The organism is Kitasatospora sp. NPDC096204, assembly GCF_044763205.1.
Lineage (GTDB): Bacteria > Actinomycetota > Actinomycetes > Streptomycetales > Streptomycetaceae > Kitasatospora.
In genome coordinates, this window is record NZ_JBIWFT010000033.1 from 57672 (window position 1) to 115342 (window position 57671).

Sequence of the window (57671 nt, forward strand, 5' to 3'; positions counted from 1 at the left end):
GTGCTGGACGCCCACGCGCCCGTCGCCGCTCGGGCGTTGGCGGCGGAGCTGCTGGAGCGTCCGCCGCTGGCCGGCGTCGGCACCCTGCGCACCGGGCCGCGCGGCACGGCGTTCCGGCGGAACAGCTGCTGCCTCTACTACCGGGTCGGGCCGGGCGCCGGGCTCTGCGGGGACTGCTGCTTCAGCACGCCGCCCGGGCGCGGGAAGCGGAACGAATAATACCTTCACAAATGAAGGTCATACCGGACCCCAGAGGCCCGCACCGGCCGGCCCGCACCGATCAGCCCGCACCAGGGTCGATCCACCCCCCTCAGCTCCGCACCACCGTCCAGTCCACCGCCGCCGACGGCACCGCGGCCCGCTCGGCCCCGGGGTCCGCACGCAGCCCGCGCGCCAGCGAACCCACCGGCAGGGCCGGGGTGGTGGCCGCCAGCACCCGCCCTTCGCCGTCGAGCAGCGCGGCCTCGCCGGGCAGCGCCCGCAGCGGCGGCACCAGCAGCCGCTCCAGCGCGGCCAGCGGGACGTCCCCGGCCGCCACCCCGACGAAGCCCGCGCCCGGGACGACCACCGGCCGGGCGAAGCACAGCACGTACCGGTCGGCACAGAGCAGGTCGACCTGCGGCCCGGTCACCGCGGCCCGCCCCTCGTCCCGGGGCCGGGCGAACCAGGGCAGCGCCCGGTAGTCGTAGAACTCGGCGTCCGCCGGGTCGAGCGCGAGCCGCAGCCGCCGCTCCCCCGTCCCCCGCGCGCCGCGGTACCACCACTCCACGTGCAGCTCGGCGTCGGCGAGCGCGCCGGGCGCCACGACCGCCCCGCAGCCGAACCAGCGCGAGCCGGGACGCGCCAGCAGCTCGCTCACCGCCCCGTGCACCGCGGCGAGTTCGGCGGCCTCGGGCCGGCGCCCCGCGGCGGCCGCCCGGGTCCAGCAGTCGGCCGCGGCCGCCCGCAGGCCGTCCAGTTCGGTGAGTACCGCGTCGACGGCGGCGGCGACCTGCCGGGCGCACCGCCGGACGGCGGCGAGCCCGGGGGCGGCGGGCAGGGTGGTGCTGGACGCGCTGGTCATCGGGGCTCCGGCGGCGGTGAGGGTTCCGGGACGGCGGTACGGCCCCCGGCTCAGCCGTCGTCCGCCAACTCCAGGTGGCGCCGGACCAGATGGTGCACGCAGGCCACCGCGTGCGCCTCGGCGGCGGCCCGGGCGCCGGCCGCGTCACCGGCCAGCACGGCGACCAGGATCTCCCGGTGCTGCTCGGCGAACCGCTCCTGGTCCGGCCCGTACGGGGCGGGCAGCCAGAGCAGCGGGCCGAGCTCCGCCTGCAGCCGGACGGCGAGCTGGGTGAGCCGCACCGACTGGGCGGCGACGGCGAGTTCGATGTGGAAGCGGGCGTCGGCCCGGCGCTGCTCGGCGGGCCCGACGGCGTCCCGCAGGTCGTGCACCAGCCGGGTGAGCCTGGGGCCGAGGTCGGCCGGGGCGCGTTCGGCGGCGAGCCGGGCGGCGGTGCCGAAGACGGCCAGCTCCTCGTCGCCGAGGTCGCGCAGGTCGACGGTGGCGAGGTCCCGCAGCCGGGCGAGCTGGAGGTGCTGGGAGCCCTCGCCGGGGGTGCGGACGAAGCTGCCGCCGTTGCGGCCGCGCCGGGTCTCGATCAGTCCGGCCTCGCGGAGCAGCGCGAGGGCCTCGCGCACGGTGCCGTTGGCGACGCCGAGTTGGTCGGCCAGGTCGTTCTCGCTGGGCAGCTGGTCCCCGTCGGCGACCAGCCCGAGGGCGATCGCCTCGGTGATCCGGCGGGCCACCGCGTCGGCGCGCCCGAGGTCGGCGAGCGGCGCGAGGACGGCGCTGAGCAGCGGGGTCGCACTGCCGATGGTCGTCATGCCCGCCCCTCCTCCATCGCCGCCGCCAGGCCGCCGCCCGGTCGTCATCACGCTCGTCGCCCGACCCGCCACCGGGCCGCTGCCGGGCCGCTGCCCGGTTCACCGTCCGCCCGGATGTTTCCCGCAGGGTACCCCCGGTCGAGCGCGCACTCTTGCCGCTAGAAACCCAATCTCGTATGTTTTCCCGCAACCTCGGCCCGAGCAGCACCCCCGCACCCCCGTAGCGCTCCCCCACGCATCACGACACGTTCCCAGGAGCAGGTCATGACCGATGCCAGTGCCCGTGCCACCCTCCACTCCCCCGACCCGGACGCCGAACGGCTGGCCGCTCTCGGCTACACCTCCGAGTTCAAGCGCGACATGAGCCTCTGGGCGAACTTCTCGCTCGGATTCACCTACCTCTCCCCCGTCGTCGGGGTGTACACACTCTTCGCCTCCTCGCTGCAGACCGCCGGGCCGCCGATGGTCTGGAGCTTCCTGATCGCGGGCCTCGGCCAGCTGCTGGTGGCCCTGGTGTTCAGCGAGGTGGTGGCCCAGTTCCCGGTGGCCGGCGGGGTGTACCCGTGGGCGCGCCGGCTCTGGGGCCGCACCTGGGGCTGGCTGACCGGCTGGGTCTACCTGCTGGCGCTGATGTCCACCATCGCGGCGGTCTCCTACGGCGCCGGCCCCTACGTGGCCGCCCTGGTGGGCGTCGAGCCGAGCACCACGACGACCGTCTGGTGCGCGCTCGGCCTGCTGGCCCTCGCCACCGTGATCAACCTCGGCGGCACCCGGGTGCTGTCGGCGGCGGCGATGTTCGGCTTCGCCGCCGAACTGCTCGGCGCCCTGGCGGTCGGCGCCTGGCTGCTGCTGACCCACCGCTACCACGGCCTCGGCGTGGTCTTCGACCGCTTCGGCGCGGGCGGCGACGGCGACTACACCGACGCCTTCCTGGCCGCCGGGCTGATCGCGGTCTTCCTCTTCTTCGGCTTCGAGGCCTGCGGCGACGTCGCCGAGGAGGTGCCCAACCCGGGTCGACAGATCCCCAAGTCGATGCGGCGCACCATCTACGTCGGCGGCGCGGCCGCGATCGGCGTCAGCCTGGCCCTGGTGATGTCGATCCGGGACATCGGGGCGGTGGTCTCCGGCGACGACACGGACCCGGTGGCCACGGTGCTGCACGAGGCCTTCGGCGCGGCCGGCGCCCGGGTGGTGATCGGCGTGGTGCTGATCTCCTTCCTGTCCTGCGTGCTGAGCCTCCAGGCGGCGGCGAGCCGGCTCGCGTACTCCTTCGCCCGGGACCGGATGATCGTGGGCAGCCGGCTGCTGGCCACCGTCTCGGACCGGCTGCGGGTGCCGCCGTACGCGCTGCTGCTCGCCGCGGCGCTGCCCGGCGTGATCATCGTGGGTGCCTCGGCGCTCTCCGAGGGCGCCCTCACGAAGATCATCTCCTTCTCCAGCATCGGCATCTACCTGGCCTTCCAGATGGTGGTGCTGGCCGCCCTGCGGGCCCGGCTGCGCGGCTGGCGCCCGAGCGGGGACTTCCGGCTCGGCCGCTGGGGCCTGGCGGTGAACGTCGGCGCGCTGGTCTACGGCGTCGCCGCGATCGTCAACATCTGCTGGGGCCGCACCCCCGACGCCGCCTGGTACGACAACTACCTGGTGCTGCTCTCGGCGGTGGTGGTGCTCGCGGCCGGCGGCCTCTACCTGCTGCTGGCCCGCCCGCACCTGCGTGGCGACGCCCCCTCGGGCGACGCCACGGCCGCGGACGGCGCGACGGTCACCGCCGGAGCGACCGGGGGCCGGGCGTGACCGGGCTCCCGCTGGACGGCGTCCTGGTCGCCGACTTCGGCCGGGTCCTCGCCGCGCCGTACCTGACCATGCTGCTGGCCGACCTCGGCGCCGACGTGATCAAGGTCGAGCAGCCCGGCACCGGCGACGACACCCGCGCGTGGGGCCCGCCGCACGCCCAGGGCGAGGCCACCTACTTCCTCTCCGTCAACCGCAACAAGCGCTCCCTCACCCTCGACCTGCGCGACCCGGCCGACCACGCCCGCGCCGTCGAACTCGTCCGCCGCGCCGACGTGCTGGTGGAGAACTTCCGCCCCGGCACGATGGCCCGCCACGGCCTCGGCCCGGACCGCGCCCAGGCCCTCAACCCGCGCCTGGTCTACTGCTCGATCACCGGCTTCGGCTCCGGTCGGGGCGCCGAACTGCCCGGCTACGACCTGCTGGTGCAGGCGGTCGGCGGCCTGATGTCGGTGACCGGTCCGGCCCCCGGCGAGCCGGTGAAGACCGGCGTCGCCATGGTGGACGTGCTGACCGGGCTGCACGCGGCGGTCGGCGTGCTGGCCGCGCTGCGCGAGCGCGAGAGCACCGGCCGGGGCCAGCTGGTGGAGCTGAACCTGCTCTCCACGCTGCTCTCCGGCCTGGTCAACCAGTCCGCCGGCTACACCCTGGCCGACGCCGTGCCCGGCATCCTCGGCAACCGCCACCCGTCCATCGCCCCGTACGAGGTGTTCACCGCCGCCGACCGCCCGCTGGTCGTCGCGGTCGGCAACGACCGGCAGTTCGCCGCGCTCTGCCAGGGCGTGGGCGCCCCCGAACTGGCCGAGGACCCGCGCTTCGCCACCAACTCCGACCGGGTCGCGCACGTGACCGCGCTGGCCCGCGAGCTCACCGCCAGGCTCGAACGCCGCACCGCCGCCGAGTGGTTCGCCGTGCTCACCCCGCTCGGCGTGCCCTGCGGCCCGGTCAACGACCTGGCCGAGGCCTTCGACCTCGCCGACTCGCTCGGCCTGCACCCCCGGGCACCGCTGCCCGGCCCGGACGGACGGCCGCTGGAGCTGGTCGCCAACCCGATCGGCCTCTCCCGCACCCCGCCCCGCTACCAGCTGCCCCCGCCCCGGCTCGGCGAGCACACCGCCGAACTGGCCGCCTGGCTGGACGCCCCGTACGACACGCACCGGCACGACAAGGACCTCGAGGACCGCCCATGAGCACCCCGCACAGCACCGGTTCCGGCACCGCCCTCGCCGACCCGCTCGACCTGATCGACTTCGCCACCCTGCTCACCGACGAGGAGCGCGAGATCCAGGCCACCGTCGCCAGGTTCCTCGCCGACCGGGTCCGCCCGCACCTGCCGGAGTGGTTCGACAACGCCCACTTCGCCCGCGAACTCGCCCCCGAACTCGGCGCGTTGGGCCTGCTCGGGATGCACCTGGAGGGCTACGGCTGTGCCGGCACCAACGCCGTCTCCTACGGCCTGGCCTGCCTCGAACTGGAGGCCGCCGACTCCGGCTTCCGCAGCTTCGTCTCCGTCCAGGGTTCCCTCTCGATGTACTCGATCCACCGGTGGGGCTCGGAGGAGCAGAAGCGGGAGTGGCTGCCGAGGCTCGCCGCCGGCACCGCGATCGGCTGCTTCGGGCTCACCGAGCCGGACTTCGGCAGCAACCCGGCCGGGATGCGGACCCGCGCAGTGCGCGAGGGCTCGGACTGGGTCCTCGACGGCACCAAGATGTGGATCACCAACGGCGGCATCGCGGACGTCGCCACCGTCTGGGCGAACACCGAGGACGGCGTGCGCGGCTTCCTGGTGCCGCGCGACACGCCCGGCTTCACCACCCGCGACATCAGCCGGAAGCTGTCGCTGCGCGCCTCCGTCACCTCCGAGCTGCACCTGGAGGGCGTCCGGCTGCCCGCCGAGGCGCAGCTTCCGGGGGCGAAGGGCCTGCGCGGTCCGCTGGCCTGCCTGAACGAGGCGCGGTTCGGCATCCTGTTCGGCGCGGTCGGCGCGGGCCGGGACTCGCTCCAGGCGGCCCTGCGGTACGCGGACTCGCGGATCCAGTTCGACCGGCCGATCAGCGGCTTCCAGCTGACCCAGCGCAAGTTCGCCGACATGGCGCTCGCGCTCGGCAACTCCGCGCTGCTGGCCGTCCACCTCGGCCGGCTCAAGGACGGCGGGCGGCTGCGGCCCGAGCAGGTCAGCGTCGGCAAGCTCAACAACGTGCGGGAGGCGCTGGCGATAGCCCGCGAGTGCCGGACGGTCCTCGGGGCCAACGGCATCTCGCTGGAGTACTCGCCGATCCGGCACGCCAACAACCTGGAGTCGGTGCTGACGTACGAGGGCACCAGCGAGATCCACACGCTGGTGGTCGGCCAGGCACTCACCGGGCAGGCCGCCTACCGGTAGGGGCCGCCCGGTCGGTCTCCCAGCCGGCCGTGCGGTCGACGCAACCCGTGCGGGCCCGCGCCGAGGCCCGCCCCAAGGCCCGCGTCGAGGCCCGCGTCCGGCTTGTCCAGAGCCGGGCGCGGGCCTGCGATCCCCACCGTCGGTGCCGATGCCCGTGGCACCGGGTGAAGCTCCTCCGAGGGGCGCGGTCAGACCGCGACCGCCTCCTCCATCTCCTCCTCGGCCTCCTCCGGCGTCTCCACCGGACGGCGCCCGCGGCCCTCGTACATCGCCGCGGCCACCATGACCGCCCCGCCGAGCAGCAGCCAGACCAGCAGGGTCACGACGTGCCCGCCCAGGCCCGCGCCGCCGTCGAAGTACAGGACGCTGCGCGCGCCCTCCAGGAAGCCGGCGCCCGTCCAGAAGCCGTGCAGGGCGCCGAAGAACGCGTTCTGCAGCTCGGGCCGGTAGACGCCGCCGGAGGAGGTGAAGTTCAGCATCACGAAGAGCACCATCATGGCCAGCGTGGTCCACTTCCTCAGGAAGGTGTGCAGGCCGATGCCGATCAGCACGATGCCCGCCGAGTAGAGCCAGCCGAGCGCCCAGACCGCCGCGAGGTCGTGGTCGACCACGTGGAAGACCGGCCCGGCGGTGACGATCCCGATCACGCTGACCGCCAGCGAGACCGCCACCCCGACCAGCGCCCGGACCTTCATGCTCAGCCCGGCGCCGGCGGCACCGATCACGGCGACGCTGGCGTAGGAGCCGATGCTCAGCGCGACCAGCAGGAAGAACAGGCCCTGTCCGGTCGGGTCGCCCTCGGCCGGGGTGGTCAGGTCGGTGACGTGCAGCGGCACGCCCTGCCGGTCGGTGACGTTGGTGAACACCGCCGTGGCGGCCACCACCGAGGTGTCCGAGTTCCCCTTGGCCACGATCAGCTCGGGATTCCTGGCGTCCGGCACGAAGGCGCCCACCAGGTCCCGGTCGCGCAGCTGCTGCTCGGCGGCGGCCCGGTCGTCCACGGTGCGGACGTCGAGCGCGTCCCCGGCCTTGCCCTGGATCGCCTGCGCCAGGCCCTGTGCCTGCGGGGTGGTGCCGACCACCGCCACCTTGAGGTGGTGCGGCTCGGGCTGGTGGAAGGCGCCCTGGTAGGCGAGCGCCATGCCCAGGCACATCAGCAGCGGGGTGATCAGGTGGATGGCCAGGTGCTTGAGCGAGTGCCCCAGGGTGGGCGCCGCGGCGGGGTTCCGGGGTGTGCTCATGGTGTTCGTACCGTCCTCCGGTGCTGTCTCTCGATGGGCAAGAAGGTGGCAAATGCAACCAATACAGGTGGTGAATGCAACCAACTATGGATGTAGCTTACAACCGTCCGACATCGATCGGAAGCCGGGCCCGCACACCGACCGGCGCGGCCCGGCTCCCTCACCCAGCGCTCAGCCCAGGTCAAACACCCCGTACGAGAACCCGTCCGCCCGCAGCTCGCCGCCCACGAGCCGCACGCCCTGGACGTCCAGCGGCCGAAGGCCCCCCGGGCGACCCGACCGACCCGACGCGCCCGACAGGCCCGTGAGGCCCGTGAGGCCCGACAGCCGGACCGACGCCGGCTCCCGGCGCGGGTTGACCGCCACCAGGTACCGCCCGGCCCGGGTGTACACCAGCGGGTAGCCGGCGTGCCGGACCTCCACCCCGCCGGCCGAGCCCAGCCCCGGGTGCGCCCGGCGCAGCGCGATCAGCCGACGGACGGTGTGCAGCAGCGAGGTCGGGTCGGCGCGCTGGGAGAGCACGTCCGGGCGGTGCGGGTCCGGGTCCACCGGCAGGTACAGCCGCTCGGGCGGAGCGCTGGAGAAGCCGGCGGTGGGTCCGGGCGTCCACTGCATCGGGGTGCGCGAGCCGGCCCGGTTGAACCGCGGGCCGAGCACGCTGCCCTCGGTGTCGGGCAGGCCCGGCAGGTAGCGCATGCCGATCTCGTCGCCGTAGTAGACGGCCGGGAGGGTGGGCCAGGTGAGCAGGAACGCGAAGGCGGGGGCGAGTTGCTCCGCGGTGCGCGGGCCGGTGGCCAGGCGGGAGAAGTCGTGGTTGGCGGTGGGCAGCACCACGTGCCCGCTGCCCTCGGTGAGTTCGGCGGCGGAGCGCCAGGCGTCCAGGAAGGACTGCGGGGTGCCCCGGCCCTCGGCCTCGAAGTAGCAGGCCTCCTGGTGCCAGAACTCCTCGACCGTCCCCCCGTTGTTGTTCCAGAGCGATCGCAGCGGCAGGCCGTCGTCCTCCCCGCCGAAGTGCAGGAAGAAGTCGGCGTGGAAGCCGGCCGCGACGGCGGCGGCCGGGTCGCCCCATTCCGCGAGCAGGACGGCCTCGGGGTGGGCGCGGTCCAGCCAGTCGCGCAGCTCGGTCCAGAGCTTGGCGGTCTCGGCCTTGCCCGGGTCGTCCTTGACCAGCGAGTAGGCCATGTCCACCCGGAAGCCGGACACCCCGAGGCCGAGCCAGTGCGCCATGATCGCGCGCAGCGCCGCCCGGTTGGCGCGCGGGCCGTCCGCGTCCACGGCCTGGCGCCAGGGCTCCTCCGAACTGCTGCGGGCGTAGCCGAAGTTGAGCGCGGGCTGGAAGTCGAAGAAGTTCGGCCGGTACCAGCCGGGGCGGCTGCCGGGCGAGGCCACGAAGCCGTCCACCGGGCGGTCCGACCAGATGTACCGGTGGTCGGACGGGTCCTCGGCGGAGGCCAGGAACCAGGGGTGGCGGTCGGAGGTGTGCCCGGCCACCAGGTCCAGCAGGATCCGGATGCCCCTGCGGCGGGCGGCCTCGACCAGGGCCGCCAGGTCCTCGCCGCTGCCGTAGCGCGGGGCGGGGGCGAGGTAGTCGGTGACGTCGTACCCGGCGTCGCGGAACGGCGAGGCGAAGCAGGGGTTGAGCCAGACGGTGTCGACGCCGAGCCAGGCGAGGTGGTCCAGGTGCTCGGCGATGCCGGCGAAGTCGCCGATGCCGTCGCCGTCGGAGTCGGCGAAGCTCTGCGGGTAGATCTGGTACAGCACGGCGTCGGCGAGCCAGTCGGGGCCGGGGCGGGTCGAGGTCATGGGCGGTTCCTCCTACCGGGGTCCGGGGCCCGGGGCCTGGCCGGGCAGGGCTGAGCCGGGACGGGCTCGGCCGGGGCCGAGCCGGGGCGCCCCCGATTCTCGTCCAATCCCGGCCGTCCCGACAGCCCGCCTCGCCCCGCCGTCGCCCGCGCCGCTCGGTCCCGCCCCGAGCCGCCCCGAGCCGCGCCGAGCCCGGCCCCTACGAGGACGCCCCCGCGCAGGCCGCCGTGAACGCCCGGGCCCGCCGGGTGATCTCCGCCCAGTCCCCCGCCGCGACCACGTCCGGCGGCACCACGTCCGTCCCGGCGCAGACCGCGAGCGCCCCGTGCGCCAGGAACTCGGCGGCGTTGCCCGCGTTCACCCCGCCGGAGGCCACCAGCGGCACGTCGGGGTACGGGCCGCGCAGGTCCCTGAAGTAGCCGGGGCCGAACGACCGGGCCGGGAAGATCTTCACGGCGGCGGCGCCGAGGTCCACCGCGTGTGCCACCTCGGTCGGGGTGAGCGCCCCGAGCACCACCGGCACCCCGGCGGCGGCCGCCGCCTCGGCCACCTCGGGGCGGCAGCCCGGGGTGACCAGGAAGGACGCCCCGGCCTCGACCCCGCGCCGGGCCTGCTCGGCGGTCAGCACCGTCCCGACGCCGACCCGCCGGCCCGCCCTCGACGCGCTGAGCAGATGCGTCGTCACATCAGGTGTGGTGTAGGTGAATTCGGTCAGGTCGATGCCGCCCTCGGCGAGGGCGGCGCAGAGCGCGGCGGCGTCCGGGATCCGCGGCGCGCGGACCACCGCGATCACCGGCGCGTCACGCAGCAGTTCGCGCAGCAGCTCGCTCGGCGAATCGCTCAGCGGCTCGCTCAGCGGCTTGCTCAGCGGCTTGCTCGACGGCTTGCTCGACGGCTTGCTCGACGGCTCGCGCAGCGGCGAGGGATCGGTCGGGACGGAGAGCTCGGTCATATGGCCAGGGTTCCTCGGTCGGTTCGACGCAGGGCGCGCCCCGGCCGGGCGCCGGTGGTGCGACCCTGCCGGACGACGGCGGTGCCGTTGACGTACACGTACTCGATGCCCTCGGCGGGCAGCCGGGGGCGCTCGAAGGTGGCGGCGTCCCGGACCTTCCCGGGGTCGAGGAGCACCAGGTCGGCGTGGTGGCCGGGGGCGATCCGGCCGCGCCGGTCCAGCCCCAGCCGGGCGGCGGGGCGACCGGTCATCCGGGCGATCGTCTCCTCCAGCGTCAGTACGCCCAACTCCCGGCTGTAGTGGCCGAGGTAGCGCGGGAAGGTGCCCCAGGCGCGCGGGTGCGGCCGGGCACCGACGAGAAGCCCGTCGCTGCCGACGGTGTGCGCGCGGTGGCGCATGATCGCCCGGACGTTCTCCTCGTGCCCGACGTGCTGGAGGATCGTGGTGGCCAGCTCGTCCCGGCGCAGCAGGTCCAGGAACACCTCGGTGCCGGTCCGCTGCTCCTCGTCGGCCAGTTCGGCGACGGTGCGGCCGACCGCCCCGGCGAGCGAGGCCGCGCGCACGCCGGAGATCTGGATCGTCGTCCAGTCGGTGACCACCCCGTGGCAGCCGTCGCTGCCCTTCTCCTCCACCTCGTACCGGATCTTCGCGCACTGCGCCGGGTCGGCGAGCCGCTCCAGCGTCGCGGCCGGGCCGCCCTCGGTGGCCCAACTCGGCAGCAGCGCGGCCAGGGTGGTGGATCCGGGCAGGTAGGGGTAGCTGTCCAGGGTGAGGTCGACACCGTCGGCGAGCGCCCGGTCGAGGAGCTCCAGCAGCTCGCCGGCCCGGCCGCGGTTGAGCCCGAAGTTCATCGTGGCGTGGGTCAGGTGCAGCGCGCACCCGCTCTGCCGGGCGATCTCCACCATCTCCGCGTAGCCCTCCAACGCCCCAGCGCCGTACGAGCGTTGGTGCGGCGCGTGGAAGCCGCCGTAGGCCGCGACGACGGTGCACAGTTCGACCAGCTCGGCGGTGTCCGCGTACATCCCGGGGGTGTAGCTGAGGCCGCTGGACATGCCGACCGAGCCGTCCAGCAGACTCTTCGCCAACACCTGCCGCATCCGGTCGAGTTCGCCGGGGGTGGGCGGACGGTTGGCCCAGCCCATGGCGAGCATCCGCAGGGTGCCGTGCGGGACGAGGTAGCAGGCGTTGACGGCGACGCCGGTGCGGTCGATCCGGTCCAGGTAGCCGGCGACGTCCCGCCAGTCCCAGTCGAATCCGTCCGGATCGCCGTTCCAGCCCGCGAGTTGGCGGCGCAGCGCGGGCAGCGTGGTGTCGTCCGCCGGGGCGTAGGACAGGCCGTCCTGGCCGAGCACCTCGCAGGTGACGCCCTGGGTGACCTTGGCCGGGTGCTCCGGTTCGAGCAGCAGGGCGAGGTCGGAGTGGGCGTGCATGTCGATGAAGCCGGGGGCCAGCACCAGCCCGTCGGCGTCCACCGCCTCGGGGGCGTCGAGGCCCTCGCCGATCTCGGTGATCAGGCCGTCCGCGATCCGGACGTCCGCCCGGTAGCGGTCCGCGCCGGTGCCGTCCACCACGGTGGCGCCCCGGAAGACCGTCGCTCCCCTGCCGCGTCCCTCGCCCGGGCGGGCCGTTCTCTCGCCGGGCATCAGAAGAACGTCCTGACCAGGCCGGTGACCCTCGGCTCGGCCTCGTCCGCGGAGTCCAGCACCGGGATCGCCGTCCACTTGTCGAAGGCCGTGCACGGGTGGGAGACGCCCAGCCGCAGCACCGCGCCGATCGGCGCGAGGTCGCCCGCGTCGCGGAGGAAGGCGTGCTGGTCGTTGAGCGCGGTGATCCGGGCCGGCGTGCCGGTCAGCTCGGCTCCGCCGCGCACCCGTTGCGGCTCGGGCAGGCCCTCGTCGAAGGGCAGGTCGCGCTTGCCGGCGTCCAGCAGCGCGAGCTGCGGCTCGGGCCGGGAGACCACCCGGGCCCAGCCGTGCAGCGCGCCGCGGAACGGCGTCCGCCCGCGGTTCCTGGCCAGCGGGGAGATGCTCCGGTAGAAGCCGTCGTCGTGGGCGATGTACGCGCCCGAGCGCAGCACCACGAAGGCCTCCGGCAGTTTCGCCAGCTCCTCGACCACCAGGTCGAAGTAGGCGCTGCCGCCGGCCGAGACCACCGGCCGGGTGTCCTGCGGGTAGGCGGCCGCCAGCCGGCCGTGCAGTTCGCCGAGGTCCCGCAGGTAGCCGCGGACGGTGGCCAGTGCCTCGGCCGAGGCGTCGTGCGCGAGCGCGCCCTCGTACCCCCCGACGCCCGCCAGGCGCAGGGTGGGGGCGCGCAGCACGGCGGCGGCGACCTCGGCGGCGGCGTCCACGCCGCGGGCACCGGTCCGCCCGCCCGGGCCGCCCAGCTCGACCAGCACCTCGACCGGCCGCTCGGCGCCGGCGGCGCGCAGCGCCTCGTCCATCAGCCGCACGCTCTCGGCCGAGTCGACCCAGGAGAGGAAGGCGAAGTCCGGGTCGGCGGCGAGTTCGTCGGCGAGCCAGGCCAGTCCGGCCGGTTCGAGCAGGGTGTTGGCGAGCAGGATGCGCCGCACCCCGAAGGCCCGGGCGATCCGCACCTGGGGCAGGTTGGCGAGGGTGATGCCGTGGCTGCCGGCGTCGAGCTGGGCCTGCCAGAGCGCGGGTGCCATGGTGGTCTTGCCGTGCGGGGCGAGCGCGACGCCCGCCTCGGCGCACCAGTCGGCCATGGTGCGGACGTTGTGGTCGAGGGCGGCGCCGTCGAGGGTGAGCAGCGGGGTGCCGAGCGTGGAGAGGGTGGGGCCGGTGGCGAGCCACTCCCGCGTGGTGCGGCCCCACGACTGCGGTGGAGCGGCTTTGAACCGCCAGTCGAGCGGCTCGTCGGCCAGGGCGGCCACCGCCCCGCGGGCGATGCCCGGCCCGGTGCCGCTGCTTGCGAAGGTCTGCTCCACCGTCTTCCTCCATCCGCACAAGTTGCAACATGTGCAACGAGGGTTGCACATGCTGGCAACACGGTTCTAGCATCGGCGCCGGATCACGGTCAACGGACCTGACTCCCGGTCAACGGGGTCGACTCACGTCCGGCGCTCACCTACGACGCGGCGCCGACGTGCAACGAGTCGGCCCGGTGGGCCCGCTCTCGACGGAACGGCCGCAGACGAGGAGCCCGCACATGCCGCGACAGGACACCCAGGGCCCGACCCGCCCCGGCCCTCCCCCGACGGCCGTGTGCGTGGGCGAGTCGATGGCCGTCCTGCTGCCGGACCGCCCGGGCCCACTGGAGTCGGTGGAGAGCTTCCGGCTGTCCGTCGGCGGCGCGGAGTCCAACGTGGCGGGCGCGCTGGCCGCGCACGGCGTGCCGACCGCCTGGATCAGCCGGGTCGGCGACGACGGCTTCGGCCGCCGGCTGCTCGCCGAGGTCGCCGCCCGCGGGGTGGACGTCTCGGCGGTCGCGGTCGACCCGCACCGCCCGACCGGCCTCTACCTCAAGGAGGTCGGCGGCACCACCGGCGACCGCCACGACCTCGGGCCCGGCCGCAGCCGGCTGCACTACCACCGGCGGGGCTCCGCGGCCGCCGCGCTCTCCCCCGACCTGCTCGCCGACCCGGCCGCCGCCGCACTGCTGGCCGGCGCCCGGCTGCTGCACCTGTCCGGCATCACCGCCGCGCTCTCCGACGGCTGCCTGGCCCTGCTCCGCGGCCTGCTCGCCGAGCGCCGCCCGAACCGGATGGTCAGCTTCGACCTCAACTGGCGCCCCTCGCTCTGGCGCGAGCGCGACCCGGCCGTGCTGCCGCCGCTGCTGGACGCCGCCGACCTGCTGCTGCTCGGGGCGGACGAGGCCGAGGCCGCCTTCGGCACGGGCGACCCGGCCGCCCTGCGCCGGCGCTTCCCCGGCCCGGCCACCGTCGTGGTCAAGGAGGCCGCCCGGCAGGTGACCGTCCTGGACCGGGACGGTACGGCCGTGACCGAGCCGGCCCTCGCGGTCGAGGTGGTCGAGGCCACCGGCGCGGGCGACGCCTTCGCGGCCGGCTACCTGGCCGGCACCGTCCGGGGCCTGGACCAGCGGCGCCGGCTGCGGCTCGGCCACCTGAGCGCCGCCTGCGCCCTGACCGCCCACGGCGACCAGGCCGAGCTGCCGGACGCCGCCGTGGTGACGGCGCTGCTCGACGCCACCCCCGCCCAATGGGCCGCCACCCGGGTCACCGCGGCGGGCATCACCGGCCCGGCCCTGCCCGCCGGCCACCGGCGCCGGACCGACCGGGCGGCGGCGGCGGCCGACCGGACCCGGTCCGCCGAGCAGGCGTCGGCCACCGACCGGCCCCAGTCCACCGGCCGGTCCCCGTCCGCCGACCGGTCCCGGGCACAATGAGCGGGAACCCCAGCCCTCGAAGCGGAGCACGATGAGCCAGACCGTCACCCGCGCGCTGCGCATCCTCGCCGAGCTCGGCGAGGGCGAGCGCTCCCTCGACCAGCTCGCCGAGGTGCTCGGCGTCCACAAGACGACCGTGCTCCGACTGCTGCAGAGCCTCGAAGAGGAACGATTCGTCTATCGCGACGCGGCCTACCGCTACCACCTGGGCGCCGGCCTCTTCGCACTCTCCGGCCTGGCCCTGGAGCAGCGCGGCGTGCGCCGGATCGCCGCCCCGCACCTGGCCGAACTGAACGCCGCCACCGGCCAGACCGTGCACCTGGCCGCGTACGAGGGCGGCGAGGTGGTCTACATCGACAAGTTCGACTCCCGCCACCCGGTCAGGATGTACTCCCGGATCGGCCTGCGCGCCGCCCTGCACAGCGCCGCCGTCTCCAAGGTGCTGCTGGCCGACCTGCCGCTGCCCGAGCGGCGCCGGGTGGTGGCCGGGATCGACTTCACCCCGCACACCGAGCGCACCCTGACCACGCCCGAGGCGCTGCTCGCCGAGCTGGAGAAGGTCGCCGTCCAGGGCTGGGCGCAGGACCACGCCGAACACGAGGCCTTCATCAACTGCGTGGCCGCGCCCGTCCGGGACGCCAGCGGGCGGGTGGTCGCCGCCGCCTCGATCTCCGTCCCGGACATGGTCCTGCCGTACGAGCAGGTGCTGGACCTGCTCCCCCAGCTGCTCGCCACCACCCGCGCCGTCTCGGCCGACTGCGGCCGCCCCGACCACAACTGACGAACCGTCGAGAACAGCAAAGGAACCCGATGTCCTCCGAGCACCCGCAGACCGACGAGCACCCCCGGACCGACGGGAAGGTCGAGGTCCGCACCGACGGCGCCCCCGCCCCCGCCTGGATGTTCTCCCAGGGCGTCCGCAAGGGCCCGATCCTCCAGGTCTCCGGCCAGGGCCCGCAGGACCCGGCCACCGGCGAGTACCTCCACCACGGCGACGTGAGGGCGCAGACCCGCCGCACGCTGGAGAACGTCAAGGCCATCGTCGAGGCCGGCGGCGCCACCATCGAGGACGTGGTGATGTTCCGCGTCTACCTCACCAAGCGCGCCGACTTCCCGCTGATGAACGAGGTCTACGCCGAGTTCATCGACGAGAACATCAAGCCCGGCGGCGTGAAGCCGTGCCGCACCACCGTCTTCGTCGAGCTTCCGCAGGAGCCGATGCTGGTCGAGATCGACGCCCAGGCCGTGGTCGGCTGACCGCCCCCGCCCGCCGAAGGGCCCGGACGCCTTCCGCGCGTCCGAGCCCTTCGGCCTGTCCGGCCGCCCGCCACACCCTCGACCGCCCGCCCGCCGCACCCCGACCGCCCGCTTGCCACACCCCCCGCCGCACATTAGGTTAGGCTCACCTAACTAACTGGAGGTCCGTCCATGAGCCTGCCCACCGGCGACACCGAGGCCCCCGAGCCCACCACCGCCGAACGGATCCACAGCCTGCTCAGCACGACCTCCTCACTCGCCGTCCGAGCCCTCGGCGAGCACCACCACCTGGACACCCCGGTCTCCGTCCACGGCTCCCGGCTGCGGCTGCGCACCGCCCTGGACGACCCGCTCACCACGGCCGTCGCCGGCGCCGGCGCCGGCGACGGCCTCGCCGTCGTCCTCGACGTCACCGACGTCTCCCCCGTCGCCGTCCGCGACCGGGTCCGCGCCCGCCTGACCCTGGCCGGCCGGCTGCACCTGGCCCACCTCGCCGACGACGGCCTCAGCGTGCACCTGCGGGTGGACGTCGCCCACGCCGTCCTCGCCACCCCGTACGGCACCGGCGCGGTCACCGCCGCCGACCTCGCCCTCGCCGCCCCCGACCCGATGGCCCGGCACGAGGCCGCGATGCTCACCCACTTCGCCGACGACCACGCCGAGGCGCTCGACATCCTCACCCGGCTGCTCGACCCGGCCGTGCTGGTCCACAGCCCGGAGGTCCGCCCGCTCGCCCTGGACCGCCACGGCCTGGTGCTGCGCCTGGACCACCCGCACGGCCACCGCGACGTCCGCCTGGTCTTCCCCGAACCCGCCCGGGACACCGAGGAGTTCGGCCACCGGATGCACGAGCTGCTGGCCGCCGCCCAGTACGGCCTGCCGGTCCACCGGCACTGACCCCCCGTCCCGTCACCGCTCGACCGCGTCCTCCAGCACCACCCGACCGATCCGCACGTACAGCTCGGGCCGCCACCGGCGCACCGCGAGCGCCAGCGCCACCCCGCCCGCGAACACCCCGATCACCAGGTACGGGATCAGCCGGAACAGCAGCGTGTGCGCCGCCGCCCCGGCCGCGGCGTCCTTGTTGAGCACCAGCAGCACCACCACCCCGGCCATCGCCGCCCCGCCCACCAGCGGCGCGACCAGCGTCCGGAACCAGTGGGCGGTCTCCGGGTGCCGCCCCCGCACGTGGAAGTACCCGACCACGGCGAAGGAGCAGAGCGTCTGCACGACCAGGATCGCCATCGTCCCGAGCAGCGCCAGCAGCGTGTACAGGTGCGCGTACGGGTCCATCCCGGCCGCCAGGAACCCCGCCACCAGCCCCACCGCGATCACCGACTGCACCACCGAGGCGACGTGCGGCGAGCCGTGCCGCGGATGGGTGCGGCCGAGCCCCCGGTGCAGCAGCCCCTCCCGCCCGATCGCGTACAGGTAGCGGGCCGCGCACTGGTGGAAGGCCATCGCGCAGGCGAACGAGCCGGTGACGACCAGCCATTGGAACACCTTCACCGCCCAGGCCCCCAGCTGTGCGCCGAGGGGATCGAAGAACAGGCTGTTGCCGTCCTTGCCCGGCACCGCGCCGTTCGCCACCGCGATCGCCCGCTCGACCCCGTTGCCGGACACGATCATCCAGGACACGAAGACGTAGAGCAGTCCGACCCCGATCACCGACACCAGCGTCGCCCGCGGCACCACACGCTTCGGGTCCCGGGACTCCTCCCCGTACATCGCGGTGGACTCGAACCCCACCCAGGACCAGAACGCGAAGAACAGGCCGAGCCCCGCCGCGGCCGCCGAACTCCCCACCCCCTTCAGTGCGTTCAGCGGGTTCACGGCCGCGAGCACGATCCCGTCCGGGCCTCCGCCGGAGAACAGCACCGCGAACGAGACCGCACTCAGCACCCCGATCTCCAGCACCAGCGCGACCCCGAGCACCTTGGCCGTCAGGTGCAGGTCGAACCAGGCCATCACCCCGATCACCGCCGCACCGGACAGCGCGTACCAGCCCCAGCCCAGCTCCACCCCGAGCTGCGAACGGACCAGCCCACGCAGCGAGTACGCGAAGAAGCCGAGGGCCGAGGCCTCGGTGACGACGTACGCGAGCACCGCCAGCAGGCCCGAGGCCATCCCGACCACCCGGCCCAGCCCGTGCGAGACGTAGCCGTAGAACGCGCCGGCCGCGGTGATGTGCCGGGCCATCGCCACGTAGCCGACCGAGAACACCGTCAGCACCACGGTCGCCACGATGTACGCGGCGGGCGCGCCGACGCCGTTGCCCTGCCCGACGATGATCGGCAGGTTGCCGGTCATCGCGGTGATCGGGGCGGCGGTGGCGAGCGCCATGAACACCACGCCGACCAGACCGACCGAATCGGCCTTCAGCCGGTCGACCCCGTCCTCCCCGGGCCGCTCCCGGCCGGCCGCCCTCCCCGCCACGCCCCCGCTCCGGACCGCCATCCGCCCTCCTCGCCTCCGGACCCGCCCGCCCGGCCGGACCGACCGGGCGCTGACCGTCCGCCAGCATGACGCTCCGCGGCCATCCGGGATTTCCCCGAAGCCCTCCGCTGCACCGGAGTTGACGCCGCGTTCGAGCCATCCGAACGGACCCGGGAACAGCCGGGCGGCGCGGAAACGGCAGTGGCCGGCCCGGCCGTACGAGGAGTCCTCGTACGGCCGGGCCGGCCTGGGCGTGTCCCGCGCCCATGTCCGCCGTGCGGCGATCACCCGGTCGAGCGGTCACCCGACATGACCATCCCGGAGGATCGTTTCGCCCCGCAGCGGCGGTGGTTCCGGAAACCCTCGGAGCTCAGCCGTGGGTCAGAGCGCGACGCCGTGCGCGCGCAGGTAGGCGACCGGGTTGATGTCCGAGCCGTACTCCGAGCCGTTGCGGATCTCGAAGTGCAGGTGCGGGCCGGTCACGTTGCCGGTGGCACCGGAGAGGCCGATCTGCTGGCCGACGGTGACGGTCTGACCGATCCGCACACCGATCGAGGAGAGGTGCGCGTACTCGGCGAAGTGGCCGTCGGCGAGCCTGATCTCGACCTCGTTGCCGTAGGCGCCGCCGTTGCCGGCCTTGACCACGACACCGTTGGCGATGGCGCGCAGCGGGGTGCCGGTGGAGGCGACGAAGTCCTGGCCGGTGTGGTGGCCGGAGGCCCACATCGAGCCGGCCACGCCGTAGGCGGTGCCAAGCCTCGGGCCGGCCAGCGGGGCGACGAAGCCGGAGGTGGCGGCGGCGACCGGAGTGGCGGTCACGGCCTTGGCCGGGGTGGCGACCTGCAGCTGGGTCTGCAGCTGCGCGGACGGCTTGGCGGCCTCGGTCCGCACCTGGACCTGGTCCTGCGCCTTGGCGGCCTGGGTCGCGGGAGCGGCCGGCTCGGCCGGGGCGGCGGGCTTCGCCGGAGCGGAGCCGGCCGACGGCGCGACGGCGTGGCCCGGCAGCGTGAGCTGCTGGCCCGGGAAGATCAGGTTCGGGTCGGCACCGACGACCGAGCGGTTCTGCTCGTACAGCGCGTGCCAGCCGCCCTCGACGTTCTTGACGTCGGCGATCCCGGACAGGGTGTCACCGCTGACGACGCGGTAGCTCTCCTGCGCGGCCTGGGTGGCCGGAGCGGCGGCCGGAATGGCGGCCGGAATGGCGGCCGGAGCGGCCGACTCGGCGGAGGCGGAGGCGGCGGCCTGCGAGACCGGGGCGGCCGGAGTGGTGTGGGCCTGGGCGCTCATCGCGGTGACGAGCGGGAGGGCGAAGGAGACACCGGTGACGGCGGTGGCGATGCCGATGCGGGCGGCGCGGGGCAGGGTGATACGACGAGCCTGAGCAGGCATGGAAGTTTCCTCTCCGACGCCTGCGAGGTGAGCTGTCGGGTTCGGGCTGGAGTTGCCCGGCCGCATGCGCGGCTTCACCCCTAGCCGGTCCTGGACGCCCGCGCCCTGAGGCGCGAACTCCGGTCCGGCGACTTACCTGTGGGTCCCCCGCTCCTGCCGTACAGAGTTCGTTTCGAACCACCGGGCAGCGGCAGGACTCGGCGTTCCACCCGGCGGATCCGTCCGGACTGGCCGGGCGGTCGCTGAACTAAAACCCATCCGTTCGGGTGAAGCAATGTCGATCTTTGAAAGCGCAACCATCCCCCCTCCCCCGGTGACCCTCCGCAGGCCCGGGCCCACGATCCGTACACAATCCATTCACCCCCCGCCACTGATCCACGACCCTGCGCCGAGATCCGCGACGCTGCGCAGCCGCCCGCTCACACCCCGCCCACCGTCAACACACCCACCGGTGACCCTTGTCACGTGCGCCCCGGCGGCGCAGGATTCGCCCGTGGCCACCTCAGAGGCCGGCACCCTGCGCCTGGGCACCGCGCAGGGCCGCTGGGTACTACTGGCGACGGTGCTCGGCTCCAGCATGGCGATGCTCGACGGCACCGTGGTGAACGTCGCCCTGCCCCGGATCGGCGCCGACCTCGGCGCCTCCCTCGCGTCCCTGCAATGGACCCTGAACGCCTATCTGCTCACCCTGGCCGGCCTGATCCTGCTCGGCGGCGCGCTGGGCGACCGCTACGGGCGGCGCAAGGTCTTCCTGATCGGCGTGGTCTGGTTCGCCATCGCCTCCGCGGCCTGCGCCGCCGCACCGAACATCCACGTGCTGATCGCCGCCCGCGCCGTCCAGGGCATCGGCGGGGCGCTGCTCACCCCGGGCTCGCTCGCCATGCTCCAGGCCGTCTTCCACCCTGACGACCGCTCGGCGGCGGTCGGCCTCTGGTCCGGCCTGGGCGGGGTGTCGGCCGCGGTCGGCCCGTTCCTCGGCGGCTGGCTGGTGGACGGCCCCGGCTGGCGCTGGATCTTCCTGCTGAACCTGCCGCTCGCCGCCGCCGTGATCGCCGTCGCCACCCGGTCGGTGCCGGAGAGCCGGGACAAGGACGCCTCCGGCCGCTTCGACGTGCTCGGCGCCGTGCTCGCCGCCCTCGCCCTCGGCGCGATCACCTACGCGCTGACCGCGGCCGGCGAGGGCCTGTCCCCCACCGTCTGGGTCAGCGGGGTGTTGGGAGTGGTGCTCGGCGTCGCCTTCGTGGCCGTCGAGCGCCGCGCGCCCGAACCGATGCTGCCGCTCGGCCTCTTCTCCTCCCGGCTGTTCACCGCGGTGAACCTGGTCACCCTGTGCGTGTACGCGGCGTTCAGCGGCGTCTTCTTCCTGCTGGTGGTACAGCTCCAGATCGTGTCCGGGTTCTCGCCGCTGGCCTCGGGCTTCGCCCTGGTGCCGATCACCGTGCTGATGCTGCTGCTGTCCGCCCGCGCCGGACGCCTCGGCAAGCGGATCGGCCCGCGCATCCCGCTCACCGTCGGCCCGATGCTGTGCGCCGCCGGGGTGCTGCTGATGCTGCGCATCGGCCCGGACTCCTCGTACTGGGTGGACGTGCTGCCCGCCGTCACGGTGATGGGCTGCGGCATGACGCTGCTGGTCGCACCGCTGACGGCGACCGTGCTGGCCGCCGTCGAAGTCCGCCACGCGGGCATCGCCAGCGGGGTCAACAACGCCGCCGCCCGCGCGGCCGGCCTGCTCGCGGTGGCCGCCCTGCCGGCGCTGGCCGGACTGAGCGGCGACGCCTACCGGGTGCCCTCCTCGGTCGATGCCGCCTTCCACACCGCCATGCTGATCTGCGCCGGCCTGCTGGTCGCCGGCGGGCTGATCGCCTCCGCGACCGTACGGGGCAACGTGCTCGCCCCCGACGAGCAGTCGGTGGCCGAGCCGAACTGCGACTGGCCGTGCGGGCCCACCGCCCCGCCGCTCGACCCCGGCCACGTCACCGTGACGCGCGAGGGCCCCGCCACCGGTCCGGCGGCGGGGCCCTCACCCAAGGGCTGACGCTACGTCAGAGGATGTCGCCAGGCGCGTACTTGGCGGCCTCCGGGTAGGCGGCCGCGACGGCCTCCACCTGGCGGACGACCTCGGCGACCTGGGCACCGGCCGCGCCGGTGAAGGACAGCCTGTCGGCCAGCAGCGCGTCCAGGGCGGCCCGGTCCAGCGGGATCCGCTCGTCGGCGGCCAGCCGGTCCAGCAGCTCGTTCTCCCGGGCGCCGGCACGCATCGCCAGCGCGGAGGCGACGGCGTGCTCCTTGATGACCTCGTGCCCGGTCTCCCGGCCGACGCCGGCGCGCACCGCGCCCATCAGCACCTTGGTGGTGGCGAGGAACGGCAGGTAGCGGTCCAGCTCGGCCTCGATCACGGCGGGGAAGGCGCCGAACTCGTCGAGGACGGTCAGGAAGGTCTCCAGCAGACCGTCGAAGGCGAAGAACGCGTCCGGCAGCGCGACCCGGCGCACCACCGAGCAGGAGACGTCGCCCTCGTTCCACTGGTCGCCGGCCAGCTCGCCGGTCATCGAGGCGTAGCCACGCAGGATGACGGCCAGGCCGTTGACGCGCTCGCAGGAGCGGGTGTTCATCTTGTGGGGCATCGCGGAGGAGCCGACCTGGCCCTCCTTGAAGCCCTCCGTCACCAGCTCGTGGCCGGCCATCAGACGGATGGTCTTGGCCAGGCTGGACGGCGCGGCGGCCAGCTGGACGAGGGCGGTGAGCACCTCGAAGTCCAGCGAGCGCGGGTAGACCTGGCCGACGCTGGTCAGCACGTTGTCGAAGCCGAGGTGCCCGGCGACCCGGCGCTCCAGCTCGGCGAGCTTCTCGGTGTCCCCACCGAGGAGGTCCAGCATGTCCTGGGCGGTGCCGACCGGGCCCTTGATCCCGCGCAGCGGGTAACGGGCGATCAGCTCCTCCAGGCGGCGGAAGGCGACCAGCAGCTCGTCGGTGATCGAGGCGAACCGCTTGCCCAGGGTGGTGGCCTGCGCGGCCACGTTGTGCGAGCGGCCGGCCATGACCAGCTCGGAGTGCTGGGCGGACAGCTTGGCCAGGCGCACCAGCACGGCCACCGTGCGGTCCCGCACGTGCTCCAGGGACTGGCGGATCTGGAGCTGCTCGACGTTCTCGGTCAGGTCCCGGGACGTCATGCCCTTGTGGATCTGCTCGTGCCCGGCGAGTTCGCTGAACTCCTCGATGCGGGCCTTCACGTCGTGGCGGGTGATCCGCTCACGGGCGGCGATCGAGCCGAGGTCGACCTGGTCGATCACCCGCTCGTAGTCGGCGACGGCCGTCGCCGGCACCTCGACGCCGAGGTCCTGCTGGGCCTTCAGGACGGCCAGCCACAGGTGGCGCTCGAGGACCACCTTGTGCTCGGGGGACCACAGCTGGGCCAGGGTCGCCGAGGCGTACCGGGAGGCCAGGACATTGGGGATCTGGGGCTTCGCGCTCACGCTTCGCAAGGGTAACAGCCGAGGTCACGCCGGACGTCGGCGGATGGGGTAGGCTGGGTCAATTGAGCGCCCTTCAGATGACACTCCAAAGCCTCCTCACCGCAAGGATATCACATCGATGAGCGAAGCACCAGCGGCCACGGGGAACCCCGGCGAGGCCCTCGCCGTGGCCCTGCGCACCGAGCAGGCCCACCTCACCCGGCTCTACGCCCGGCTGGACGCCGTCCGCGAACGCGCCCGCCGCACCGCCGACGGCGCCCACGACGCGGCCGCGCCCGGCGGCACCCACCAGGCCCGGCTGGAACGCGAGGTGCGCGCCCGCGAGGCCGCCCGCCACGCCGCCCGACTGGACGCGGTCGAGCGCGGCCTGTGCTTCGGCCGGCTCGACGAGCGCGACGGCACCGTCCACTACATCGGCCGCACCGGCCTGACCGACGAGGCGTACGAACCGCTGCTGCTCGACTGGCGGGCCCCGGCCGCCCGCCCCTTCTACACCGCGACCCCCGCCCACCCCGGCCCGGTGGTCCGCCGCCGCCACCTGCACACCCGGGGCCGCACCCTCACCGGACTGGACGACGAGGCGCTCGACCTCGCCGGACTGGACGAGTCCGGCCGGCGCGGCCTGGTCGGCGAGGCCGCCCTGCTCGCCGCCCTCGACCGCGAGCGCACCGGCCGGATGGGCACCGCCGTCGCCACCATCCAGGCCGAGCAGGACCGGGTGATCCGCTCCCCGCTGCCCGGCGCCCTGGTCGTCCAGGGCGGCCCCGGCACCGGCAAGACGCTGGCCGCCCTGCACCGCGCCGCCTACCTGCTGTTCACCCACCGCGCCGCGCTGGAGCGCCGCGGCGTGCTGGTGATCGGCCCCAACCCCGGCTTCCTGCGGTACATCGACGAGGTGCTGCCCGCCCTCGGCGAGACCGAGGTGGTGCTGCGCACCGTCGGCGAACTCCTCCCCGGCGTCACCGCCACCGGCACCGACGCCCCCGCCACCGCCTTCGCCAAGGGCGGCCCCTGGATGGCCGGGGTGCTCCGGCGCGCCCTGGCCGCCCACCAGACGGCCCCCGCCGAGGGCCTGGACCTCGGCGAGGGGCTGAAGGTCTCCGCCCGGGCCTGCGCCGAGGCCCGCGACGCCGCCCGCGGCCTGCGGCTGCCGCACAACCGGGCCCGCGGCTTCTTCCTCGGCACCCTGCTCGACGCCCTCGCCATCGCCCAGGCGCTCACCCTCGGCCGCCCCTACGACGACGAGGAGGCGCACTACGCCCCGCGCGAGTTGTGGGAGCGGGCGGACGTCCGCACCGCCCTCGACCCGCTCTGGCCCCGGCTCACCGCGCAACAGCTGCTCGAACGGCTGCTCACCGACCGGGAGTTGCTCACCTCGGTGACCCCCGAGCACGCGGCCGCCCTGCTCCGCCCGCCCGGCTCCGGCTGGACGGTCGAGGACGTCCCACTGCTCGACGAGGCCGCCGAACTCCTCGGCGCGGCACGGGAATCCGCCGCTGCCGACCAGGATCCGGAGGAACTGGCCTTCGCCCAGGGCGTGTTGACCATCACCGGGCAGACCGGCGACGCCCTGCTGGACTCCGCCGCGCTGGCCGGGCGCTTCCGCGACGACGGCCCGTACCGCTCCACCGCCGAACGCGCCGCCGCCGACCGCACCTGGGCCTACGGCCACGTCGTCGTGGACGAGGCCCAGGAGCTGTCCGCGATGGCCTGGCGCGCCGTGCTGCGGCGCGTCCCGACCAGCTCGCTCACCATCGTCGGCGACCTCGCCCAGACCGGATCCCCCGCCGGCGCCCACAGTTGGGCCGAGATGCTCGACCCGCACCTGCCCGGCCGCTGGCGCGAGGAGCGACTGACCGTCAACTACCGTACGCCGCGACCCTTCATGGCCCTCGCCTCCGCCGTACTGCGCACCGCCGTACCCGGCCACCGGCCGCCCGAGTCCATCCGCCCGGGCACCGAGCGACCCCGCGCCCTCCACGCCCCGGAGGGCGACTTCGCCGCCGCACTCGCCCGGCTGCCCGCCGGCCCCGGCACCCTGGGCGTGATCGCACCGGACGCCCTGGCCGCGGACCTGGACGCGCTCACCGTGGCGGACGCCAAGGGGCTGGAGTTCGACGCGGTCGTGGTGGTCGAGCCGGCCGGACTCGCCCCGCGCGACCTCTACGTCGCGCTGACCAGGGCCACCCGCTCACTCACCCTGCTCCACCACCGACCGCTGCCGCCGGAGCTCGCCGGGCTGCTCTGACCGGCACGACCGACGGCAGCAGGACGGACGGCGCGACCGACGGGCGGCGCGGGTGGCACGGGCGGCGCGGCGTCCTACTGCGCGCCGCCCGTACGGGCCAGCACCGGCAGCACCTGGGAGCAGATCGAGTGCAGCGCGATCCGCTGCTCGTCGGTCATCGCCTCGAAGGCCTGGTGGGTCCGGGCCATCTCGCCGCGGATGCTGTTCAGGATCTCCCGGCCCTCGGCCGTGATCACCACGATCTTCACCCGGCGGTCACCGGCCGCCGCCTCCCGGTTGGCCAGGCGCAGCGACTCCAGCCGGTCCACGATCCCGGTCACGTTCGACGCGTCGCAGCCCAGCCGCCCGGCCAGCGCCCGCATCGGCACCGGTTCCTGCACCGCGCCCAGCGCCTTGGCCTGCGAGGAGGAGAGGCCGTGCCGGGCGGCGGCCGCCGCGAAGTCCTGGAAGTACGCGGCACCGACGGCGGCCAACACCTCCATCAACTCGGCGTTGGTCGGTACGGTCGTCGTCGCTGTCGAACCCATGGGGTCAGCGTACGACCAGGTGCTTCAGTAACTCAAGCTTTGACCACGGCAACCGTCGGCGAGCCGCCTCACACCGCCCCGGGGTCAGAGCACCAGCTGGTCGAACAGCCGCCGCAGCTCCGCCTCCGGGTCCGCGGTCAGCCCGGTGTGCACGGGCCCCGGCTGGACGATCGCGCTGCGCGGCGCGGTCAGCCAGCGGAACCGCTGCCCGGGGCTGTCCCCCGCCGCCGGACCGGCCTGCGGGCCGCCCTGGCACACCGCCTCGATCCCGTGCAGCGCCCGCCGCACGCCCTGGACGTCCGCCACCGGGTCCAGGGCCAGCAGCCGGGCCTGGTCCAGGTGGGTCCGGGCGGCCAGGTGCGAGCTCTGCCGGCAGTACAGCAGCACCCCGACGTTGACGCACTCGCCGCGCTCGACCCTCGGCACCGCGCGGATCACGGCGTACTCGTAGTCGTGCAGTTCGACGGCGACCGGCAGCATGGACAGCACGGGCTCGGTCATGCGGGCACCTCCGGCAGCCAGTCGCGCGGACCGGCCAGTCGTCCGGTCAACTGGGCGCGGTACGCGGCGCGCACCTCGTCGGGCGAGTCGAAGCCGAACTCGTCCGCCAGCCAGACCTCGGGGATCTGCGCCACCGCGCCCTCGATCGCCGCCTCGGCGAGCGGCGCGAGCGCCTTGTCGGCCGCCGCCAGGTCCGGCCGGGCGCGCAGCAGCGCATGGTCGGAGGCGTCGTACGGACGGCGGATCCAGGCGGCGGCGCCGGACCAGTTGTGGTGGAAGATCAGGCTCGCGCCGTGGTCGATCAGCCGCAGCCCGCCGGTCGCCACCAGCAGGTTGGGGTTGCGCCAGGAGCGGTCGACGTTGCCGATCAGCGCGTCGAACCAGAGCACCTGCCCGGCCGACTCTGGGTCCACCTCGAAGCAGAGCGGGTCGAAGTTGAGCGCGCCGCTGACGAAGGCCATCCCCAGGTTGGTCCCGCCGCTGGCCCGCATCTGGTCCTGGATCTGGTGGTCCGGCTCGCTGCGCGCGAGCACCGGGTCCAGGTCGACCGTGACCAGCTCCGGCACCGGCAGCCCGAGCCGCCGGCCGAGCTCGCCGGCCAGCACCTCCGCGACCAACGCCTTGCGGCCCTGCGCCGCACCGACCCATTTCAGCGCGTACAGCCGCCGATCGTCGGCCTCGACCAGGCCCGGCATCGAGCCGCCTTCTCGCAGTGGCGTCACGTACCGGATCGCCGTCACCTCGGGTAGCACGGCCGACAGCCTATCGGTGTCTCCGCCCCTTCCTCTCCCTTCGCCTCCGCACCTCCCCCGGCGCCTCCCGTCCCTCCCCCGTGGCCCCGCCCCGGTGGCAGCCCCCGCTTCCCCCCACACCACCCGTCCCTCCCCACCCCCACAGCCCCGCCCCGGTGGCAGCCCCCGCTGCTCCGTGCGAGTGTGGCGGACAGTACATGGGGACCTTCACGGCAAAGGGATGAGCGATGGAACGACCTCGGATCCTGATCGTGGGCGGTGGCTTCGCCGGTCTGGAGTGCGCCCGCCGCCTCGAACGCAAGCTGTCACCGTCGGAGGCCGAGATCTCGCTGGTCACGCCGTTCAGCTATCAGCTCTACCTCCCCCTCCTCCCCCACGTGGCGGCCGGCGTCCTCACCCCGCAGTCCGTGGCCGTCTCGCTGCGCCGCTCGCTGCGCCGCACCCACATCGTCCCGGGCGGCGCCATCGGCGTGGACCCGGCCTCCAAGGTGTGCGTCGTCCGCAAGATCACCGACGAGGTGGTCGCGCTGAAGTACGACATCCTGGTGCTCGCCCCCGGCAGCGTCACCCGCACCTTCGACATCCCCGGCCTCACCGACTACGCCCGCGGCATGAAGACGCTCGCCGAGGCGGCCTACGTCCGCGACCACGTGATCGCCCAACTCGACCTCGCCTCCACCACCCTGGACCAGAAGGAGCGCGAGTCCCGGCTCCAGTTCGTGGTGGTCGGCGGCGGCTACGCGGGCACCGAGACGGCCGCCTGCCTCCAGCGGCTGACCACCGCCGCCGCCCACCGCTACCCGCGCCTGGACGTCCGGCAGATCAAGTGGCACCTGATCGACATCGCCCCGAAGCTGATGCCGGAGCTCGGCGACCCGCTCGGCGAGGCCGCCCTGGAGGTGCTGCGCGACCGCGGCATCGAGGTGTCGCTGGGTGTCTCGGTGGCCGAAGTCGGCGCCGAGACGGTCAAGTTCACCGACGGCCGGGTGCTCCCCTGCCGCACCCTGATCTGGACGGCCGGCGTGGCCGCGAGCCCGCTGATCGGCACCCTGGACGCCGAGACGGTCCGCGGCCGGCTCGCCGTGACGGCGGAGATGCGGGTGCCGCAGTTCGAGGGCGTGTTCGCGCTCGGCGACGCCGCCGCCGTCCCCGACCTCGCCAAGGGCGACGGCGCGGTCTGCCCGCCGACCGCCCAGCACTCCGCCCGCCAGGGCCGCGCGGTCGCGAACAACGTGATCGCCTCGCTCCGCAACCAGCCCCTGGAGCCCTACTACCACAAGGACTTGGGCCTGGTGGTCGACCTCGGCGGCAAGGACGCGGTCTCCAAGCCGCTCGGCGTGGAGCTCCACGGCGTGCCCGCGCAGCTGGTGGCGCGCGGCTACCACCTGATGGCGATGCGCACCAACGTGGCCAAGTTCCGGGTGGGCACCAACTGGCTGCTCAACGCGACCGCCGGCGACGAGTTCGTCCGCATCGGATTCCTCGCCCGCCAGCCCGCCCGGCTGCGGGACTTCGAGTACACCGACGCCTATCTGACGAAGGATCAGGTCCGCGCGCACGCCCAGTCGCTGCTCGCCAAGGGCTGAGCGCGGCAGGCCGACGGAACGGCGCCCCCGCCGCCAGGACCGGCCGCAGGGGCGCCGAACCGCGCCGTCACCGTACGATCACCGCGCGGTCAGGTACATCCCGCTCGCGTCCTGCCCGGCCGTGTTGCGGCACGCGTAGTCACCGCTCGGGCGGGCCCACAGCAGCGTCAGGCAGCGCCCGACCGCCTGCTGGCCGTAGTAGTCGGGGTGCATCGACTCCTGCAGCACGCCCTGCGTGGAGTTGAGCCCGCCGTCCAGGAAGCGTGCCCACTCGCTGGTGGTCGCGGACGGGCCGGAGCCCGCGGTCGGCTGCCTGGTGGCCGTCGAGCAGACCTCGCGGCCCTGCAGCATGTCCGACAGGTCCAGGAACTGCGCGCCCTTGGCGGCGGCGACGCCCGCCAGCGCCTGGGAGATCTGCGGCACCATCGAGTCGCGGGCCCAGTCGGCGTCCCCGTCCCAGAACGGGCAGCCGCCGGTGTCGGAGCGGGTCCAGCCGCTCTCCGGGTAGCGCATCTCGGCGCTGCGCGGGATCGGCGACGGGTAGGACTGCAGCACCAGGCGGTAGTCCGACTGCGCGTAGCCGGCGTCGGCCATCACCGCGCGGATCTCGTCGATCGACTTGCCGACCCCGGCCATCGCCGCGGGCATCCGGTCGTCGATCCGGGACTGCGCGGAGCTGTGGCAGTAGGAGTACCAGATCAGGTAGTCCTTGACGCAGGTGGAGATGACGTCCGAGAAGCCCAGGTCGTTGCCGCCGATCGACAGGGTGATCAGCTTGACGTTGTTCTGCCGTGCCACGGTGGCGAGTTGGTCGGCCTGCGGGGCCTCGCCCTTGAGGGACTGGCCTCCGTTGGAGGCCCGGAAGACGTTCGCGGTGACGGCACCGGAGCAGGCCAGGTCGATCTCGTTCTGGGCCCCGGTCGAGGCGCTGAGCACCTCGGCGACGTCCGAGCGGTCGCACCCGCTCGCGGCGGTGGCGCCGTAGACCCGCGAGGCGTCGTACGAACTGCCGGTCCAGGCCCGGTCGGTGCCGTTGCGGCTGCCGCTGGTGCCGGCGGAGTTGCCCTTCCAGCGGCCGGCCTCGCCGGAGATGTAGCTGTCGCCGAGCGTGACGCTGGCGGTGGGCCCGGACGGCACGGCGGCCGGTGCGGACGTCGCGGCGGAGGCCGGCGAGGCGACGGCCAGGCTCGCGACGGCGAGCGGGAGGGCGAGGGCTGCGGCGAGCAGCCGGCGGCCGGGTCGCGGGGTACTGCGGGTGATGCTCGAACGGTTCTCGGGCACTGCGGAACTCCTGCGGCTCGGTCTTCCCGCGGATCGGGGCACGGGAAGACGCCTGGGTGAGGGTGGGCCGCCGGCCGGTGGCGCGAAGAAGATGACATGCGCGCGCAGGCCGCCGCTAGGAGTCTGCGGCAGGTTTCCGCTTTTGTTACCGACGGGTTCAGACCAGGCGGGCGCATGACGACCGGATGCCGCCCGCGGTTCACACCCGCCACATCCGCCCCACGACCTCCCGCCCCACGCCCGTCCGCCCCGCAGAACCCCCGCCCCACGCCCGTCCGCCCCGCAGAGGCCCCGCCCCCGACTCCCGCCCCGGGCTCACACCAGCCGCGACCCGCCCCCGCCCGTCCCCAGCACCGCCGCCAGGTCCTCGGCCAGCTCCCGCGCCTGCGCCGCCTCCAGCCGCGCCGTGGTGAACCGCAGCCCGGGCGGCGACTGGATCCGGTACCGCGCGCCCGGCGCCGCGACCCAGCCGCGCTGCACCAGCGCCGCCAGCACCGAGGTCTCGTCCGGCACCGGCACCCAGACGTTCAGCCCGCTCCGCCCGTGCGCAGCGATCCCACGGGCCGCCAGCTCGCCCAGCAGGGCGTCCCGCCGGGCCCGGTACGCGGCGGCCACCCGGTCGGCCGGCGCGGCGTCACCGGCCCACAGCTCCGCGACGGTGCGCTGCAGCAGGTGGCTGACCCAGCCGGCGCCCAGCCGCAGCCGCCCGGCCACCCGTCCGATCGTCTCCTGGTCGCCGACCGCCACCGAGACCCGCAGGTCCGGCCCGTACGCCTTGGCCGCCGAACGCACCACCGCCCAGTGCCGGGTGCCGGCGCCGACCAGCGAGTGGTACGGCTGGTCGACCATGCCGTGCCCGTGGTCGTCCTCGATCAGCAGCACCCCCGGATGCTCGGCCAGTACGGCCTTCAGCGCCTCGGCCCGCCGGGCGGTGAGCGCCGCCCCGGTCGGGTTCTGCGCCCGGCTGGTGACCACCACGGCCCGCGCGCCCTCGGCCAGCGCCACGGCCAGCGCTTCCGGCAGCGGGCCCTCGTCGTCCAGCCGGACGGGCGCGTGCTTCAGCCCCAGCGCGGGCAGCAGGTCGAGCAGGCTGCCCCAGCCCGGATCCTCGACGGCCACCGCGTCGCCGGGGCGCAGCCGGGCGCCGAGGATGCGTTCGACGGTGTCCAGCGAGCCGGAGGCGACGGCGATCGGGCCGCCGGGCAGGCCGTCGGCCTCGAAGGACGCGCGGGCGAGCGTGAGCAGCAGCGGGTCGACGGCGGCGTGCCCGTACAGCACCGGGTCGGCGCGCGCGGCCTCGGCGGCGGCCGCGAGGGCCGGGGCGAGGTCGGGCAGCAGGGCCGGGTCGGGGTTGCCGGTGGACAGGTCGCGGGCGTGCGGCGGGACGGGGATGCGGATCTGGTCGCGCGGGGTGAGGGCGGGCCTGGGCAGGATGCGGCTGCCCTTGCGGCCGGCGGTCTCGATCACGCCGCGGTCGCGCAGCAGCCGGTAGGCGGCGGCGACGGTGTTGGGGTTGACGCCCAGTTCGGCGGCGAGGTCGCGCAGCGGGGGCAGCGCGGTTCCGGGGGCGAGCTGCCCGCTGCTCACGCCCTGCTCGATGTGGGCCGCGATTTCGCTGGCGCGTCGCCCTTTCAGCGGATAGTCTCCTAGCACAAAGTAAATTATGCACTAGTACATAGAGGATGTCATGTCAGCCACCGCGGAGGGTTCGCCCAGCTACTCCCGTACCCCGAGGACCACCCCCACCCGCTACCGGGACCGGGCCACCTGGGAGCAGGAGGCGATCCACGCCATCCTCGACAGCGCCTACATCTGCCACCTCGGCTTCGTCGTCGACGGCGCCCCCGTGGTCCTGCCGACGATCTTCGCCCGGGTCGGCAGCCGGCTCTACGTCCACGGCTCCACCGGCAGCCGCCCGCTGCGCAACGCCTCCGGCGAGCAGGGCATGCCGGTCTGCCTCACCGTCACCCAGGTCGACGCGCTGGTGCTGACCAAGTCCGCCTTCAACCACTCGGTGAACTTCCGCTCGGTGGTCGCCCACGGCACCGCGCACCAGGTCACCGACCCCGAGGAGCTGGACGTCGCGCTCGCCGCCCTGGTCGACCACGCGATACCGGGGCGCTCCGCCGAGGTCCGTCCGGCCAACGCCAAGGAGCTCGCCGCCACCGCCGTCCTCCGCCTGGAGCTGGACGAGGTCTCGGCCAAGACCCGTGAGGACGGCGCCGACGACGACCCCGAGGACGCCGACCTCCCGCACTGGTCCGGTCTGATCCCGGTCACCACCGTGCACGGCACCCCCGAGCCGCACCCCGGCACCGCCGTCCCGCTCCCCGCGCACCTGCGCGGCTACCCCCGCTGACGGGAGGACCACCCGTGCTGATCAGATCCTGGGACCGCGGCGACGAGCAGGAGTGGCGCGCCTGGCTGGCCGAGGGCCGCGACTTCGGCCTGCTCGCCGCCAACGGAGGCCCCGGCGAGGGCCCGGTGCTCGTCCCCACGCACTTCCTGCTGGACGCCGAACGCGGCGAGATCCTGCTCCACCTCGCCGCGCCCAACCCGCTGCTGGCCGCCGTCCGGGCCGACCCCCAGGTCACCCTCGCGGTCACCGACGGCTACACCTTCGCCCCCGGCCACTGGCGCGGCGCCCCGGGCACGCCCACCAGCTACTACGCCTCGGTCCACTTCCACTGCACCGCCGAGGTGGTGGAGTCCGCGGCCGGCAAGGCGGAGATCCTCAACCGCCAGCTGGCGCACTTCCAGCCCGAGACACCGGAGGTCCGGGTGGTGCCCGGTGAGGGCACGCTGGCCCGGCAGCTGCCCGGGCTGCGCGGGCTCCGGCTGACGGTGAACGAGGTGCGGGCCAAGTTCAAGTACGACGACAAGAAGCCCGCCGAGGAGCAGTACGCCATCGCCGACCGGCTCGCCGAGCGCGCCGACGGCCCGGGGCGCGGCCACGACCAGTACGCCGCCGCCCGTACCCAGCTGCTCCGCCGTCACCGACGGCGCACCGCCTAGCCGGGCACCCCGAACACCCCGAACACCCCGAGCGCCGCGGGGCACCGACGGCCCCCTGGGCCACGCCCCGCGCGTCGACCACTCACGCACCGGCGGCCCCGCGCGCCGACCGGCCACGCGCCGTCGGCTGACCCCGGATCACCCGGTCGGGCGCCAACTCGGGCAGGTCGCCCGCGGCGCTGCTCGAATGTGAGACGAGCCCTGCCCACTCACCGTCAGAGCGGGCCCGTCCACCCCGGGAGCGCGCGTGTCCTCAGTCAACAGCCAGCGGGCGTCCGGCGAGGCCCACCTCGGCCACGTGGTGTTCATCTCGGCGGCCGCCGCCATGGGCGGTTTCCTGTTCGGCTACGACAGCGCGGTGATCAACGGTGCCGTGACGGGCATCCAGAAGCACTTCGCGGTCGGTCACGGCACCACCGCGTTCGTGGTGGCCATCGCGCTGCTCGGCTCGGCGGTGGGCGCGGTGCTCGCCGGACGGCTCGCCGACCACCTCGGCCGGGTCCGCACGATGCTGCTGGCCGCCGTGCTGTTCGCGGCCAGCGGCATCGGCTCGATGTTCCCGCCGAACATCGAGACCCTCGCCGTCTGGCGCGTGATCGGCGGCATCGCGATCGGCATCGCCTCCGTGATCGCCCCGACGTACATCGCCGAGGTCGCCCCGACCGCCTACCGCGGCCGGCTCGCCTCCTTCCAGCAGATGGCGATCGTGCTCGGCATCACCGTCTCCCAGCTGGCCAACTGGGCGCTCAACCAGGCCGCCGGCGGCGAGTCCACCAACCACCTCGGCGGCATCCAGGCCTGGCAGTGGATGCTCGGCGTCGAGGCCATCCCGGCCCTGGTGTACGGGCTGATGGCGCTCGCCATCCCGGAGTCGCCGCGCTACCTGATCGCCGACCACCGCGAGGAGCAGGCCCGCAGGGTGCTGGTCGAGGTCGAGGGCGAGGGCGTGGACCTGGACGCCCGGGTGGCGGAGATCCGCTCGGTGCTGGAGTCCGCCCGCAAGCCCCGGATGAAGGACCTGATGGGCGGCCGCTTCGGCCTGCTGCCGATCGTCTGGGTCGGCATCGGCGCCTCGGTGTTCCAGCAGTTCGTCGGTATCAACGTGATCTTCTACTACTCGTCCTTCCTGTGGCAGTCGGTCGGCATCAACGAGTCCAACTCGCTGCTGATCAGCCTCTCCACCTCGATCATCAACGTGATCGGCACGGTGATCGCGATGGTCCTGGTGGACCGGATCGGCCGCAAGCCGCTGGCCCTGGCCGGCTCGATCGGCATGGCGGCCGCGCTGGGCACCGCCGCCTGGGCGTTCTCCTACCGGGAGGGCAGCGGCGACACCGCCACCCTGGACAACACCCACGCCACCGTCGCCCTGGTCGCCGCGCACGTGTTCGTGCTCTGCTTCGCCTTCTCCTGGGGCGTGGTGGTCTGGGTGCTGCTCGGCGAGATGTTCCCCAACCGGATCCGCGCGCTGGCACTGTCCGTCGCCGCCTCGGCGCAGTGGATCGCCAACTGGGCGATCACCGTCAGCTTCCCGGACCTCGCCGACTGGAACCTCTCCGCGACGTACGTCATCTACGCGGCCTTCGCGCTGCTCTCCATCCCGTTCGTGGCCTTCTGCATCAAGGAGACCAAGGGCCGCGCCCTGGAGGAGATGGGCTGACCCGGCCCCGCCCACCGTCCCTGCCGCAGGCGGCCCGCACCGCCGACCCCCTCCGCTCGCGGCCCGACCCACCGAGAGGAAGCCATGCCTGACCAGGGCGGCTCCCGGCAGAACGTCACCTTCCCGAGCAACGGCCGCACCGCGCACGGCTACCTGGCCCGGCCGCCGCAGGGCGTCGGGCCCGGCCTGGTGGTGGTCCAGGAGTGGTGGGGGCTCACCTCGCACATCGCCGACATGGCCGACCGCTTCGCCGCCGAGGGCTTCACCGTCCTCGCCCCCGACCTGTTCGGCGGCGCCACCACCCACGACGGCGCCGAGGCGGCCCGGTTCAGGCGCGAGCTCCCGGTCGAGCGGGCGGTGGAGGACCTGGCCGGGGCCGTCGACCACCTGCTCTCGCTGGACACCGTGGTCGGCGACGCCGTCGGAGTGGTCGGCTTCTGCATGGGCGGTGGCTTCGCCCTGCTGCTGGCCGCCCGGGCCGGCGACAAGGTGGCCGCCGTGGTCCCGTTCTACGGCCTGCCGACCGACCCGGACTTCGACTACCGCGGCCTGACCGCCCACGTGCTCGGCCACTTCGGCGAGCTGGACGGCTCGATCCCGATGGCCGCCGTGGACGAGGCGGCGATCCGGATCGGCGAGGCCACCGACGTCCGCCCGGAGATCCACTTCTACCCGGCCGGGCACGCCTTCATGAACGACGAGAACCTGATCGGCACCTACGACCCGCTCCAGGCCCGGATCGCCTGGCGCCGGACCCTCACCTTCCTCTGGGGCCACCTCGGCTGACTCCCCTTCCGCCCCGGGCTCCGGTGTGGAAACGGGATGGACACCTGTACGACCTTTCGGCATAGTCTCCGGGTGCCGACCCCACCTCCGCGCCGCTTCGCCTGGGCGAGCCGCAACTTCCGCATCCAGACCGCCGCCACCGTGATCAGCGGCCTCGGCAACGCCGGCGCCCCCATCGCCACCGCCTTCGCCGTGTTCGGCACCGGCGGCACCACCGCCGAGGTCGGGTACGTCACCGCCGCCCGGCTGGTCCCCACCGTGCTGCTCCTGGTGGTAGGCGGCACCCTCGCCGACCGCCTGCCGCGCCACCTGATCATGGTCGCCGCCAATGTGTTCAGCGGGGTCTCCCAGGCCGTCCTGGCGGCCCTGGTGCTGACCGGGGACGTACGGCTCTGGCAGATGCTGGCCCTCTCCGCGGCCGGCGGGGCCGGCTACGCGCTCTACACCCCGGCCTCCGGCGGCATGATCATGCAGGCCGTCCCCCGGGAGCACGCCGCCCGCGCCTTCGCGGTCTTCCGGATGGGCCTCAACGCCTCCCAGATCGGCGGCGCCGCCCTCGGCGGCGCGCTCACCGCCGTCGTCGGCCCCGGCTGGGTGCTCGCCCTGGACGCCCTCTGCTTCCTGGTCGCCGCCGCCCTCCGCTTCTTCCTGGAGCCGGAGCAGGCCCCCGCGCCCTCCGGCGGCAGCATGCTGCGCGACCTGCGCGAGGGCTGGCGGGAGTTCGCCTCCCGCCGCTGGCTCTGGGTGATCGTGCTCCAGTTCTCCGTCCTGGTCGCCTGCATCAACGCGGTCGAGTCGGTGTACGGGCCGACGGCCGCCGAGCAACGGCTCGGCGGCGCGGGCGCCTGGGGCCTGGCGATGTCCGCCTACGGGGTCGGCCTGGTGGCCACCGGCGTGCTGATGACGCGCTGGCGGCCGCGCCGGATCCTGCTGGTCGGCAACTGGGGGGTCTTCCTGTTCGGCGTGCCCGCCCTGGCCCTCGCCGCCGAGGTGCCGCTGCCGCTGCTGGTCGTCGCGATGTTCCTGTCCGGCGTCGGCGTCACCGTCTTCGGCGTCAACTGGATGGTCGCGCTCCAGCAGGAGATACCCGCGGAGATGTTCTCCCGGGTCACCGCGTACGACGAACTCGGCTCCTACTCGCTGGCCCCGGTCGGCACCGCCCTGGCCGGCCCCGCCGCCGTGGCGCTCGGCCTGTCCGGCGCGCTCTGGACGTGCGCCGCCGCCTGCCTGGTGCTCAGCGCGTCCGTCCTGCTGGACCCCCAGGTGCGCCGGCTGAGCCGTCGGGGCACGGCGGACGCACCGGTGCCCGCCGGTGAGCCCGCGCCCACCCCGTGAGCGCCCCGCGCGCCCGGCGTGCGCCTGTCCGGGAGCAACCGGAGGTGCCCGGGTGTCGTCCGGTCAGTCAGGAAACACCACGAGTCTCTGGGGGCCACCGGTGCCGAAGCCACTGCTGTTCCTGGACGTCGACGGCGTCCTGAACCCCGTCCACCCGCATCCGGACGCCGGGTTCGACTCCCACACCCTGTTCGGCTACACCGTCCTGCTGTCCACCCGGCACGGCAGCTGGCTGCGCGAGCTCGCCGGAACGTACGACCTGGTCTGGGCCACCACCTGGGAGGAGAACGCCAACACCCACATCGCCCCGGCGATCGGCCTGGACCCGCTGCCGGTGGTCGCCCTCGCCGGCTACGCCCCGCAGCCCGGCGACCCGCGCGTCCCGCTGATGGAGCTGTTCTCCGCCGCCAAGTGGGCCCCGCTGCTGCGCCACGCCGGGGGCCGCCCCTTCGCCTGGGTGGACGACGTCATCCCGCCGCGCCTGGTCCGCCGCTCCCTGTGGCGCCGGGACCGCCTGCTGCTGCCCGTGGACCCGGGCCAGGGCCTGGAGCGCCGGCACGTCGACCAGCTGCTCGCCCGTCCGCCGCGCGGCCGGGCGCTGTCGGTCAGGGGGTCGGCAGCCAGCTGACGTGCCCGGCCAGCAGCGCGTACCCGACGAAGGCCACCGTGTCGATCAGGGCGTGCGCCGCCACCAGCGGCATCACCCGCCCCCAGCGCCGGTACAGCAGGCAGAACACCACGCCCATCACCATGTTGCCGACCATCCCGCCGACCCCCTGGTACAGGTGGTACGAGCCGCGCAGCACCGAGCTCGCCGCCACCGCCGCGGGCCAGGACCACCCCCTCTGCTCCACCCGGCGCAGCAGGTAGCCCAGGACGACGACCTCCTCCAGGACGGCGTTCTGGCAGGCCGACAGCACCAGCACCGGCACCCGCCACCACACGTCCGGCAGCCCGGACGGCGCCACCGTCAGGTTGTACCCGGCCGCCTGCGAGGCCAGGTAGAGCGCCAGCCCCGACCCTCCGATCGCGGCCGCGACGGCGGCGCCCCGCCCCAGGTCGCGCAGCTTCTGCCCGAGGTCGAAGCCCAGCACCCGCAGCGAGACGCCCTCGCGCACCAGCAGGTAGCCGACCAGCACCACCGGCATCAGCCCGCGCCCGACGTAGTACAGCTGCCACACCAGGTCCAGCCAGGGCCGCCCGGGCGCCCGCGAACCGTTCAGGGTGGCGACCTGCTGGCCGAGCTTGAGCGGTTCGGTGAGCGAACCGGTGAAGCTGATCAGCGCGCTGATCCCGCTGGCCCCGAGGGAGAGACCGAGGACGATCAGCAGTTCCACGCCGAGCAGCCGACGGGTGGGCTTCGCGGTCTCCGGCGCGGTCGGGACGGTGGTCACGGGGGCTCCAGCGGACGGGGCGGTCGCTCCGGCCGTCGGCCGACCGCCGGAGCGATCATCCTGGCACAGCCGCGCGGCCGCCCCGGAGGGGAGGTCTCAGCCCACCGGCCAGGTGTGCACCGGCTCGCCGCCGCGCATGAGTTCGGCGTAGCGCCTGGTCATCGCCGCGAGCGCGGCCGGCCGGTCCATCCCGTACTGCTCGCGCAGCCGGTGGAAGGTCGCGGTCTGCCAGGAGGCGCCGTTGGTGCGGCGCAGGCAGCGCTGCTCGATGATGCCCAGGTAGCGGTCCCGGTCGGCGGGCTCCACGCCCCACTCGTCGAGGCCCTGGTAGGCCATCGGCAGCAGCTCGTTCAGCACCAGGTCGACGGCGGACACGGTCTGCAGCCCGCCGCCGCGCCCGGCCCGGCCCGAGCGCGGCCACTGGAACACCGCGTCGATGCCGTACCGGGCGCCCTGCTGGAAGTTCTCGTCCGCCCGCTCGAACGGCAGCCGGGTCCAGATCGGCCGGGGCTGCGCGGCGAGCACCCGCACCAGTCCGTAGTAGAAGGCGGCGTTGGCCAGCGTGTCGGCCACCGTCGGGCCGGCCGGCAGTGCCCGGTTCTCCACCCGCAGGTGCGCCACCCCGCCGGCGACGTCGTACACCGGGCGGTTCCAGCGGTAGATGGTGCCGTTGTGCAGCCGCATCTCGGCGAGCCTGGGCGCACCGCCGGAGGCCAGCACCTTCACCGGGTCCTCGTCGTCGCAGATCGGCAGCAGCGCGGGGAAGTACCGCAGGTTCTCCTCGAACAGGTCGTACGCGGAGTCCACCCAGCGCTCGCCGAACCAGGTGATCGGGCGCACCCCCTGGGCCTTGAGCTCCGCCGTACGGGTGTCACAGGCCTGCTGGAAGAGCACCGGACGGGTCTCCCGCCACAGCTCCCGCCCGAACAGGAACGGCGAGTTGGCGCCGAGCGCGAGCTGCGGCCCGCAGATCGCCTGGGCGGCGTTCCAGACCGAGGAGAACCGTTCCGGGGTCACCTGGAGGTGCAGCTGGAGCGAGGTGGCGGCGGCCTCGGCCACCATGGTGATCGACTCCAGCTGGAGGTGCTCGACCCCCTCGATGTCCAGCGCGATGTCCTCCCCGCGGGCGGCCAGGATCTGGTCGCTGAGCAGGCTGTACCGCTGGTTGTGGCTCATCGCGTCCAGCCCGGTGTGGGCGTGCTCCAGGGTCGGCAGGATGCCCACCATGACGATCCTGGCGCCCGCCTCGGCGGCCCGCCGGTCGGCGTAGCGCAGCCCGGTGTCGATCTCCTCGCGCAGCTCCTCGAAGACGTGCCCGCAGAGCCGGTGGGGCGTGATGTTGACCTCGATGTTGAACCGGCCCAGTTCGGTCTGGAAGTCGCTGGAACCGATCGCGCTCAGCACCTGCGCGTTGTTCATGGCCGGCAGGCCCTGCTCGTCGGCCAGGTTGAGCTCGATCTCCAGGCCCATCACCGCCCGCGGACGGTCGAAGCGGTCCTCCCGGATCATCCGTCCGAGTGTTTCGAGACACGTGTGGAGCTTGCGCCGGTACTGCTGCCGGTCCGCCAGTTCCGCCCGAGTAGCCACGACCTTCTCGCCCACGGTCCCCTCCTCCAGAGCCACCCCGTCGAGCACCCGGTCGACCGACCGTGCAAGCATCATGCCCACCTCGAAGATCGATACCCGAACGCTTGTACTGGCTTGCATTGCAAGGCATCTGACGGAAAATCAGACGAACTGTAGACTTGCCCGGCACCACAGCCTGTGATAAACAGATCACCCTGCGCACCTGTTCGAATTGGCACAGCGCTCCGGCCGGTCCGCCTCGCCCAGAAGCCCTCGTCGACGGCGGCGACCGTGCCGGCTCCGCGATCCTGCACAACCGGACACGGCCGGGCCCCGTCACCGAAGACGCGTCGCCTCGCCACGCCGGTATGACGCACTCGCACGCCGATCTCGCTTGGAGAGGCGGACCCGCCATGACTCTGCAAACCCCCCAGCCCCCGCCGAGCGCGCTGCGCGCGGTCCTGGGCGCGCTCGACTCGGAGACCGCGCTGCGCCAGCCCGCCGCCGCAGCACTGCGTCATCCGACCGGCCCACTGCTCCCCGCCCACCCGCTCGCGGTGCACGTCCTGAACGGCCCGCGCCCGGAACTCCCGGCCGCCCGCCGCACCGGCTGGCGCTTCCTGATCAAGGACGGGCCCGAGGTGGCCGCCGCCGCCGAGGTGGTGCAGAGCGCCGAGGGCCACAGCTTCTCCCACTTCACCGCGGGCCCCTACCTCGACTCCACGGTCCGGGCGCTGCGCGAGGCCTGGCAGCTCGCCCAGAACTCCCGGACCCGCCGGCAGCCCCGGCTGCTGACCTTTCCGGGCCAGTACGCCACGGCGCTCTGGCTGCACAGCCCAGACGGCGACCCGGCCGCCGACCTGCTGATCCCCCTCGCCCCGGCCCCGCTCGGCGTCACCGCGCACCGCGCCCGCCCGGCCGCCGAACTGCTGCCGCTGCTCGCCCGCGCCCCGCTCGCCAGGCCGCTGCTGCTCGGCTCCTCCTGAACCGAACGGTGCCCCACGGGCCGCCGGGCCCACCCGCCCGGCGGCCCCCACCCCTGCCCGCGCCCCTGCCCGCGCCCCTGCGCCCGCGGGCCCTCATCCGAACGGCGACCACCCGCCCGGACCATCCGGCATGGCCCCATCGGGTCATGCGCCGGCTGACCCAGTGGTGTGCTCTTTCCCGCCGATCCCACCTGAACGGGTGATCTCCACCCGGGAGTTGTGGCGCATGTCACGAAATCCCTGCGCGCGGGTCCCAGGATGCCGACACTGGGAACCAGCGTGGAAGGACCACCTGTCCTACCCACTTGAGCGTCGGTCCACACTTGGCCGGCGTGCGGACAGGATCCGACCACCGCGGCGGTCCCGGACGGCACCACCTCCGGCGACCGCATCACGGGGAGGATCGCAGAGCGAAGCGAGGGTACGCGTATGTGCCAGCACCGTCCTGAGTGCCCATCGGCCGAGTCCGAGGACCGCGAGGCGGCCGTCTCGGTGGCCCGCCACCCGGAGCAGGGCTGGAGCCTGCTCTGCAACGGCGTCGTCCTGTTCGAGGACACCGGAGAACTGCTGCCCGACGGCCGGGTGATCGCCCCGCGCCGTCCCGTCGCCCACGCGGCCTGACCGAACGGTCCGGCCGGTCCGGCCGGACGGCGGGGGCAGCCGCCGACTCGGCCGGCGAAACGGGCAGGGCCCCGGCGGAAGACTCCGCCGGGGCCCTGCCGTCCGATCCGGGCCCGCGGGCCGGGTCCGGTCAGACGCCGTACTCGTCCAGCGGCGGGCAGGAGCAGACCAGGTTGCGGTCGCCGTACGCGCCGTCGATCCGGCTGACCGGCGGCCAGTACTTGTCCGCCGGGTTCACGCCCGCCGGGAAGACGGCCTCCTGCCGCGAGTAGCCGTGCGCCCAGTCGCCGGCCAGCGTGGCGGCGGTGTGCGGGGCGTTGCGCAGCGGGTTGTCGTCGGCCGCCCACTCGCCCGAGCCGACCTTGTCGATCTCGGCGCGGATGGTGATCATCGCGTCGCAGAACCGGTCGATCTCGTGCAGGTCCTCGGACTCGGTCGGCTCGATCATCAGCGTGCCGGCCACCGGGAAGGACATCGTCGGCGCGTGGAAGCCGTAGTCGATCAGGCGCTTGGCGATGTCGTCCACCGTCACGCCCGTCTCCTTGGTCAGCGGACGCAGGTCGATGATGCACTCGTGCGCGACCAGCCCGCCCGGGCCCGTGTAGAGCACCGGGAAGTGCGGCGCCAGGCGCTTGGCGATGTAGTTGGCGTTCAGCACCGCGACCTGGGTCGCGTGCTTGAGGCCCTCGCCGCCCATCAGCCGGACGTACGCCCAGGAGATCGGCAGGATGGCCGCCGAGCCCCACGGCGCGGCCGAGACCGGGCCGACGCCGGTGGCCGGGCCGGCCTCCGCCTGCAGCGGGTGGTTCGGCAGGTACGGCGCCAGGTGGGCGCGCACCGCGACCGGGCCGACGCCCGGGCCGCCGCCGCCGTGCGGGATGCAGAAGGTCTTGTGCAGGTTCAGGTGCGAGACGTCCGCGCCGAACTTGCCCGGCTTGGCCAGGCCGACCAGGGCGTTCAGGTTGGCGCCGTCCACGTACACCTGGCCGCCGGCCTCGTGCACCAGGGCGCAGATGTCGGTGATCTGGGTCTCGTACACGCCGTGGGTGGACGGGTAGGTGACCATCAGCACGGCGAGGTTGTCGCGGTGCTGCTCGATCTTGGCCTTCAGGTCCTCGACGTCCACGTCGCCGTCGGCCAAGGTCTTCACCACGACCACGCGCATGCCGGCCATCACCGCGGAGGCCGCGTTGGTGCCGTGCGCCGAGGACGGGATCAGGCAGACGTCGCGCTGGGTGTCACCGTTGGCGTGGTGGTAGGCGCGCACGGCCAGCAGACCGGCGAACTCGCCCTGGGAACCGGCGTTCGGCTGGATCGACACGGCGTCGTAGCCGGTCACCTCGACCAGCTGCTGCTCCAGCTGGCGGATCAGGGTCAGGAAGCCCTGGGCCTGGTCGATCGGCGCGAAGGGGTGCAGCTGGCCGAACTCCGGCCAGGTCACCGCCTCCATCTCGGTGGTCGCGTTGAGCTTCATGGTGCAGGAGCCCAGCGGGATCATGCCGCGGTCCAGCGCGTAGTCCCGGTCCGACAGGCGGCGCAGGTAGCGCAGCATGGCGGTCTCCGAGCGGTGGCTGTGGAAGACCGGGTGGGTCAGGTACTCGTCCTCGCGCAGCAGCGCGGCGGGCAGCGCGTCGGCGGCCTCGGCGACCTCGCCGGCGGCAACGCCGAACGCGGCCCAGACACCGGCCAGGTGCTCGCGGGTGGTGGTCTCGTCGGTGGAGACGGAGATCCGGTCCTCGCCGTCCTGGTACACGTTGACGCCGTTGGCGCGGGCGGCGGCGGCGATCTCGGCGGCGCGGCCCGGGACGACGGCGGTGACGGTGTCGAAGAACTCGCCGTGCAGCAGCTCGACGCCGCCGGCCCGCAGGCCCTCGGCGAGGGCGGCGGCGTAGCGGTGGGTGCGGCGGGCGATGTCGGCCAGGCCGTCCGGGCCGTGGTAGACGGCGTACATCGAGGCCATCACGGCGAGCAGCACCTGGGCGGTGCAGATGTTGCTGGTGGCCTTCTCGCGGCGGATGTGCTGCTCGCGGGTCTGCAGCGCCAGGCGGTAGGCGCGGTTGCCGTCGGAGTCGACGGAGACGCCGACCAGGCGGCCGGGCAGCGAGCGGGCGTACTCGGTACGCACCGACAGGTAGCCGGCGTGCGGTCCGCCGAAGCCCATCGGCACACCGAAGCGCTGCGTGGTGCCGCAGGCGATGTCGGCGCCCAGCGAGCCCGGGGACTTGAGCAGGGTCAGCGCCAGCAGGTCGGCGGCGACGGCGACGATCGCGCCCAGGCCGTGCGCCTGCTCGATCACCGGGGCGAGGTCGCGGACCACACCGGTGGCACCCGGGTACTGGAGCAGCACGCCGAAGACGCCACGCTCGGCGATCTCGGCCGGGATGCCCTCGGACAGGTCGGCGACGACGACCTCGACACCGGTCGGCACGGCGCGGGTGTTGATCACCGCGAGGGTCTGCGGCAGGGTCTCGGCGTCGACCAGGAAGACACCGCCCTTGACCTTGGTGACGCGGCGGGCGAGCGCCATCGCCTCGGCGGCCGCGGTGCCCTCGTCCAGCAGCGAGGCGCCGGAGGTCGACAGGCCGGTCAGGTCGGAGACCAGGGTCTGGAAGTTGAGCAGCGCCTCCAGGCGGCCCTGCGAGATCTCCGGCTGGTACGGGGTGTAGGCGGTGTACCAGGCCGGGTTCTCCATGACGTTGCGCAGGATCACCGGCGGGGTGAAGGTGCCGTAGTAGCCCAGGCCGATCATCGGCTGGAGCACCTGGTTGCGGCCGGCCAGCTCGCGCAGCTCGGCGAGGACCTGGGCCTCGGTCCGGCCCGCGGGCAGGTCCAGGGCGGTGATGGAACGGATCGCCTCGGGCACCGCGGTGGCGGCGAGCTCGTCCAGCGAGCTGTAGCCGACGGACGCCAGCATCTTCTCCTGCGCGGCGGCGTCGGGGCCGATGTGGCGGTTCTCGAAGGGACTGGCCAGCTCAAGCTCGGTGAGGGTCGAGGCGCCGGTGGGGCGTCCCGCGTTCGGCTGGGCGTTCATGGTGGTCGAGGCCTCCTGGTCACGGACCGGCGGGGGTACGCACGCCGGCCGGCCTCGCCGCTGCGGGCGGCGGACAAACCTGGGCGGGCGGACCCGACAGGCCTCCCCCTCTGTCATCGGGACCTGAGAGCTTCACCCGCACGGGGCGCTGTGGGCGCCCCGCCGGCTTGCACCGTCGGTGAGGGTGGTGATCGCCGGCTTCCGTGCCGACGCTCCTGCCCTGCTTTCCAGAGTGACCTACCCCACACGGTACGGATGCCTGAGAGATTCCGGGGAGGAGTTGCTCCTTCGGCGCCCCGACCAGCGGTTTTCGTTGTCGGAGACTCTCCCGAGCGGGCTCTGCGGTCGCCGCCCAGGGTACCAGCGGGAGGCCTCCCGATCACGGGTGCGTCCGGTCAATCGAGGTCTACGCGCGTCCCCCGGACGGTCGATCGCGCAACCCCGTCCGGCGCACCCCGCTCGCGCCGGTCCGATTCATGGCATTTGGTGTGAAGTGGCGGACGGGACGGGTGCTCCGGCCGCCCTGCTGCGGGAGTTCCGCAGGCCCAGCGCGCGCGGGAGGAAAAAAGAAGTGCAGACCGACATCGACCCCCGGGACCTCATCGGTCACAAGGCCGTCGACCGCAACGGAGACAAGATCGGCACGGTCGACGAGGTCTACCTGGACGACGCCACCGGCCGGCCCGAGTGGGCCGCGGTCCGGACCGGCATCTTCGGCCGGGACGCCTTCGTCCCGCTGACCACCAGCGAGTTCGCGGGCGACGAACTGCGGGTGCCGTACGACAAGTCGCTGGTGAAGGAGTCGCCGGACTTCGGCGTCGGCCAGCACCTGTCCCCCGCCCAGGAGCTCCAGCTCTACCGCTACTACGGGCTCGACACCCCGCTGGACAGCCGCCCGAACGGCGAGAACGGGAGCCGGGCCAAGCAGCCCGACCGCGACTTCGGCACCACGGCGGCTGCTGCCACCGCCACGACGACCGCCGCCGCCCCGGCCAAGCCGCTCACCTTCCACAGTCCCGAGCGCGCCCCCGAGCGCTCCCCCGAGCGCGCCCCGGCGAGGACCCCCGCTGCCGCCGCCGCGCCCGTCACCCCCGACAGCACCAGGACCGCCCCGGAGGCCGACACCCGGCTCCCCGGCACCCCTGCGGCGGCGGCACCCGCCCCCGCCGCGCCCGTCATGGAACCGAAGCAGTCGCACCCCGCCCCCATGCCCGCCCCGGCGGCGGCCACCACGACCGCCACCGCGCACCCGGGCACCGCCACGGCCGCCCCGAGCAGCCCGGTCGAGATCACCTGCCGCGAGGAGCGGCTGGAGGTCACCACCGAGTGGCACGTCCTCGGCACCGCGAAGCTGCGCAAGTACGTGACGACCGAACAGGTCGAGCGCCGCGTCCCGGTGGTCCGCGAGCGCGTCCGGGTCGAGCGGACGCCGATCAGCGAGGCCGAGCGCGCCACGCTCACCGACAGGGAGATCGCCGAGGCCACCGAGGAGGTCACTCTCCGTGAGGAACGCGCGGTGGCCCGCAAGTACCTCGCGCCCGTCGAGCGGGTCCGCCTGGTCGTCGAGCGGTACACGACCGAGGAGGTGATCCGGGAGGAACTCCGTCGCGAGCACGTCGAGGTCCACGACACCACGCCCCCCCACACCCCGCCGTCCGCGTTCACCCCCGACACCCCCCGACCGGCCCCAGCGCGCCCACTCGCCTGACCGCCCCCACCAGCAAGGGCCCCGGACACCGTCCGGGGCCCTTGTCGCGTACCCGACCCTTCGTCTTTGCCAAAGCTTAACCGCTCGATATTTGACACTCTGAAGTATCTCCCTGCATGGTTACTTCAGTTCATTCACTATGTACGGGAGGAAGCAACCGTGAGTGAGGCACCACAGCCCACCACCGCGGCCGAGAAGCAGAGCAGCGCCCGGGTCCTGCCGGCCCTCATCCTGGCGATGTTGTCGTTCAGCGTGGTGCAGACCGCGGTCGTCCCGATCCTGCCCTCGCTCGCCAGGGAACTGAACGTCTCCGCCTCCAGCATCACCTGGCTGATGACCGCCAACCTGCTCTCCGCAGCCGTGCTGACTCCCCTCCTGGGCCGTTTCGGCGACCTCCGGGGCCGCAAGCCGATGCTGCTGATCTCGCTGGCCGGTCTGGTCGCGGGTTCGGCACTGGCGGTCAGCACCCACTCCTTCACCTGGCTGGTCGTCGCCCGCGTCCTCCAGGGCGCCGGCGGCGGTGTCCTGCCGCTGGCGATCAGCATCGTCCGTGACGAGCTGCCCAAGCAGAAGGTGACCGGCGGCGTCGCCGCCATCAGCGCCTCGATGGGCGTCGGCTCCGGCCTCGGCCTGGTCGCCACCGGTCTCCTGCTGGAGCACTGGGACTACAAGTCGATCTTCTGGATGGGCCTGGTCTTCGGCCTGATCGCCCTCGCCCTGGTCGCCTTCCGCGTGCCGACCGACCCGGTCACCGACAAGGAGGGCGGCGCCGACCCGCTGGGCGCCATCACCCTGGCCGGCTGGCTCTCCGCGCTGCTGGTCGCGGTCAGCCAGGGCAACCACTGGGGCTGGACCTCCAACAAGACCCTCGGCCTCTTCGCCGTCGCCGCCGTGGTCGCCCTGGTCTGGGGGATCATCGAGACCAAGGTCGCGCACCCCCTGGTGGACATGAAGATGATGGCCCGTCCGGCCGTCGCCTTCACCAACGTGGCCGGCCTGCTCATCGGCTTCGGCATGTACGGCTCCTTCATGGTCATCAGCAACTTCGCCCAGACCCCGGAGAAGCTCACCCACTACGGCTTCACCGCCACCGTGCTGCACGCCGGCATCATGCTGCTGCCGTCCGCGATCGGCTCGATGGTCGCCGCCCCGGTCGGCGCCCTGCTGATCGCCCGTCGCGGCCCGCGCCTGCCGCTGGTCCTCGGTGGCGTCCTCGGCGCCGTCGCGATGGCCTACCTCGCCGTGCGCCACGGCCGCGAGGGCGACATCTACACCGCCTCGGCGATCTTCGGTCTCGGCGTCGGCCTCGCCTTCGCCGCGATGCCGGCCTACATCAACGGCGCCGTCCCGGCCGAGCAGAGCGGCATCGCCAACGGCATGAACTCCGTGCTGCGCACGGTCGGCGGCGCGATCGGCACCGCCGTCATGGCCGCCATCCTGACCGGCGACACCCTGAAGCTGCCGCCGCAGATCCCGCTCTCCCTGCCCACCCTGGACGCCTACAAGCACGCGTTCTGGACCGCGGCCGTCGTCTGCATCGTCGCCGGCGTCGTCCCGTTCCTGATCCGCGGTGCCAAGTCGGCCGCCACCCCGACCGTCCTCGGCGGCTCGGCCCAGCAGGACTCCAGCCCCGCGCTGGCCAAGACCGACGCCTGACGAGGCGTCCGGCCCCCGCGCCCAGGGACAGGGCGCGGGGCCCCGGTCCCGTACGTCGCGAGGGCATCACGAACGTACGGGGTCCGGCACGGTGATCGGCCCCACCCGGTACCCCCACCGGGTGGGGCCGCTTCGCGTTCCGGGCCCGCTCCGCAGACCCGCCTCCCCCGTCCGCTCAGCCGCCCCCGTCCGACGCGCCGTCCCCGTCCTCCTCCTGGCGCAACGGCAGCGGCCGGGACGGTTCGAGCGCCGGGTCGTCCACCGCGAAGGTCCGCACCCGCCCCGGCCCGCTCCACGGCGTCTCGAAGCGCACGGTGACCCGCCCGACACCGCTGCCCTGCACCCAGCCCGGCCCGAACTCCTCGTGCCGCACGTCCTGTCCGGGCATCCAGCGGCGCACCACGACGACCTCGGGCTCCTCCTCGGCCTGCTGTTCCGCGGCCGCCACCTCGGCGTGCTCCGCGGCCTCCTCCCGCAGCGCCTGGGCGAACAGGTCCTCCTGGGTGTAGTCGGCGAGTTGGGCGACGCCCACGCCGAGCAGCCGGACCCCACCGGTGATGTCCACCTGCTCGGCCAGCCGGCGCGCGGTCGCGGTGATCACCGCCTCGTCGTCGGTGGGCCCGCCGAGCGTCTCCGAGCGGGTCAGCGTCGAGAAGTCGAACCGCCGGACCTTGAGCACCACCGTCCGCCCCGAGCGCCCGGCCGCCCGCAACCGCCGCACGCACCGGCCGGCCAGCGCCTCGACCTCGCGCAGCACCCGTTCCCGGTCGGCCAGGTCGACCTCGTAGGTGTCCTCCACCGACACCGACTTGGCGTCCTGATCGGCGATCACCGGCCGGTCGTCCAGGCCTGTGGACATCTGGAAGATCCCGGCGCCGTGCGCCCGTCCGACCAGCTGCACCAGCTCCGCCTCCCCCGCCTCCGCGAGGTCGGCCACCGTGTTCAGCCCGGCCCGGCGCAGCACCTGCTCGGTGGCCGGCCCGATCCCGGGCAGCGCCCGCACCGGCATCGGCCCCAGCACGGCCCGCTCCTGCCCGGGCTCGATCATGACCAGCCCGTCCGGCTTGGCCTGCTCGGAGGCGATCTTGGCCATCAGCTTGGACCCGGCCGCCCCGACCGAGCCGGTCAGCCCGGTCAGCCGCCGGATGTCCGCCCGCAGGTCCTCGGCCAGCGCCAGGACCAGCCGCTCGCCGGTCTCGTGGTCCGCCTCCAGCAGCGCGGGACCGTACGCACCGGCCTCCAGGTCCACGAAGGCCTCGTCCAGGCTCAGCGGCTGCACCAGCGGGGACAGCTGCCGCAGCAGCCCCATCACGATCTCGCTGTTCTGCCGGTAGGCCTCGAACCGCCCCGACAGGAAGGCGGCGTTGGGGCAGAGCCGGCGCGCCTGCGCCATCGGCATCGCCGAGTGCACCCCGAACCTCCGCGCCTCGTACGAGGCCGTGGAGACCACCCCGCGACCGCCGAGCCCGCCGACGATCACCGGCTTGCCGCGCAGGCTCGGCTTGGCCGCCTGCTCCACCGCCGCGAAGAAGGCGTCCATGTCGAGGTGGATGATGCTCGGCAGGGATCGCACCCGCCGATCATCGCGTACGGGTCCGACAGTGCGTACGACCCGGGCCGGACGGCCCACGACGGGCCACCGGCCGCACGGGACGGGCGCTACCTCCCCGCCGCCTCCGCCAGCGCCTTCGGAATGCCGTCCTCCTCGGGCCCGAGGAACAGCGGGTCCGGCCGCAGCCAGGCATTGGCCGCCGCCTTGCCCGCCCCGGCGACCTCCCGCAGCCCTCCGTACAGCCAGGTCGCGTCGTGCCACTCCGGCACCCCGACCGCGTACGAGCGGATGCCCGCCGCCTCGCACAGCGCCAGCGCCCGGCGGACGTGGAAGTCCTGGCTGACCAGCACCGCGTGGTCCACCCCGAAGATCCGGCGCGCCCGGGTGCAGGAGTCCCAGGTGTCGAAGCCGGCGTAGTCCCGGACCACCCGGTCCTCGGGCACCCCGTGCTCGGTCAGGTACGTGTACATCGCGTCGGGCTCGTCGTACTCGACCCGCCCGTTGTCCCCGGTCACCAGGATCGCCTGCACCTTCCCCTCCCGGTACAGGTCCAGCGCCGCGACCAGCCGGTGCTCCAGGTACGGCGAGGGCTTCCCCTGGTCCAGCCCGGCGCCGAAGACCACCGCGACCGGCGCCGCGGGCGCGCTCTCCACCGTGCCCACCCGGTCGCCCGCGGAGAACCACACCCAGGCACTCGGCGCCAGCGCCAGCGAGCAGAGCACCGTCCCGAGCTGGAACACCCTGCGCTGCGTCCGCCGCTGCCGCAGCCGCGCCCCCAGCAGCCCCGCCCTGCGCCGCAGCAGCCCCGATATCCCGGTGCCGTCTCCCACGTGCCCTCCCTCGATCACGCCGATTCAGGGAACACGACGGGGCCGCGGGTCCGAACGGTTCCCCGTCCGGGCCCGCGGCCCCGTCGAACTCCTGCTCAGACCGCCCGGTTGCGCCGCTGCGCCAGCTCGTCGGCCGGGTCGTGCCCGACCAGCGTCTCACCGGTGTCGGTGCGCTCCGCGTGCAGCCTCCCGAGGGTGAGCTCCAGCTCCTGCCAGACCGCTCCGACCGCGATGCCGAAGACCCCCTGACCGCCCTTCAGCAGGTCCACCACCTGCTGCGGCGTGGTGCACTCGTACACCGTCGCGCCGTCGCACATCAGCGTCATCCCGGCCAGGGCGGCCTGGTCGGCGGCCTGCAGGTGGGCGACCGCCACCCGGATGTTCTGCAGCGAGACACCCGCGTCGAGCAGCCGCTTCACGATCTTCAGCAGCAGGATGTCGCGGAAGCTGTAGAGCCGCTGGCTGGTCGACGGGTACGCGGTGCGGACGCTGGGCTCCAGCAGTCCGGTGCGGGCCCAGTAGTCCAACTGGCGGTAGGTGATGCCGGCCGCCGCGCAGGCCGTCGGGCCGCGGAAGCCGAGCAGCTCCGACGTCGGCGCCAGCCGTTCGATGCTCGGCTGGCCCGGTTGTACGGCCGGGAACCTGCCCATCCGGGGGAGATCCGTGACGGTGCGGCCGGTGCGCGGCATGTGCACGGCGCACCGGCCTCCCACGGCCGCGTCATCGCCGGTGCTGCTCATGCCTGCCTCCGTCCACTTGTGCTGCGGGCAACCCGAATGCGGGCATCGGCCACCCGGACAGCCACTCCTGACGGTAGGCAGTCCCCTATGACCCGTCAACGATCGCCACGCCGGACCGGACAAACCACATCACTCAGGAGAGTGGTTTTTCGTGCCCCTAGTGTGGGTAGATGGACGGTTTTTGGCAAAACGGTAGGCCAAACGGCCGCGCGCCCGGCCCCCGCTACTGCGGGCCGCTGCCCCCGAAGTCCTCGGGCGAGACCTGGTCGAGGAACTCGCGGAACTTCTCGACCTCGTCCTCCTGCTCGTCCGGGATCGCGATGCCCGCCTCGGCGAGCACCTCCTCGCTCCCGTAGATCGGGGTGCCGGTGCGCAGCGCCAGCGCTATGGCGTCGGACGGCCGGGCACTCACCTCGACCCCGCCGGCGAACACCAGCTCGGCGTAGAACACGCCCTCCCGCAGGTCGGTGATCCGGACCTCGGTGAGCTGCTGGCCGAGCGCCTCCAGGACGTCCTTGAACAGGTCGTGCGTCAGCGGGCGCACCGGGGTCATGCCCTGCTGGGCGAAGGCGATCGCGGTCGCCTCGCCGGGGCCGATCCAGATCGGCAGGTAGCGATCTCCCCCGACCTCCCGCAGCAGCACGATCGGCTGGTTGGAAGGCATCTCCACTCGGACACCCACGACGTCGAGCTCATTCACACAGGCAACCCTATGGCTCCGCTCCCGGATATGAAAGCGCAGAGCCGACGCCGCTGGTCAGCGAGGTGCAGCCGGTGCCGCAGGGCGTGTCGGACGCGCCACGCCGCGTAGGGAGCCGCTATCCGCGGGCCCGCAGGCCGGCCTGGACCATCGCCGCGTGCAGCCGTACGGACAGCGTCGCGAGCTCCCGGGCGGTGGCCTCCGCGTGCGCCCTGGTCTGTGGGTTCCGGTGCCGGCGCAGTGGCGCCACCACCTGCTCCACCAGCGCGATCTCGCGGTCCGCCGCGGCCTTCATGGCCCGCAGGTGGCGCGGCTCCAGCCCGTACCGGCCGAGCTCCGCGACCAGCCGGGCCACCTGGAGCGCCTCGCCGTCGTAGCCGCCGTCCGGGCCAGGGGCGACCAGCCCGTAGGACTCCCACTCGGCCAGCTCCTGCTCCCCGGCCTCGGCCGCCGCGAGCAGCTCGGCGCGGCCCAGCCGGACACCTGAGGGCACCTCGCCGGCGGCCACCAGCTCCCGGTCCGCCTCCTCCAGCGGCCCGGGCCGGGTGTCGGCGGAGGGCAGCGCGGGCGGGTTCTCGCCGCGCTCGATGGCGTCCAGGTGCTCCCGGATCACCCGCAACGGCAGGTAGTGGTCCCGCTGCATGCGCAGGACGTAGGCCAGCCGCTCGACGTCGGCCGGGCTGAACTTGCGGTACCCCGAGGGCGTGCGCTGAGGCTCGACCAGTCCCTCCGCCTCCAGGAAGCGGATCTTGGAGATGGTGACCTCGGGGAAGTCGTCGCGCAGGAAGGCCAGCACCGCGCCGATGCTCAGCAGTTCGTCACCGCCGCGCCGGCGGCCGACGGGCCGTTCGGCCCGGACCGGCTGCCGCGGGCCCGCGACCACCCCGCGCCCGCCGCGGTCCGCCAGCGGACCGGACGGGGTTGGGGTGGCCGCCCCGAGAGAAGAGGAAGGGGTATTCGTATTCACTCGGGCTCCCACCGACGTCGTTTTCAGTACCCCCGGTTGTGACCGGCGAAGAACACCAGCCGGTACTTCCCGATCTGCACCTCGTCGCCGTTGTTCAGCGACACCTCGTCGATCCGCTCCCGGTTCACGTAGGTGCCGTTGAGGCTGCCCACGTCCGCGACGCTGAAGCCGGCCGGGGTGCGACGGAACTCCACGTGCCGGCGCGAGACCGTGACGTCGTCCAGGAAGATGTCACCCTGCGGGTGACGACCCGCCGTGGTGATGTCCGAGTCCAGCAGGAAGCGGCTGCCGGAGTTCGGGCCGCGCTGCACGATCAGCAGGGCCGAGCCCGGCGGCAGCGCGTCGATCGCCGACAGGACCTCGGCCGACAGGGCCGGCGTGGCGCCGGTGCCGGTCGTGGCGCTGGGGTCGTACGACTCCAGGCCGGAGATGGAGATGGTCGACGTGGTCTCCGCCGCCCCCTCCGGGAGCAGGCCGCCGCGCAGCGCCGTGCCGCAGTTGGAACAGAACCGGGCCGAAGCCGGGTTCTGGTTGCCGCACCTGGGGCACGGAGTGGGGCCAGCCATGTTCACAGCCTCCTGGCGGGGCACACCCGACGGGTTGTGCCCGGCGTACGGATCCGGGGCAAACCCTCCACCGGAGGTTGAGGGTCCTGACGGGAAACCTATGCGCGGCTCGCCGGAGGGGTCAACCGACGCGCCGTGGCCCGCCGGATTGCCCGCGAACTGGGCGGCGCCGCCGTCCCGGTAGAGCTGCTGGCCGTACGGTGCGGCCTCGGGGGCCGGACGCATGCCCGGCACCGCGGGCTCGTCCTCCGGCCGGCGGTGACGCGCGGTGGGCGCCTCGACGGCGGCCGCGTCACGGCCCTTGTTGCGACCGAACAACTTCGAGAAGAAACTCACGGGCGAATCCCCTTGCGTGTGACAGACCCGCCCGCGGGGCAGGGTGAGAACCTCGGACATGCTGCGAGCCCGATCCTTGCGGCTCGCCGAAGTGGTACTTCGTCGGTTGGTGCTGCGGTTGTTGCTCCGGAGCGTACTGGTGCGAACCAGTCTCGCCCATGTGACGGCGACACCCCGCAGCGGGTGCCGCCCGCCCTTGACGGGCCGTTCGTCGGGCGCCCCGTCACTTCGAGGCCGGCTTGGCGTACTGCGGCGACTTCGGGTCCACGAGGGCGTCGACGACCACCTTCTGCTGCTGGGCGATCGTCGCCCGTGCCTGGTGGCTCTCCAGCGTGCGGACGACACCTCCCGGGATGTTCAGCGCGGGTGTCAGATCCTGCGGGTTCCCCACGACCGTGAAGCGGTAGGGCTGCGAGACCTTCTTCCCGTCGATCTGCACCCCACCGCCCGACAGGTCGGTGAAGTAGGTGTTGACCACCACGCGCACATCGTTGATCTGAATCGCCTCCGCCCCCGCCGCTCGAAGTTCTTGCAGGGTGTCCAGCAGCATATCTGCCTTCACCTGCCCTTGGGGATCATCGACCGTGAGTACGATGCCAGGACCTGTGGCTTTGGCCGTGCCGGCGAGCACGCCGAGCTCCGTCATCTTCTTCCTGGTCTGCTCCTGGGCCTCCTTGGCCTGGTTGGAGCTGTTCTCCAACTTCGCCAGGGACTGCTCCAGCTCCGCCTTCTCCTGCTGGAGACGCTGCTGCCGGCTGTCCAGTTCGTCGAGGATCCGCACCAGGTCCTCCTGGCGAGCCCCACGCAGCTGACTGTGGTGGTCGTTGGTCGACCGCACCTGGATCGCCAGCCCCAGACCGAGCGAGAACAGCAGCAGCGCCACCACCAGCTGCCCGCGCGACAGCCGCGGCGGCCAGACCGCCGCCTTCAGCCGCCGCCGGCCGGCGTTCCGGTCCGCGGCGGGGTCGGGCTCGACTGCCGCTTCCGGCTCCGGCTCTGCTTCCGGCTCGGGCCCGGGCTGGTGCTCGGGCTCGGGCCCAGGCCCGGCGACAGGCACGGGTGCCGGCGCGGACTTCGCCTCGTGCTCGGCCACGGACTCGGCCTCCGGCTCGGTCTTGGGCGCCGGTTCGGTGGGCTTCGTGAGCCGCAGCGTCGGCTCCGGCCCCGCACCGCCGTCAAGCTCGGCCTCGGCGTCGGACTTCCCCTCCGACGCCGCCCCGGACTCCTCGGACTCGGCGGCCGCCCCGGCCGCCCCGGACCGCGCGTCCGGCTCCGGCTCGGGTCCGTTCGCGGCCTTCTCGACAGGCTTCTCGACAGGCTTCTCGCCCGACTCCTCGCGCGGCTTCCCGTCGCTCGGCTCCGCCGCCACCGCCTCCCGCTTCTCCGCCGCCGCCCCGCGGCCCGGCTCAGGCGCGGAAGACATGGCGCCGGATCGCGGCCGCGTTGGAGAAGATGCGGATGCCGAGGACGACGACCACGCCGGTGGACAGCTGCGAGCCGACCCCCAGCTGGTCACCGAGGAAGACGATCAGTGCCGCGACCACCACGTTCGACAGGAACGAGACGATGAACACCTTGTCGTTGAAGATCCCGTCGAGCATCGCCCGGACGCCGCCGAACACGGCGTCCAGCGCCGCCACCACCGCGATCGGCAGGTAGGGCACCACGGCGTCCGGCACCTCGGGTTGGACGAAGAGGCCGACGACCACCCCGATCACAAGACCCAGTACGGCAATCACGGTCTGGCTGCTCCTGTCCCTGTCGTGGTCTTGGTGGCTCCGGTCGTCGGACGCCGCTTGGCGGTGGGGGTACCGCCGGACGCGGCCGGCGACGCGGACGCGGAAGGCGAGGCCGACGGTGAGACGGACGCGCCGGGACTCTCCTGGGTTCCGGCCCCGGCCGAGGGCGTGCCGACCGGGGCCGCCGGGGGCGAGGCCTCGGGCGTCACCGGCTGCGCGGTCCGCAGCGTGAGCCCGACCGCGGCCGGCAGCGTCAGGTTCTTCTGGACGGAGAGCGTCGACTTGATGCCGTACTGCTCCTGGAGCAGCCGCAGGTACTGCCCGGCCATGTCCTTCTCGAAGGCCGTGAGGAGCTTCGAGCCGTCCCCGATCGCCTGGATGTTGTACGGCGGCACCAGCGGCCGGTTGTCCACCAGCACCGCCTCGCCCGCGGCCCGGATCGCGGACAGCGCGGTCAGCCGCTGGCCGTTGATCGCGATCGCCTCGGCCCCGGATCCCCAGAGGCCGTTCACCACCAGCTGGAGGTCACGGTCCCGCAGCCGGCCGCTGTTGGAGAAGCCCTGCCCGGCCCGCGGGTCGACGTTGCCGCCGAGGCCCGTACCGGCGGCGTCCTCCAGGACGAGCTTCACGCCCGGCCCGGTGACCTGGCCCAGGCCCACCGCCTCGGCCGTCCCCCCGGTGTCGCCCGCCCCCGAGGCCAGCGCCTGCTGCTGCGTGGTGTCGACCTTGAGCCGCAGCTCCTGCACCTGCTTCTGCAGCCGGTCGGCCGAGGTGTTGCTGTCGTTGATCCGGTGGATCAACGCGTCCCGCTCCTTGGCCAGCGAGGGCTCGGCCTTGTGCGCGTTCACCGCGCCCACCGTCACCACCGCGCCGACCAGCGACAGCCCGGCGCCCAGCGTGAGCAGCCCCTGCCAGGTGCCGGGTATCCGGCTGTCGCGGGCACCGCCGCGGGCGGCGGCCGCCTCCGCGTAGCCCTCGTCCAGGCTGTGGTCCATCACGTTGGTCAGCAAGGACATCGAGGCATCCGGACGGTTGTACCGTCCGTTCGGGGCACTCGGTGTCGGCGTCGCTGGCATGGAGACCATCGTCCCACGTCGCCGAGAGGGCCATTGCACGGCCCCTGAGCTGCACACACGCTGCACACATGACGGAAAGTGACGGATTGTTCCGAATGATGTGAAAACGGACGGCGGGGCGCACGGATCACACCGTGCGCCCCGCCGTCCGAGGCGGTTCCGAGCCCGGTTCCCGACCGTGCCCGGCTCAGGGTCCCGTCTCAGGGCCTCCGCTCAGCCGGGGCCGTTCACCGCCCCGCCCCGTCGACCACGGCCGCCCACTCGTCCAGCAGCGCCTCGGTGGCCTCGTCGTCGGGGCCCTCCGCCCACAGGTGGGTGACCGCCTCGGCCGGGTCCGGCAGCACCAGCGTCCAGCGCCCGTCCGCCTCGACCACCCGGACGCCGTCGGTGGTGTCCAGCCGACGGCTTCCGGCCGCCTCCACCACCGAGCGCATGACCATGCCCTTGGCCGCCCACGGCGTCGCGATGTCCCGGCGGCGGATGTGCGCCTGCGGGATCCGCGCGTCGATCTGGCTCAGCGTGAGCTGGGTCCGCGCCACCAGGCCGACCAGCCGGACGAACGCCGCGGCGCCGTCCAGCACCCCGCTGAACTCGGGCACCACGAAGCCGCCGCGCCCGTCCCCGCCGAACACCGTGCCCTCGGCGGAGGCCGCCTTCGCGAGGTCGTCCGGCGTCGTCGTGGTCCAGATGACCTGGGTCCCGTGGTACGCGGCGACCTGCTCGGCGATCCGGGTGGTGGTCACCGGCAGTGCCACCTGCCCGCTGCGCCGCTCGGCCGCGACCAGGTCCAGCAGCACCAGCAGCGCCCGGTCGTCGTCGATCACCCGGCCGAGCTCGTCCACGAACGCGACGCGCTCGCCCACCGGGTCGAACCGCACCCCGAAGGCCGCCCGCGAGGAGGCGACCAGCTCGCCGAGCCTGGCCAGGCCGGCCCGGCGCTCCTCGGCGTCCTCGGTCGGCCGCGCCTCGTCCAGCCCCGTGGAGACGGTGAGCGCCTCGACCCCGAGCCGGCCGAGGATGCTCGGCAGAACGAGGCCCGCGCTGCCGTGCGCGGTGTCCACGACCACCTTCAGCCCGGCTTCCCGGACCCCTGTGGTGTCCACCGTCCGCAGCAGGTTGCCGGCGTAGGAGTCGAAGACGCTGGACGGGAAGGTGAGGTCCCCGATCTCACCGGGGAAGGCCCGCCGGAACTCCTGGCGCGCGTAGACCCGGTCGAGCTTCCGCTGGCCGGCCTGTGAGAGGTCCGCCCCGCGCTCGTCGAAGAAGAGGATGTCCAGCGAGTCCGGCACGCCGGGCGTGGTCCGCAGGAAGATCCCGCCCGCGCTCCCCCGTGCCGTGTGCTGCCGGGCCACCGGCATGGGCACGTTCTCGAGGTCACGGACGTCGATCGCGGAGGTCTGGAGCGCCGAGATCATCGCCCGTTTGAGCGCACGCGCGCCACGCGAGTGGTCACGCGCGATGGTGACGGTGGCGCCCTTCTTGAGCGTCGTCGCGTACGCCCCGGCCAGCCGCACGGCCAGCTCCGGGGTGATCTCGACGTTCAGGACGCCCGAGACGCCGCG

At 73.8% G+C, this 57671-nt stretch carries 49 protein-coding genes and 2 riboswitches (2 of these 51 cut by a window edge); of the genes, 21 read left to right on the forward strand and 28 right to left on the reverse strand.

Features of this window, described 5'->3' with window-relative positions:
* On the forward strand, positions 1-219 hold the final stretch of the coding sequence (locus ACIQ87_RS29805) for a (2Fe-2S)-binding protein (RefSeq protein ID WP_402412486.1). 552 nt of this gene lie to the left of the window's left edge; 219 of the gene's 771 nt are visible here — the last part of the coding sequence; its start codon lies beyond the left edge, outside the window; it ends in the stop codon at positions 217-219.
* A 91-nt stretch (positions 220-310) separates the two neighbouring features.
* Here ACIQ87_RS29805 and ACIQ87_RS29810 read toward each other — a convergent pair whose 3' ends face one another.
* Complete coding sequence (locus ACIQ87_RS29810) at positions 311-1063, reverse strand: cache domain-containing protein (RefSeq protein ID WP_402412489.1); 753 nt, start codon at positions 1061-1063, stop codon at positions 311-313.
* Positions 1064-1113: 50 nt separating this feature from the next.
* The gene (locus tag ACIQ87_RS29815; RefSeq protein ID WP_402412492.1) at positions 1114-1866 is read right to left on the reverse strand and encodes a FadR/GntR family transcriptional regulator; all 753 of its coding nucleotides are present in this window, start codon (positions 1864-1866) and stop codon (positions 1114-1116) included.
* A 264-nt stretch (positions 1867-2130) separates the two neighbouring features.
* On the opposite strand from ACIQ87_RS29815, the gene ACIQ87_RS29820 reads away from it, so the two are divergent.
* From ACIQ87_RS29820 to ACIQ87_RS29830, 3 genes are all read left to right on the forward strand, one after another.
* Positions 2131-3657, forward strand: coding sequence for an APC family permease (locus ACIQ87_RS29820; RefSeq protein WP_402412495.1), 1527 nt, complete (start codon positions 2131-2133; stop codon positions 3655-3657).
* 68 nt (positions 3658-3725) lie between these two features.
* Positions 3726-4844 carry a CaiB/BaiF CoA transferase family protein gene (locus tag ACIQ87_RS29825; protein WP_402412616.1) on the forward strand — a complete coding sequence of 373 codons (1119 nt, stop codon included), beginning with the start codon at positions 3726-3728 and terminating at the stop codon, positions 4842-4844.
* A complete protein-coding gene (locus ACIQ87_RS29830; RefSeq protein ID WP_402412498.1) occupies positions 4841-6037 on the forward strand; it encodes an acyl-CoA dehydrogenase family protein in 1197 nt (398 codons plus the stop codon). Before ACIQ87_RS29825 ends, ACIQ87_RS29830 begins: the two co-directional genes overlap by 4 nt.
* Positions 6038-6225: 188 nt before the next feature.
* Here ACIQ87_RS29830 and ACIQ87_RS29835 read toward each other — a convergent pair whose 3' ends face one another.
* From ACIQ87_RS29835 to ACIQ87_RS29855, 5 genes are all read right to left on the reverse strand, one after another.
* Complete coding sequence (locus ACIQ87_RS29835) at positions 6226-7278, reverse strand: hypothetical protein (protein WP_402412501.1); 1053 nt, start codon at positions 7276-7278, stop codon at positions 6226-6228.
* A gap of 171 nt (positions 7279-7449) precedes the next feature.
* A complete protein-coding gene (locus ACIQ87_RS29840; RefSeq protein ID WP_402412504.1) occupies positions 7450-9081 on the reverse strand; it encodes an alpha-amylase family glycosyl hydrolase in 1632 nt (543 codons plus the stop codon).
* A 199-nt stretch (positions 9082-9280) separates the two neighbouring features.
* Positions 9281-10033: a bifunctional 4-hydroxy-2-oxoglutarate aldolase/2-dehydro-3-deoxy-phosphogluconate aldolase gene (locus tag ACIQ87_RS29845; protein WP_402412507.1), complete on the reverse strand. Its 753-nt coding sequence runs from the start codon at positions 10031-10033 to the stop codon at positions 9281-9283.
* A complete protein-coding gene (locus ACIQ87_RS29850; RefSeq protein ID WP_402412510.1) occupies positions 10030-11676 on the reverse strand; it encodes an amidohydrolase family protein in 1647 nt (548 codons plus the stop codon). The genes ACIQ87_RS29845 and ACIQ87_RS29850 overlap by 4 nt, the downstream gene beginning before the upstream one ends.
* On the reverse strand, positions 11676-12977 hold the full coding sequence (locus tag ACIQ87_RS29855; protein ID WP_402412513.1) for an amino acid deaminase: 1302 nt from the start codon (positions 12975-12977) through the stop codon (positions 11676-11678). Before ACIQ87_RS29855 ends, ACIQ87_RS29850 begins: the two co-directional genes overlap by 1 nt.
* 221 nt (positions 12978-13198) lie before the next feature.
* Between ACIQ87_RS29855 and ACIQ87_RS29860 the strand changes: the two genes are divergently transcribed.
* The 4 genes from ACIQ87_RS29860 (at position 13199) to ACIQ87_RS29875 (ending at position 16549) form a co-directional block, all read left to right on the forward strand.
* The gene (locus ACIQ87_RS29860) at positions 13199-14395 is read left to right on the forward strand and encodes a sugar kinase (RefSeq protein ID WP_402412516.1); all 1197 of its coding nucleotides are present in this window, start codon (positions 13199-13201) and stop codon (positions 14393-14395) included.
* Positions 14396-14426: 31 nt separating this feature from the next.
* Entirely contained in the window at positions 14427-15176 is a 750-nt protein-coding gene (locus ACIQ87_RS29865) for an IclR family transcriptional regulator (RefSeq protein ID WP_402412519.1), read from the forward strand.
* A gap of 29 nt (positions 15177-15205) precedes the next feature.
* Positions 15206-15652, forward strand: a complete 447-nt coding sequence (locus ACIQ87_RS29870) for a RidA family protein (RefSeq protein ID WP_402412522.1) — start codon at positions 15206-15208, stop codon at positions 15650-15652.
* 171 nt (positions 15653-15823) lie between these two features.
* The gene (locus tag ACIQ87_RS29875; protein WP_402412525.1) at positions 15824-16549 is read left to right on the forward strand and encodes a DUF2470 domain-containing protein; all 726 of its coding nucleotides are present in this window, start codon (positions 15824-15826) and stop codon (positions 16547-16549) included.
* Positions 16550-16561: 12 nt separating this feature from the next.
* On the opposite strand, the gene ACIQ87_RS29880 is transcribed toward ACIQ87_RS29875, so the two are convergent.
* Both ACIQ87_RS29880 and ACIQ87_RS29885 read right to left on the reverse strand, forming a co-directional pair.
* On the reverse strand, positions 16562-18109 hold the full coding sequence (locus ACIQ87_RS29880) for an APC family permease (protein ID WP_402412528.1): 1548 nt from the start codon (positions 18107-18109) through the stop codon (positions 16562-16564).
* 360 nt (positions 18110-18469) lie between these two features.
* Positions 18470-19477, reverse strand: coding sequence for a peptidoglycan DD-metalloendopeptidase family protein (locus ACIQ87_RS29885; RefSeq protein ID WP_402412531.1), 1008 nt, complete (start codon positions 19475-19477; stop codon positions 18470-18472).
* Between the two features lie 2 nt (positions 19478-19479).
* A riboswitch (cyclic di-AMP (ydaO/yuaA leader) is annotated at positions 19480-19617 on the reverse strand.
* A gap of 353 nt (positions 19618-19970) precedes the next feature.
* Here ACIQ87_RS29885 and ACIQ87_RS29890 point away from each other — a divergent pair.
* Entirely contained in the window at positions 19971-21512 is a 1542-nt protein-coding gene (locus tag ACIQ87_RS29890) for an MFS transporter (protein ID WP_402412534.1), read from the forward strand.
* A 7-nt stretch (positions 21513-21519) separates the two neighbouring features.
* Here ACIQ87_RS29890 and purB read toward each other — a convergent pair whose 3' ends face one another.
* Entirely contained in the window at positions 21520-22950 is a 1431-nt protein-coding gene (purB, locus tag ACIQ87_RS29895) for an adenylosuccinate lyase (RefSeq protein WP_402412537.1), read from the reverse strand.
* Positions 22951-23068: 118 nt separating this feature from the next.
* Between purB and ACIQ87_RS29900 the strand changes: the two genes are divergently transcribed.
* Positions 23069-25198: a HelD family protein gene (locus ACIQ87_RS29900; protein WP_402412539.1), complete on the forward strand. Its 2130-nt coding sequence runs from the start codon at positions 23069-23071 to the stop codon at positions 25196-25198.
* 74 nt (positions 25199-25272) lie between these two features.
* Here ACIQ87_RS29900 and ACIQ87_RS29905 read toward each other — a convergent pair whose 3' ends face one another.
* The 3 genes from ACIQ87_RS29905 to ACIQ87_RS29915 all read right to left on the reverse strand — a co-directional run bounded on the left by ACIQ87_RS29905 (position 25273) and on the right by ACIQ87_RS29915 (position 26978).
* Positions 25273-25725 (reverse strand): MarR family winged helix-turn-helix transcriptional regulator, encoded by a 453-nt coding sequence (locus ACIQ87_RS29905; protein WP_402412542.1) that lies wholly within the window; start codon positions 25723-25725, stop codon positions 25273-25275.
* Positions 25726-25809: 84 nt separating this feature from the next.
* The gene (locus tag ACIQ87_RS29910) at positions 25810-26226 is read right to left on the reverse strand and encodes a DUF3037 domain-containing protein (RefSeq protein ID WP_402412544.1); all 417 of its coding nucleotides are present in this window, start codon (positions 26224-26226) and stop codon (positions 25810-25812) included.
* A complete protein-coding gene (locus tag ACIQ87_RS29915) occupies positions 26223-26978 on the reverse strand; it encodes a HipA family kinase (RefSeq protein WP_402412547.1) in 756 nt (251 codons plus the stop codon). Before ACIQ87_RS29915 ends, ACIQ87_RS29910 begins: the two co-directional genes overlap by 4 nt.
* A gap of 227 nt (positions 26979-27205) precedes the next feature.
* Between ACIQ87_RS29915 and ACIQ87_RS29920 the strand changes: the two genes are divergently transcribed.
* Positions 27206-28564 carry an NAD(P)/FAD-dependent oxidoreductase gene (locus tag ACIQ87_RS29920; RefSeq protein WP_402412550.1) on the forward strand — a complete coding sequence of 453 codons (1359 nt, stop codon included), beginning with the start codon at positions 27206-27208 and terminating at the stop codon, positions 28562-28564.
* 78 nt (positions 28565-28642) lie between these two features.
* Here the strand turns inward: ACIQ87_RS29920 and ACIQ87_RS29925 are convergent, their stop codons facing one another.
* A complete protein-coding gene (locus ACIQ87_RS29925) occupies positions 28643-29845 on the reverse strand; it encodes a GDSL-type esterase/lipase family protein (RefSeq protein WP_402412553.1) in 1203 nt (400 codons plus the stop codon).
* A gap of 315 nt (positions 29846-30160) precedes the next feature.
* Entirely contained in the window at positions 30161-31498 is a 1338-nt protein-coding gene (locus ACIQ87_RS29930; RefSeq protein ID WP_402412556.1) for an aminotransferase class I/II-fold pyridoxal phosphate-dependent enzyme, read from the reverse strand.
* Positions 31499-31532: 34 nt separating this feature from the next.
* Here ACIQ87_RS29930 and ACIQ87_RS29935 point away from each other — a divergent pair, with 34 nt between their 5' ends.
* The 6 genes from ACIQ87_RS29935 (at position 31533) to ACIQ87_RS29960 (ending at position 37269) form a co-directional block, all read left to right on the forward strand.
* Positions 31533-32204, forward strand: a complete 672-nt coding sequence (locus ACIQ87_RS29935) for a pyridoxamine 5'-phosphate oxidase family protein (RefSeq protein WP_402412560.1) — start codon at positions 31533-31535, stop codon at positions 32202-32204.
* A gap of 14 nt (positions 32205-32218) precedes the next feature.
* On the forward strand, positions 32219-32860 hold the full coding sequence (locus ACIQ87_RS29940; RefSeq protein ID WP_402412563.1) for an FMN-binding negative transcriptional regulator: 642 nt from the start codon (positions 32219-32221) through the stop codon (positions 32858-32860).
* A 247-nt stretch (positions 32861-33107) separates the two neighbouring features.
* Positions 33108-34520, forward strand: a complete 1413-nt coding sequence (locus ACIQ87_RS29945; protein ID WP_402412566.1) for a sugar porter family MFS transporter — start codon at positions 33108-33110, stop codon at positions 34518-34520.
* Positions 34521-34604: 84 nt separating this feature from the next.
* Positions 34605-35306 carry a dienelactone hydrolase family protein gene (locus tag ACIQ87_RS29950; RefSeq protein ID WP_402412569.1) on the forward strand — a complete coding sequence of 234 codons (702 nt, stop codon included), beginning with the start codon at positions 34605-34607 and terminating at the stop codon, positions 35304-35306.
* 72 nt (positions 35307-35378) lie between these two features.
* Positions 35379-36641: an MFS transporter gene (locus tag ACIQ87_RS29955; RefSeq protein WP_402412572.1), complete on the forward strand. Its 1263-nt coding sequence runs from the start codon at positions 35379-35381 to the stop codon at positions 36639-36641.
* A 100-nt stretch (positions 36642-36741) separates the two neighbouring features.
* Positions 36742-37269, forward strand: coding sequence for an HAD domain-containing protein (locus tag ACIQ87_RS29960; protein ID WP_402412574.1), 528 nt, complete (start codon positions 36742-36744; stop codon positions 37267-37269).
* Here the strand turns inward: ACIQ87_RS29960 and ACIQ87_RS29965 are convergent.
* Entirely contained in the window at positions 37247-38035 is a 789-nt protein-coding gene (locus ACIQ87_RS29965; RefSeq protein ID WP_402412576.1) for a CPBP family intramembrane glutamic endopeptidase, read from the reverse strand. The genes ACIQ87_RS29960 and ACIQ87_RS29965 overlap by 23 nt on opposite strands.
* Positions 38036-38131: 96 nt before the next feature.
* Complete coding sequence (locus ACIQ87_RS29970; protein WP_402412619.1) at positions 38132-39637, reverse strand: glutamate--cysteine ligase; 1506 nt, start codon at positions 39635-39637, stop codon at positions 38132-38134.
* 377 nt (positions 39638-40014) lie between these two features.
* On the opposite strand from ACIQ87_RS29970, the gene ACIQ87_RS29975 reads away from it, so the two are divergent.
* Both ACIQ87_RS29975 and ACIQ87_RS29980 read left to right on the forward strand, forming a co-directional pair.
* On the forward strand, positions 40015-40587 hold the full coding sequence (locus ACIQ87_RS29975) for a hypothetical protein (RefSeq protein WP_402412579.1): 573 nt from the start codon (positions 40015-40017) through the stop codon (positions 40585-40587).
* Positions 40588-41016: 429 nt separating this feature from the next.
* On the forward strand, positions 41017-41208 hold the full coding sequence (locus ACIQ87_RS29980) for a DUF5999 family protein (protein ID WP_097235094.1): 192 nt from the start codon (positions 41017-41019) through the stop codon (positions 41206-41208).
* Positions 41209-41338: 130 nt separating this feature from the next.
* Here ACIQ87_RS29980 and gcvP read toward each other — a convergent pair whose 3' ends face one another.
* On the reverse strand, positions 41339-44239 hold the full coding sequence (gcvP, locus tag ACIQ87_RS29985) for an aminomethyl-transferring glycine dehydrogenase (protein ID WP_402412582.1): 2901 nt from the start codon (positions 44237-44239) through the stop codon (positions 41339-41341).
* Between the two features lie 237 nt (positions 44240-44476).
* Positions 44477-44580: riboswitch (glycine riboswitch) on the reverse strand.
* A gap of 230 nt (positions 44581-44810) precedes the next feature.
* On the opposite strand from gcvP, the gene ACIQ87_RS29990 reads away from it, so the two are divergent.
* The gene (locus ACIQ87_RS29990) at positions 44811-45947 is read left to right on the forward strand and encodes a PRC and DUF2382 domain-containing protein (RefSeq protein WP_402412584.1); all 1137 of its coding nucleotides are present in this window, start codon (positions 44811-44813) and stop codon (positions 45945-45947) included.
* 159 nt (positions 45948-46106) lie between these two features.
* Entirely contained in the window at positions 46107-47603 is a 1497-nt protein-coding gene (locus ACIQ87_RS29995) for an MFS transporter (protein WP_402412587.1), read from the forward strand.
* A 175-nt stretch (positions 47604-47778) separates the two neighbouring features.
* Here the strand turns inward: ACIQ87_RS29995 and ACIQ87_RS30000 are convergent, their stop codons facing one another.
* From ACIQ87_RS30000 to ACIQ87_RS30045, 10 genes are all read right to left on the reverse strand, one after another.
* Positions 47779-49176: a DNA polymerase IV gene (locus ACIQ87_RS30000; protein ID WP_402412591.1), complete on the reverse strand. Its 1398-nt coding sequence runs from the start codon at positions 49174-49176 to the stop codon at positions 47779-47781.
* Positions 49177-49262: 86 nt separating this feature from the next.
* On the reverse strand, positions 49263-49985 hold the full coding sequence (locus ACIQ87_RS30005) for a vancomycin high temperature exclusion protein (protein ID WP_402412594.1): 723 nt from the start codon (positions 49983-49985) through the stop codon (positions 49263-49265).
* Positions 49986-50080: 95 nt separating this feature from the next.
* Positions 50081-50725: a MerR family transcriptional regulator gene (locus ACIQ87_RS30010; protein ID WP_402412597.1), complete on the reverse strand. Its 645-nt coding sequence runs from the start codon at positions 50723-50725 to the stop codon at positions 50081-50083.
* Positions 50726-50948: 223 nt separating this feature from the next.
* Positions 50949-51425, reverse strand: coding sequence for a bifunctional nuclease family protein (locus tag ACIQ87_RS30015; RefSeq protein ID WP_030303568.1), 477 nt, complete (start codon positions 51423-51425; stop codon positions 50949-50951).
* Between the two features lie 118 nt (positions 51426-51543).
* Positions 51544-52236 carry a MerR family transcriptional regulator gene (locus ACIQ87_RS30020; RefSeq protein ID WP_402412622.1) on the reverse strand — a complete coding sequence of 231 codons (693 nt, stop codon included), beginning with the start codon at positions 52234-52236 and terminating at the stop codon, positions 51544-51546.
* A gap of 179 nt (positions 52237-52415) precedes the next feature.
* Positions 52416-53294 carry an FHA domain-containing protein gene (locus ACIQ87_RS30025; RefSeq protein WP_402412600.1) on the reverse strand — a complete coding sequence of 293 codons (879 nt, stop codon included), beginning with the start codon at positions 53292-53294 and terminating at the stop codon, positions 52416-52418.
* A gap of 223 nt (positions 53295-53517) precedes the next feature.
* The gene (locus ACIQ87_RS30030) at positions 53518-54717 is read right to left on the reverse strand and encodes a DUF881 domain-containing protein (protein ID WP_402412603.1); all 1200 of its coding nucleotides are present in this window, start codon (positions 54715-54717) and stop codon (positions 53518-53520) included.
* The gene (locus tag ACIQ87_RS30035; RefSeq protein WP_030062488.1) at positions 54701-55033 is read right to left on the reverse strand and encodes a small basic family protein; all 333 of its coding nucleotides are present in this window, start codon (positions 55031-55033) and stop codon (positions 54701-54703) included. The genes ACIQ87_RS30030 and ACIQ87_RS30035 overlap by 17 nt, the downstream gene beginning before the upstream one ends.
* A complete protein-coding gene (locus ACIQ87_RS30040) occupies positions 55030-56049 on the reverse strand; it encodes a DUF881 domain-containing protein (protein ID WP_402412606.1) in 1020 nt (339 codons plus the stop codon). Before ACIQ87_RS30040 ends, ACIQ87_RS30035 begins: the two co-directional genes overlap by 4 nt.
* A gap of 287 nt (positions 56050-56336) precedes the next feature.
* Positions 56337-57671, reverse strand: partial view of a sugar phosphate nucleotidyltransferase gene (locus tag ACIQ87_RS30045; protein ID WP_392870151.1) — the 3' portion only. The gene runs 1161 nt beyond the window's last position; the window shows 1335 of its 2496 coding nt (coding positions 1162-2496); its start codon lies beyond the right edge, outside the window — the gene reads right to left on this strand; the stop codon is at positions 56337-56339.

Excerpts from the sequence above, each read along its gene's own strand:
- ACIQ87_RS29860 (WP_402412516.1), top strand. The coding sequence starts at position 13,199 with ATGCCGCGACAGGACACCCAGGGCCCGACCCGCCCCGGCCCTCCCCCG.
- ACIQ87_RS30040 (WP_402412606.1), bottom strand. The coding sequence starts at position 56,049 with ATGTCCTTGCTGACCAACGTGATGGACCACAGCCTGGACGAGGGCTAC.
- ACIQ87_RS29880 (WP_402412528.1), bottom strand. The coding sequence starts at position 18,109 with ATGGCGGTCCGGAGCGGGGGCGTGGCGGGGAGGGCGGCCGGCCGGGAG.
- ACIQ87_RS30010 (WP_402412597.1), bottom strand. The coding sequence starts at position 50,725 with ATGAGCAGCACCGGCGATGACGCGGCCGTGGGAGGCCGGTGCGCCGTG.
- ACIQ87_RS29825 (WP_402412616.1), top strand. The coding sequence starts at position 3,726 with ATGCTGCTGGCCGACCTCGGCGCCGACGTGATCAAGGTCGAGCAGCCC.
- ACIQ87_RS29865 (WP_402412519.1), top strand. The coding sequence starts at position 14,427 with ATGAGCCAGACCGTCACCCGCGCGCTGCGCATCCTCGCCGAGCTCGGC.
- ACIQ87_RS29935 (WP_402412560.1), top strand. The coding sequence starts at position 31,533 with ATGTCAGCCACCGCGGAGGGTTCGCCCAGCTACTCCCGTACCCCGAGG.
- ACIQ87_RS29845 (WP_402412507.1), bottom strand. The coding sequence starts at position 10,033 with ATGACCGAGCTCTCCGTCCCGACCGATCCCTCGCCGCTGCGCGAGCCG.
- ACIQ87_RS29875 (WP_402412525.1), top strand. The coding sequence starts at position 15,824 with ATGAGCCTGCCCACCGGCGACACCGAGGCCCCCGAGCCCACCACCGCC.
- ACIQ87_RS29820 (WP_402412495.1), top strand. The coding sequence starts at position 2,131 with ATGACCGATGCCAGTGCCCGTGCCACCCTCCACTCCCCCGACCCGGAC.
- ACIQ87_RS29885 (WP_402412531.1), bottom strand. The coding sequence starts at position 19,477 with ATGCCTGCTCAGGCTCGTCGTATCACCCTGCCCCGCGCCGCCCGCATC.
- ACIQ87_RS29810 (WP_402412489.1), bottom strand. The coding sequence starts at position 1,063 with ATGACCAGCGCGTCCAGCACCACCCTGCCCGCCGCCCCCGGGCTCGCC.
- ACIQ87_RS29905 (WP_402412542.1), bottom strand. The coding sequence starts at position 25,725 with ATGGGTTCGACAGCGACGACGACCGTACCGACCAACGCCGAGTTGATG.
- ACIQ87_RS29910 (WP_402412544.1), bottom strand. The coding sequence starts at position 26,226 with ATGACCGAGCCCGTGCTGTCCATGCTGCCGGTCGCCGTCGAACTGCAC.
- ACIQ87_RS29835 (WP_402412501.1), bottom strand. The coding sequence starts at position 7,278 with ATGAGCACACCCCGGAACCCCGCCGCGGCGCCCACCCTGGGGCACTCG.
- gcvP (WP_402412582.1), bottom strand. The coding sequence starts at position 44,239 with ATGAACGCCCAGCCGAACGCGGGACGCCCCACCGGCGCCTCGACCCTC.
- ACIQ87_RS29870 (WP_402412522.1), top strand. The coding sequence starts at position 15,206 with ATGTCCTCCGAGCACCCGCAGACCGACGAGCACCCCCGGACCGACGGG.
- ACIQ87_RS29840 (WP_402412504.1), bottom strand. The coding sequence starts at position 9,081 with ATGACCTCGACCCGCCCCGGCCCCGACTGGCTCGCCGACGCCGTGCTG.
- ACIQ87_RS29850 (WP_402412510.1), bottom strand. The coding sequence starts at position 11,676 with ATGCCCGGCGAGAGAACGGCCCGCCCGGGCGAGGGACGCGGCAGGGGA.
- ACIQ87_RS29920 (WP_402412550.1), top strand. The coding sequence starts at position 27,206 with ATGGAACGACCTCGGATCCTGATCGTGGGCGGTGGCTTCGCCGGTCTG.
- ACIQ87_RS30030 (WP_402412603.1), bottom strand. The coding sequence starts at position 54,717 with ATGTCTTCCGCGCCTGAGCCGGGCCGCGGGGCGGCGGCGGAGAAGCGG.
- ACIQ87_RS29980 (WP_097235094.1), top strand. The coding sequence starts at position 41,017 with ATGTGCCAGCACCGTCCTGAGTGCCCATCGGCCGAGTCCGAGGACCGC.
- ACIQ87_RS29815 (WP_402412492.1), bottom strand. The coding sequence starts at position 1,866 with ATGACGACCATCGGCAGTGCGACCCCGCTGCTCAGCGCCGTCCTCGCG.
- ACIQ87_RS29950 (WP_402412569.1), top strand. The coding sequence starts at position 34,605 with ATGCCTGACCAGGGCGGCTCCCGGCAGAACGTCACCTTCCCGAGCAAC.
- ACIQ87_RS29830 (WP_402412498.1), top strand. The coding sequence starts at position 4,841 with ATGAGCACCCCGCACAGCACCGGTTCCGGCACCGCCCTCGCCGACCCG.
- ACIQ87_RS29900 (WP_402412539.1), top strand. The coding sequence starts at position 23,069 with ATGAGCGAAGCACCAGCGGCCACGGGGAACCCCGGCGAGGCCCTCGCC.
- ACIQ87_RS29975 (WP_402412579.1), top strand. The coding sequence starts at position 40,015 with ATGACTCTGCAAACCCCCCAGCCCCCGCCGAGCGCGCTGCGCGCGGTC.